This is a genomic window from Kluyvera sp. 1366, assembly GCF_054823405.1.
Genome location: NZ_JBTRDW010000006.1, coordinates 397,172 through 445,426, shown reverse-complemented (window position 1 = coordinate 445,426; position 48,255 = coordinate 397,172). Strand labels below are relative to the sequence as shown.

Annotated in this window: 38 protein-coding genes (1 of these 38 running past the window's edge); 24 read left to right on the top strand and 14 right to left on the bottom strand. The window is 53.1% G+C overall.

The genetic code is table 11. The features are described from left to right. Positions 1-17: 17 nt before the first annotated feature. The 3 genes from ltaE to ACVLVH_RS16255 all read right to left on the bottom strand — a co-directional run bounded on the left by ltaE (position 18) and on the right by ACVLVH_RS16255 (position 3,808). Positions 18-1,019 (bottom strand): low-specificity L-threonine aldolase, encoded by a 1,002-nt coding sequence (gene ltaE / locus ACVLVH_RS16265; protein ID WP_192413886.1) that lies wholly within the window; start codon positions 1,017-1,019, stop codon positions 18-20. 67 nt (positions 1,020-1,086) lie between these two features. Further along, positions 1,087-2,808: a ubiquinone-dependent pyruvate dehydrogenase gene (gene poxB, locus ACVLVH_RS16260; protein WP_498949737.1), complete on the bottom strand. Its 1,722-nt coding sequence runs from the start codon at positions 2,806-2,808 to the stop codon at positions 1,087-1,089. A 103-nt stretch (positions 2,809-2,911) separates the two neighbouring features. Beyond that, positions 2,912-3,808 carry a LysO family transporter gene (locus ACVLVH_RS16255; RefSeq protein ID WP_192413882.1) on the bottom strand — a complete coding sequence of 299 codons (897 nt, stop codon included), beginning with the start codon at positions 3,806-3,808 and terminating at the stop codon, positions 2,912-2,914. A 137-nt stretch (positions 3,809-3,945) separates the two neighbouring features. Here ACVLVH_RS16255 and ACVLVH_RS16250 point away from each other — a divergent pair, with 137 nt between their 5' ends. After that, positions 3,946-5,586 (top strand): ATP-dependent nuclease, encoded by a 1,641-nt coding sequence (locus ACVLVH_RS16250; protein WP_192413982.1) that lies wholly within the window; start codon positions 3,946-3,948, stop codon positions 5,584-5,586. Positions 5,587-5,678: 92 nt separating this feature from the next. Here ACVLVH_RS16250 and cspD read toward each other — a convergent pair whose 3' ends face one another. Continuing rightward, complete coding sequence (gene cspD / locus ACVLVH_RS16245) at positions 5,679-5,906, bottom strand: cold shock-like protein CspD (protein WP_007887624.1); 228 nt, start codon at positions 5,904-5,906, stop codon at positions 5,679-5,681. A gap of 323 nt (positions 5,907-6,229) precedes the next feature. Here cspD and clpS point away from each other — a divergent pair, with 323 nt between their 5' ends. Beyond that, positions 6,230-6,550 (top strand): ATP-dependent Clp protease adapter ClpS, encoded by a 321-nt coding sequence (gene clpS / locus ACVLVH_RS16240; protein WP_007887621.1) that lies wholly within the window; start codon positions 6,230-6,232, stop codon positions 6,548-6,550. 55 nt (positions 6,551-6,605) lie between these two features. After that, on the top strand, positions 6,606-8,885 hold the full coding sequence (gene clpA, locus ACVLVH_RS16235; protein ID WP_064740732.1) for an ATP-dependent Clp protease ATP-binding subunit ClpA: 2,280 nt from the start codon (positions 6,606-6,608) through the stop codon (positions 8,883-8,885). A 90-nt stretch (positions 8,886-8,975) separates the two neighbouring features. Here clpA and infA read toward each other — a convergent pair whose 3' ends face one another. The 5 genes from infA to trxB all read right to left on the bottom strand — a co-directional run bounded on the left by infA (position 8,976) and on the right by trxB (position 14,877). Then, the gene (infA, locus tag ACVLVH_RS16230; protein WP_002211347.1) at positions 8,976-9,194 is read right to left on the bottom strand and encodes a translation initiation factor IF-1; all 219 of its coding nucleotides are present in this window, start codon (positions 9,192-9,194) and stop codon (positions 8,976-8,978) included. A gap of 346 nt (positions 9,195-9,540) precedes the next feature. Then, positions 9,541-10,233, bottom strand: coding sequence for a leucyl/phenylalanyl-tRNA--protein transferase (aat, locus tag ACVLVH_RS16225; RefSeq protein WP_101760971.1), 693 nt, complete (start codon positions 10,231-10,233; stop codon positions 9,541-9,543). A 33-nt stretch (positions 10,234-10,266) separates the two neighbouring features. After that, positions 10,267-11,997: a heme ABC transporter ATP-binding protein/permease CydC gene (gene cydC, locus ACVLVH_RS16220; RefSeq protein WP_192413880.1), complete on the bottom strand. Its 1,731-nt coding sequence runs from the start codon at positions 11,995-11,997 to the stop codon at positions 10,267-10,269. Further along, positions 11,997-13,766, bottom strand: a complete 1,770-nt coding sequence (gene cydD, locus ACVLVH_RS16215; protein WP_498949733.1) for a heme ABC transporter permease/ATP-binding protein CydD — start codon at positions 13,764-13,766, stop codon at positions 11,997-11,999. Before cydD ends, cydC begins: the two co-directional genes overlap by 1 nt. Before the next feature lie 145 nt (positions 13,767-13,911). Next, a complete protein-coding gene (gene trxB / locus ACVLVH_RS16210; RefSeq protein ID WP_061717155.1) occupies positions 13,912-14,877 on the bottom strand; it encodes a thioredoxin-disulfide reductase in 966 nt (321 codons plus the stop codon). Positions 14,878-15,398: 521 nt separating this feature from the next. On the opposite strand from trxB, the gene lrp reads away from it, so the two are divergent. The 6 genes from lrp to ACVLVH_RS16180 all read left to right on the top strand — a co-directional run bounded on the left by lrp (position 15,399) and on the right by ACVLVH_RS16180 (position 24,414). Beyond that, positions 15,399-15,893, top strand: a complete 495-nt coding sequence (gene lrp / locus ACVLVH_RS16205; RefSeq protein WP_006118610.1) for a leucine-responsive transcriptional regulator Lrp — start codon at positions 15,399-15,401, stop codon at positions 15,891-15,893. A gap of 119 nt (positions 15,894-16,012) precedes the next feature. Then, complete coding sequence (locus ACVLVH_RS16200) at positions 16,013-19,417, top strand: DNA translocase FtsK 4TM domain-containing protein (protein WP_192413876.1); 3,405 nt, start codon at positions 16,013-16,015, stop codon at positions 19,415-19,417. A 175-nt stretch (positions 19,418-19,592) separates the two neighbouring features. After that, positions 19,593-20,204 carry an outer membrane lipoprotein periplasmic chaperone LolA gene (gene lolA, locus ACVLVH_RS16195; protein WP_008102417.1) on the top strand — a complete coding sequence of 204 codons (612 nt, stop codon included), beginning with the start codon at positions 19,593-19,595 and terminating at the stop codon, positions 20,202-20,204. A gap of 7 nt (positions 20,205-20,211) precedes the next feature. After that, complete coding sequence (locus tag ACVLVH_RS16190) at positions 20,212-21,558, top strand: replication-associated recombination protein A (RefSeq protein WP_192413874.1); 1,347 nt, start codon at positions 20,212-20,214, stop codon at positions 21,556-21,558. Positions 21,559-21,657: 99 nt separating this feature from the next. Then, positions 21,658-22,950, top strand: a complete 1,293-nt coding sequence (gene serS, locus ACVLVH_RS16185; protein ID WP_101760965.1) for a serine--tRNA ligase — start codon at positions 21,658-21,660, stop codon at positions 22,948-22,950. A gap of 312 nt (positions 22,951-23,262) precedes the next feature. Continuing rightward, positions 23,263-24,414 carry an MFS transporter gene (locus ACVLVH_RS16180; RefSeq protein WP_110865841.1) on the top strand — a complete coding sequence of 384 codons (1,152 nt, stop codon included), beginning with the start codon at positions 23,263-23,265 and terminating at the stop codon, positions 24,412-24,414. 55 nt (positions 24,415-24,469) lie between these two features. Here the strand turns inward: ACVLVH_RS16180 and pflA are convergent, their stop codons facing one another. The 4 genes from pflA to ycaO form a co-directional block, all read right to left on the bottom strand. After that, on the bottom strand, positions 24,470-25,210 hold the full coding sequence (gene pflA, locus ACVLVH_RS16175; protein ID WP_101760963.1) for a pyruvate formate lyase 1-activating protein: 741 nt from the start codon (positions 25,208-25,210) through the stop codon (positions 24,470-24,472). 164 nt (positions 25,211-25,374) lie between these two features. Continuing rightward, the gene (pflB, locus tag ACVLVH_RS16170) at positions 25,375-27,657 is read right to left on the bottom strand and encodes a formate C-acetyltransferase (protein WP_192413872.1); all 2,283 of its coding nucleotides are present in this window, start codon (positions 27,655-27,657) and stop codon (positions 25,375-25,377) included. A 69-nt stretch (positions 27,658-27,726) separates the two neighbouring features. Beyond that, complete coding sequence (focA, locus tag ACVLVH_RS16165) at positions 27,727-28,587, bottom strand: formate transporter FocA (RefSeq protein WP_498949727.1); 861 nt, start codon at positions 28,585-28,587, stop codon at positions 27,727-27,729. 356 nt (positions 28,588-28,943) lie between these two features. After that, positions 28,944-30,707 carry a 30S ribosomal protein S12 methylthiotransferase accessory factor YcaO gene (gene ycaO, locus ACVLVH_RS16160; RefSeq protein WP_192413868.1) on the bottom strand — a complete coding sequence of 588 codons (1,764 nt, stop codon included), beginning with the start codon at positions 30,705-30,707 and terminating at the stop codon, positions 28,944-28,946. 310 nt (positions 30,708-31,017) lie between these two features. Between ycaO and serC the strand changes: the two genes are divergently transcribed. From serC to ACVLVH_RS16100, 12 genes are all read left to right on the top strand, one after another. Further along, on the top strand, positions 31,018-32,103 hold the full coding sequence (gene serC, locus ACVLVH_RS16155; protein ID WP_192413866.1) for a 3-phosphoserine/phosphohydroxythreonine transaminase: 1,086 nt from the start codon (positions 31,018-31,020) through the stop codon (positions 32,101-32,103). 80 nt (positions 32,104-32,183) lie between these two features. Beyond that, complete coding sequence (gene aroA / locus ACVLVH_RS16150; RefSeq protein WP_192413864.1) at positions 32,184-33,470, top strand: 3-phosphoshikimate 1-carboxyvinyltransferase; 1,287 nt, start codon at positions 32,184-32,186, stop codon at positions 33,468-33,470. A gap of 198 nt (positions 33,471-33,668) precedes the next feature. Further along, positions 33,669-34,349 (top strand): (d)CMP kinase, encoded by a 681-nt coding sequence (gene cmk, locus ACVLVH_RS16145; protein WP_192234411.1) that lies wholly within the window; start codon positions 33,669-33,671, stop codon positions 34,347-34,349. A gap of 121 nt (positions 34,350-34,470) precedes the next feature. Continuing rightward, positions 34,471-36,147, top strand: a complete 1,677-nt coding sequence (gene rpsA / locus ACVLVH_RS16140) for a 30S ribosomal protein S1 (RefSeq protein ID WP_052025984.1) — start codon at positions 34,471-34,473, stop codon at positions 36,145-36,147. Between the two features lie 86 nt (positions 36,148-36,233). Continuing rightward, complete coding sequence (gene ihfB, locus ACVLVH_RS16135) at positions 36,234-36,518, top strand: integration host factor subunit beta (protein ID WP_003849360.1); 285 nt, start codon at positions 36,234-36,236, stop codon at positions 36,516-36,518. A 206-nt stretch (positions 36,519-36,724) separates the two neighbouring features. Then, positions 36,725-38,983 carry a DNA internalization-related competence protein ComEC/Rec2 gene (locus ACVLVH_RS16130; RefSeq protein WP_192413862.1) on the top strand — a complete coding sequence of 753 codons (2,259 nt, stop codon included), beginning with the start codon at positions 36,725-36,727 and terminating at the stop codon, positions 38,981-38,983. Positions 38,984-39,017: 34 nt separating this feature from the next. Next, the gene (msbA, locus tag ACVLVH_RS16125; protein ID WP_101760956.1) at positions 39,018-40,766 is read left to right on the top strand and encodes a lipid A ABC transporter ATP-binding protein/permease MsbA; all 1,749 of its coding nucleotides are present in this window, start codon (positions 39,018-39,020) and stop codon (positions 40,764-40,766) included. Beyond that, a complete protein-coding gene (gene lpxK / locus ACVLVH_RS16120) occupies positions 40,763-41,764 on the top strand; it encodes a tetraacyldisaccharide 4'-kinase (RefSeq protein WP_110865845.1) in 1,002 nt (333 codons plus the stop codon). The genes msbA and lpxK overlap by 4 nt, the downstream gene beginning before the upstream one ends. Positions 41,765-41,786: 22 nt before the next feature. After that, positions 41,787-43,004 (top strand): winged helix-turn-helix domain-containing protein, encoded by a 1,218-nt coding sequence (locus ACVLVH_RS16115; protein ID WP_192413860.1) that lies wholly within the window; start codon positions 41,787-41,789, stop codon positions 43,002-43,004. A 90-nt stretch (positions 43,005-43,094) separates the two neighbouring features. Then, positions 43,095-43,277: a Trm112 family protein gene (locus ACVLVH_RS16110; protein WP_007887424.1), complete on the top strand. Its 183-nt coding sequence runs from the start codon at positions 43,095-43,097 to the stop codon at positions 43,275-43,277. Continuing rightward, entirely contained in the window at positions 43,274-44,023 is a 750-nt protein-coding gene (kdsB, locus tag ACVLVH_RS16105; RefSeq protein ID WP_192413858.1) for a 3-deoxy-manno-octulosonate cytidylyltransferase, read from the top strand. The genes ACVLVH_RS16110 and kdsB overlap by 4 nt, the downstream gene beginning before the upstream one ends. Before the next feature lie 110 nt (positions 44,024-44,133). Further along, complete coding sequence (locus ACVLVH_RS16100; protein WP_101760952.1) at positions 44,134-45,027, top strand: YcbJ family phosphotransferase; 894 nt, start codon at positions 44,134-44,136, stop codon at positions 45,025-45,027. On the opposite strand, the gene elyC is transcribed toward ACVLVH_RS16100, so the two are convergent. Further along, on the bottom strand, positions 45,007-45,792 hold the full coding sequence (gene elyC / locus ACVLVH_RS16095) for an envelope biogenesis factor ElyC (protein ID WP_192413856.1): 786 nt from the start codon (positions 45,790-45,792) through the stop codon (positions 45,007-45,009). The two genes, ACVLVH_RS16100 and elyC, sit on opposite strands and share 21 nt — an antisense overlap. A 124-nt stretch (positions 45,793-45,916) precedes the next feature. On the opposite strand from elyC, the gene cmoM reads away from it, so the two are divergent. The 3 genes in view from cmoM to mukE are tightly spaced (each overlapping or abutting the next) and all read left to right on the top strand, a layout consistent with a single transcriptional unit that may run on beyond the window. Further along, positions 45,917-46,702 (top strand): tRNA uridine 5-oxyacetic acid(34) methyltransferase CmoM, encoded by a 786-nt coding sequence (cmoM, locus tag ACVLVH_RS16090; RefSeq protein ID WP_101760950.1) that lies wholly within the window; start codon positions 45,917-45,919, stop codon positions 46,700-46,702. After that, a complete protein-coding gene (mukF, locus tag ACVLVH_RS16085) occupies positions 46,699-48,021 on the top strand; it encodes a chromosome partition protein MukF (RefSeq protein WP_192413854.1) in 1,323 nt (440 codons plus the stop codon). The genes cmoM and mukF overlap by 4 nt, the downstream gene beginning before the upstream one ends. Next, a protein-coding gene (mukE, locus tag ACVLVH_RS16080; RefSeq protein WP_101760949.1) for a chromosome partition protein MukE crosses the window boundary here: on the top strand, positions 48,002-48,255 show its beginning. It continues 481 nt past the right edge of the window; the window shows 254 of its 735 coding nt (coding positions 1-254); its start codon is at positions 48,002-48,004; its stop codon lies beyond the right edge, outside the window. The genes mukF and mukE overlap by 20 nt, the downstream gene beginning before the upstream one ends.

Sequence of the window (48,255 nt, the reverse complement as noted above, 5' to 3'; positions counted from 1 at the left end):
AAATGGCGACCGTTTGTTTACTGCTGCAGGAATGCCTGCCAGTGCGCCACCAACCGTTGCAGATCCTGACGGCTGACATCCAGATGCGTGACAATACGCGTTACGGGCCCAACGCTGATTAGCACATCGCCCGACTGCATCCAGCTTTTCAGCGCGTCAACTTTCTCTGATGGCACCTTCACAAACAGCATGTTGGTGTGCTGATTGAGCACTTCAACACCGATGGCGCTGAGCTGCTCGCCTAACCATGCCGCATTATCATGATCCTCTTTGAGACGCGCGACATTGTGCTTCAACGCATACAGCCCCGCCGCGGCCAGAATGCCCGACTGGCGCATGCCGCCGCCGGTCATTTTGCGCCAGCGACGCGCTTGCTCAATGTAGGCTTCATCGCCACACAGCAGCGAACCAATCGGCGTGCCGAGGCCTTTTGACAGGCAGATGGTTAAGGTGTCGCAGTAACGCGCAATCGCTTCCAGCTCCACATTCTGTGCCACCACGGCGTTAAAAATACGTGCGCCATCAATGTGCAGCGCCAGCTTGTGCTCGCGGGTGAAGATCCACGCTTGCTCCAGATAGCTGAGCGGCAGCACTTTACCGTGATGGGTGTTTTCCAGGCTCAACAGACGGGTGCGGGCGAAGTGGAAATCGTCGGGTTTGATGGCGGCGGCCACTTCCGCCAGCGGCAGGGAACCATCTTCCGCATGCAGAATTGGCTGTGGCTGAATGCTGCCGAGCACCGCTGCGCCGCCGGCTTCATATTTGTAGTTGTGCGCCTGCTGACCGACGATATATTCATCGCCGCGCTGGCAGTGACACAGCAGCGCTACCAGATTAGCTTGCGTGCCGGTGGGGAAGAACAGGGCGGCGGCTTTGCCGCTCAAGCGTGCGGCTTCGACTTCCAGTGCGTGTACGGTGGGGTCATCGCGGTAGACATCATCGCCGGTTTCGGCTGCCATCATGGCATCGAGCATGGCAGCACTCGGGCGGGTTACGGTATCACTGCGTAGATCGATCACGTCGCTCTCCTGAAATAAAAAAGCGGGCGAAGCGCCCGCGTTATCATCATGTTTGGCCTGAATTGTTTTACCTTAGCCAGTTGGTTTTCGCCAGCTCCACGATCTCATCACCGCGTCCATTCAGAATGGCACGCATCATGTAGAGGCTGAAACCTTTGGCCTGCTCGGCTTTAATCTGCGGCGGCATCGACAACTCTTCTTTGGCGGTAAGCACGTCAAGCAACACCGGGCCATCGTGCGCAAAGGCTTCCTGCAGCGCGCCGTTAAGATCGGAGGCTTTCTCGACGCGAATGCCTTTGATGCCGCAGGCGGCGGCGATGGCGGCGAAATCCGGGTTTTCGAGGTCGGTGCCGTCGGTCAGATAGCCACCGGCTTTCATCTCCATCGCCACAAAGCCCAGCACGCTGTTATTGAAGATCACCAGTTTCACCGGCAGCTTGAGCTGCGCCACCGAAATGAAATCGCCCATCAACATGCTAAAACCGCCGTCGCCACACAGCGCCACCACCTGACGCTGCTTGTCCAGCGACTGCGCGCCCAACGCCTGCGGCATGGCGTTGGCCATCGAACCGTGATTGAACGAGCCGATCAAACGACGTTTGCCGTTCACCTTCAGATAGCGCGCTGCCCACACGGTTGGCGTGCCGACGTCGCAGGTAAAGATGGCGTCGTCATCGGCGTATTCGCTGATTTGCTGGGCCAGATATTGCGGGTGAATCGCCAGCTTATCGTTAGCGGTGGCCAGTTCGTCCAGCCCTTTGCGCGCATCGACATAATGCTCCAGCGCTTTGTCCAAATGCTGACGATCGGTTTTGCTGGTGAGCTGCGGCTGCAGCGCATGCAAGGTGGTTTTGATGTCACCCACCAGCGCCATATCCACATGGCTGTGTGAGCCAAGGCTGCCCGGATTGATGTCGATCTGAATGATTTTGGCATCGGCCGGATAGAAGGCGCGGTAGGGGAATTGCGTCCCCAGCAGCACTAAGGTATCGGCATTCATCATGGCGTGGAAACCAGAGGAGAAGCCAATCAATCCGGTCATGCCGACATCGTAAGGGTTATCATATTCGATGTGCTCTTTACCGCGCATCGCGTGCACAATCGGCGCTTTTAGCGTTTCTGCCAGCTTCACCACTTCGTCATGCGCGCCAGCGCAACCGCTGCCACACAGCAGGGTGATATTTTTCGCTGCATTCAACGTTTCAGCTAAGGCGGCCACTTCACGGGCGGTTGGCACCACGTGCGGCAACTGCGGCGGATACCATTCGCTGCGTGCGCTTTCCGGGGCCGGCTGCAATGCCACGTCGCCGGGGATCACAATCACTGATACGCCACGATTGAGAATCGCTTTACGCATCGCAATGCCCAGCACCTGCGGCAGCTGCTCCGGATTGGAAACCAGCTCGCAATAGTGGCTGCATTCGCGGAATAATTCTTGCGGGTGGGTTTCCTGAAAATAGCCGCTGCCAATTTCGCTGGAAGGAATGTGGGCGGCGATGGCCAAAACCGGAACGTGATTGCGGTGGCAATCAAACAAGCCGTTGATGAGATGCAGGTTGCCCGGTCCACAGGAACCGGCGCATACCGCCAATTCACCGCTGATTTGTGCTTCAGCGCCGGCCGCGAAGGCTGCCACTTCTTCATGGCGCGTCGGCATCCATTCGATGGTGCCCATGCGATTCAGGCTGTCGCTCAGCCCGTTGAGAGAGTCACCGGTGACGCCCCAAATGCGTTTCACGCCGGCGTTTTCCAAAGTTTTTGCCAGCATTGCCGCCACAGTTTGCTTCATCGTTATGCTCCTTTCTGGTGTTGAGCCATCCATGCCGATGGCGAAAACGTGTCAGTCAGAAAGCGTAGACGATGAAGCTGGCGTGCAGGCGTGAAAAAATGCGTTATGCCGAGAACAGGGCGATAAGGATTGGCGCCAGCAAACTCATAATAAAACCGTGCACAATCGCAGCGGGCACGATCTCCATGCCGCCGGTGCGTTGCAGGATTGGCAGCGTGAAATCCATCGAGGTTGCGCCGCTCAAGCCCAGCGTCATGCTGCGTTGACGGGTGATCAGCAGCGGGATCAGCATAATGGTGATCAGCTCACGCAGCAGGTCGTTGAAGAAGGCGGCGCTGCCTATCACCGGGCCGAACGATTCGCTCATCAGAATGCCGGAGAGCGAATACCAGCCGAAACCGCTGGCTAACGCCAGGCCGGTTTTGATCGGCAGATCCAGCAGCAGCGCGGCCATTACGCCGCCCACCAGCGCGCTGCACAGCGATACCAGCGCCACCAGCATGCCGCGCCGGTTGATGGTGATTTGACGTAGCGTCATGCCGCTGCTGCGCAGCTGAATACCGACCAGCAATAGCATCAGCATCAAGGCGTATTCACTGATGGTCGAGGCGTGACGCAGCGGCGCCCATTGACTCAAACCGAGCAGAAAGCCCGCCAGCACCGAACCGCACAGCTTGAGCGACTCCAGCGCCATGTGCAGACGCGACGGCAGCGCTTGTGGCTTGTGCTGATGACGCCACGGCCAGCGTCGCTCCAGCAGCCACAGCGCCAGCAGCGAGCAGGCAAGAATGCTCAGCATGCTCACCAGCGCGATGTGGAAAATGGCCAGCAAATTGCTGCTCAGGTTATCGAGAAATGCCAGGCTGGTGCCCATAAAGAACAGAATGATGTAGACCAGCGCGCTCAGCGTGCGGGCAACCGCCTGTAAAAGCGTGGTGTGGCGCAGCGGCAGCAGATAGCCGAAAATCAGCGGCAAAAGGATGATAATCAATACGTACATGTGAGGTTTCTATCCATGATTTGCGGGCTGCCACGCTAGCGAAAAACGGTTGAAGTGTAAACCTTTTCCCCTGGCGCTGACTTGACCAACGCAGCGTGGCGGACCATGCTCAGGCAAAGCAGCAGATGGAATGTATGATGATTCTGGAACATATCGATATTCACGGTTTTCGCGGTATTAATCGGCTGTCATTGCCGTTGACCAACACCAATGTGTTGATTGGGGAAAATGCCTGGGGTAAATCGAGCCTGCTCGATGCATTGACGCTGTTGCTGGCGCCCGCCGCCGAGCCTTATCAGTTTAGCGAACACGACTTTCACTTCCCGCCCGGCGACATTGATGCCCGCATGCGCCAGTTGCAGCTGGTATTTCGTTTTCGTGCCCAGAGCGATGATGAGAGTGCGTTGTTTCAGCCCTTCTGGCAGCACGATGAGCATGGCCGCTATATCCGTTTCAGCACGCGTGCTAAACGTCAGGATCAGGGTGTAAAAACCAGCTGGCGTTTCATCGATCAGCATAACGATGTGTTGCCAGCGGCAGGCACTGACGCAGCGTTGGCACATCTGCGCGCTTATTATCCGGTATTGCGTTTACGCGATGCGCGTTTTGGCCGTCGTAACCGCCATGCTGACAGCGATGCGGAGCGCCGCGAGACGACGCTGACTGCATTGGCGCAGGAAGTGGAAAAGCTGACGCGCGATTTGGTGGTGCGCCCGCAAACGCTGAGTGACGATCTGCTGCGTCAGGGATTGCATACTATGCAGCAGCTGCTGGAACACTATTTTCTGGTGCAGCAGTCAGGCAGCAGCGCGCCGCGCGTGGCACCGGAAGTTCGCGATGGCAGCGAAGGCTGGCGATCGCTGGATAAACTTAATCACCTGATTGCCGGCACCGAATCACGCAGTCGTCAGGTGATTCTGCTGCGCATGTTCTCGCTATTGATTCAGGCGCACGGCAACGAGCCGCTGCCGGCGGGTGCGCATCCGCTGCTGCTGGTGGAAGATCCGGAGACGCGGCTGCATCCCATTATGCTGTCGGTGGCGTGGAATTTACTGGAACTGATGCCGCTACAAAAAATCGCCACCACCAACTCGGGTGAACTGCTATCGCAGGTGCCACTGGAAAATATGTGTCGGCTGGTGCGTGAATCCACGCGGGTGGCGGCATGGCGCATTGGGCCTGAAGGTTTAAGTGCTGAAGAGAGTCGCCGTATCGGTTTCCACATCCGCGTGAATCGTCCGTCGGCGCTGTTTGCCCGCTGCTGGCTGCTGGTGGAAGGCGAGACCGAAGTGTGGATTATCAATGAACTGGCGCGGCAGCGTGGCTATCACTTCGCGGCGGAAGGGGTGAAAGTCATTGAGTTTGCGCAATCGGGTTTGAAACCGCTGCTGAAGTTCGCCCAACGCATGGGCATCGCCTGGCATGTGCTGACCGACGGCGACCAGGCGGGCAGCAAATATGCGGCGACTGCCCGCAGCCAGCTACCGTCGGCGTCACGGGAAAGCGATCATCTCACGCAGTTTCCGGCACCGGATATTGAACATTTTCTCTATAAGCAGGGTTTCAGCGATGTTTATTACCAGACGGCGCACCTGCCGTTAAACGCGCCGATGAACACGCGGCGTATTATTAGTAAAGCTATTCAGCACAGCTCGAAACCTGAGCTGGCGATTGCCGTCGCGATGGCTGCGGCTGAACGCGGGCCGCAGGCGATTCCGCCGTTGCTGGATCAGCTGTTTGCGCGCGTGATGTGGTTGGCTCGCGGCCGGGCGGATTGAGGAAAGGGTGAGATGCGCCAAATAAAAATGCCAGCGTCTGCGGCTGGCATTTTTTTTCGGGAGTGGTCAGAATACGTGAAACAGCATGCGCGTTAAGCGACCGCGGCTTGCGTGGCTTCACAGGGCACGATCAGGCTGGCATGATTGCCTTTTGGTCCTTCATGGACATCAAACTGAACCTGCTGGCCAGCTTTCAGCGTTCTGTATCCCTCCATCTGAATCGTGGAGTAGTGTGCGAAGATATCGTCGCCGCCGCTAATCGGACAGATAAACCCGAAGCCTTTGGCGTTATTGAACCATTTTACTGTACCCGTCTCCATGCTTTTACTTCCCTCGCAAGACATTTTGATAAGTAGGTGAGGTCATCGAAGCTGTGAGTCGAGTTTGTTTAAAACTCAATCAGCTTGTGTTAGTAGAATGTAGAGAAACGGACCTTACCGTCAAGCAAACGGCCCTGGCGGACGGGGATAAATTCATCAAAATTTGAGGCAGTTAACGCTATTGCAAATTTTGTGATACAGGTCGCGCATGTGCTTTTAGGGCCAGTTTTTATCAACTGAAAACCGGCTTGACAGGCATGTTAAACTTTAGGAATGGGCGCAGAGATGTGCACAACCGTAACGCAGAATTTCGACGGAACATTATGGCAAACACAAACGACTGGCTTAATTTTGAACATCTAGCCGAAGATAAAGTACGCGAAGGGTTAAAGCCGCCTTCAATGTATAAAGTCATTCTGAATAATGACGATTATACACCTATGGAATTTGTTATTGACGTTCTGCAAAAGTTCTTTTCTTATGATATTGAACGTGCAACGCAGCTGATGTTGAAAGTTCACTACCATGGAAAAGCAATCTGTGGTGTATTCACTGCAGAAGTGGCGGAGACCAAAGTAGCCCAGGTGAACAATTACGCACGAGATAATGAACATCCGTTGCTGTGTACGCTAGAAAAAGCCTGAAGCCATCTCCATATAGGAGATAGGTTGTCAGAGCGATAATTGGGGGAGGTGCCAAATGCTCAATCAAGAACTGGAACTCAGTTTAAATATGGCTTTCGCCAGAGCGCGCGAGCACCGTCATGAGTTTATGACCGTCGAGCATCTGTTGCTGGCATTGCTCAGTAACCCGTCGGCCAGAGAGGCACTGGAAGCCTGTTCGGTGGATATCGTGGCTCTGCGTCAGGAACTCGAAGCCTTCATCGAACAAACCACGCCGGTGCTGCCTGCCAGTGAAGAGGAGCGCGATACCCAACCTACGCTCAGCTTCCAGCGTGTGCTGCAGCGCGCGGTATTCCACGTCCAGTCCTCCGGTCGCAGCGAAGTCGCAGGCGCGAACGTGCTGGTCGCGATTTTCAGCGAGCAGGAGTCGCAAGCGGCTTATCTGCTGCGCAAACACGAAGTGAGCCGTCTCGATGTGGTGAACTTCATCTCCCATGGTACGCGTAAAGACGAACCCGGCCAGCCGCAGAACAATGCGGAGAATCCGGTTAACGAAGAGCAAGCAGGCGGGGAGGATCGTATGGAAAACTTCACCACCAATCTTAATCAGCTTGCTCGTGTCGGCGGAATCGATCCGCTGATCGGCCGCGATAAAGAGCTGGAACGTACTGTTCAGGTGTTATGCCGTCGTCGTAAGAATAACCCGCTGCTGGTGGGGGAATCGGGCGTGGGTAAAACCGCGATTGCCGAAGGGCTTGCCTGGCGCATTGTGCAGGGCGACGTACCGGAAGTGATGAAAGAGTGCACCATCTATTCACTCGACATCGGTTCGCTGCTGGCGGGTACCAAATACCGTGGTGATTTTGAAAAACGCTTCAAAGCGCTGCTGAAACAGCTGGAGCAGGACAGTAACAGCATCCTGTTTATTGATGAAATTCATACCATCATCGGTGCCGGTGCGGCATCGGGTGGCCAGGTTGATGCGGCGAACCTGATCAAACCGTTGCTCTCCAGCGGCAAAATTCGCGTGATGGGTTCAACGACCTATCAGGAATTCAGCAACATTTTTGAGAAAGATCGTGCGTTGGCGCGTCGTTTCCAGAAGATCGATATCACCGAGCCTTCTGTGGAAGAGACCGTGCAAATTCTTAACGGCTTGAAACCGAAGTACGAAGCGCACCATGACGTGCGTTATACCGCCAAAGCGGTGCGTGCGGCGGTGGAGCTGGCGGTGAAGTACATCAACGATCGTCATCTGCCGGATAAAGCGATTGACGTGATTGACGAAGCCGGTGCGCGTGCGCGTCTGGTGCCCGTCAGCAAGCGTAAGAAAACCGTTAACGTTTCGGATATTGAAACGGTGGTGGCACGTATTGCGCGTATTCCTGAGCAGAGCGTGTCACAAACCGATCGTGATACGCTGAAAAATCTCGGCGATCGCCTGAAAATGTTGGTGTTTGGTCAGGATAATGCGATTGAAGCACTGACTGAAGCGATCAAAATGAGCCGTGCAGGTTTGGGCCAGGATCGTAAACCGGTCGGTTCCTTCCTTTTTGCGGGCCCAACCGGTGTCGGTAAAACAGAGGTTACCGTCCAGCTGGCAAAAGCGCTGGGTATCGAGCTGCTGCGTTTTGATATGTCCGAGTATATGGAACGTCACACCGTCAGCCGTTTGATTGGTGCGCCTCCGGGCTACGTTGGCTTCGATCAGGGCGGTTTGCTGACTGATGCGGTGATTAAACATCCGCACGCTGTGGTGCTGCTGGATGAGATCGAGAAAGCGCACCCGGATGTCTTCAATCTGCTGCTGCAGGTGATGGACAACGGTATGCTGACCGATAACAACGGTCGTAAAGCAGATTTCCGCAATGTGGTGCTGGTGATGACCACCAACGCCGGTGTGCGTGAGACTGAACGTAAGTCGATTGGCCTGATTCATCAGGACAACAGTACTGACGCGATGGAAGAGATCAAAAAGATCTTCACCCCAGAGTTCCGTAACCGTCTCGATAACATTATCTGGTTCCGTCACCTGTCTCAGGAAGTGATTCATCAGGTAGTGGATAAGTTTATCGTCGAGTTGCAGGCTCAGCTGGATGCGAAGGGCGTATCGCTGGAAGTTAGCGATGATGCGCGCGATTGGCTGGCTGATAAAGGCTACGATAAAGCGATGGGTGCGCGTCCGATGGCACGTGCCGTACAGGAAAATCTGAAGAAACCGTTGGCGAATGAACTGCTGTTTGGTTCGCTGGTTGATGGTGGATCGGTATCAGTAGCGCTGGATAAAGATAAAAACCAGCTGACTTACCACTTCCTGAGTGCGGAAAAACGTAAAACCGAAGGTACTGTACACTAAGCGTTATGCAGATATGAAAAAGGCCGGATGCGAATCCGGCCTTTTTTTTGCGCTAAGTTTGTGTCATCAGCGCGAGATAGAAATATCTACTTAGCGACTACGGAAGACAATGCGGCCTTTGCTCAGGTCGTACGGGGTCAACTCGACAGTCACTTTGTCGCCCGTCAGGATGCGGATATAGTTTTTGCGCATTTTACCGGAGATATGAGCGGTAACCACGTGCCCGTTTTCAAGCTCTACGCGGAACATGGTGTTCGGTAACGTATCCAGTACGGTACCTTGCATTTCAATATTGTCTTCTTTGGCCATCGAATCCTCTGGGTGTACTACCAAACTGTTGAACCGGCAAGATAATGCCGAATTCCATGATTTATGTAAAGAACCGTTGATGATTTTGCCAACGCTTCGCCGTGCGTCGCGCCGTTGCGCGTGCAGTACGGATAAATTAGGGTGTTTTTTGACGTCTGCGGGGGATTAGCGGGCTAAGAATCTGTAGCAATCGGCATCAGTTGCACAATCAAAACAGCTTCGGGAAATGTGTGAGATTCCCAACCTGGCAATTCCGGCTCGCCACAGCGAAGCGCGGACGACATACCAAACTCGCTTATTGTATCACTTTTGTCGGGAATTGTGTGCAAAACATCGGTGACCGATGTCAAAAAAGGGTTTGTGTGTGCCAGCAACTCTCGGAAACCGGTTGCCACGCCAGCGTTTGCACGTACTGCAGATAATCAACGCGAGGAATTTCCACCGCACCGAGGGACGCGGTATGCGGATTCAGCACCTGACAATCAATCAGCCGGCCCTGATGCGCCAGAAAATGTTGTGCGAACACCCAGAGCGCGGTTTTCGAGGCATTTTCCTGACGGCTGAACATCGATTCACCGCAAAAAATTTGCCCCAGCGCCAGGCCATACATCCCGCCGACCAGTTGCTGCTCGCACCAGACTTCAATCGAATGTGCATGGCCCAGTTCGTACAACCGCAACCACGCACGTTTCACTTCGAAAGTGATCCATGTCCCTTCCTGACGGCCGCTGGCGCAGCCTTCCAGCACCTGCGGAAACGCATGATTCATGGTGACGCGATACGGTGAGCGCTTATGGAAGCGCGCCATACTGCGGCTGAGATGGAAAGATTCTGGCAGCATGACCGCGCGGGGATCCGGCGACCACCAGAGAATCGGATCGCCAGGAGAAAACCACGGAAAAATGCCTCGCTGATAAGCATTCATCAGGCGGGCAGGGGAGAGATCGCCGCCCATCGCCAATAATCCATTGGGCTCGCGCAGCGCCATTTCCGGTGGTGGGAAATTTAATGAATCTCGTGAAAGCTGTATCAGTCTCATTGCATCAATCACACTCAGGGCTGTTGGCTAAGACTATAGCGTAAAGCGCTGATGGAAACGCCAGTAGCGGCCTGCTTTTGAGATTAATTCGGCGTGCGAACCGGATTCGATAATTTGTCCCTGATCCATAACGCAAATGCGGTCCATGGCGTCTAAACCACTTAAGCGATGCGTCACCATAATCAGCGTCTTGCCGCGGGTGACGTGTTGCAATAACGCCAGAATTTGCTGCTCGGTGCTGGCATCCAAACCTTCGGTAGGTTCATCCAGCAGCCACAAATCGCCATCATGCAGAAGGGCACGCGCTATTGCCAGACGACGCAGTTCGCCGCCGGACAACGGTCGACCGCCGTCGCCCATCCACGCATTCAATCCTTCGCTGTGTTCGGCGAGATGGGCCAGACCCACCTTACTCAACGCGTCTTCCAGTTGCTCATCGCTGGCATCGGGTTTTGCCAGCAGGAGATTGTCGCGCAGCGTTTGGCTGAACAGATGCACGCGCTGTGTTACCACGCTAATGCGGCGACGCAATGAAGCTTCATCCCAGGTGGTGAGATCGCTATCGTTGAGGCTAATTGAACCTTGCTGCGCTTCCCAACCGCGGGTAATCAGCGCCAGCAGACTGGATTTGCCGCAGCCGGTTGGACCGAGCAGCGCCAAATGCTCACCTGCATTTAACGATAGGGAAAAATGCTGCAACACCGGTTCGGGGCGCTGCGGATAGCTGAAGCGGATGTTTTCCATTTTCAGGCTGATACCTGATGGGCTACTGATTTTTGCGCTGGGAAAACGGATCGCGGCGGGCTGTTCAATGATTTCCTGTACCCGCTTAGCGGCGCTGGTCACCTGCGACAGCGGCAGAAACGCTCCGGCAACCGGGGCCAGCGCTTCAAACGCCGCCAGTCCGCAGAACACAAACAGCGCGATCAATGCGCCCGGCGAACTGTTTCCACCCACGCCATTCGCGGAAATCCATAGCAACAGCGTAACCGTCGCGCCGCTGATGACCAGCAACAGACTTTGCGCCAGCGCCTGCAGGCAATGTTGTCTGCGTTGCGCCTGTTGCCACTTCTGTTCATCGCTATCAAGTTGGTCGCGCCACTGTTGTGCTGCACCATAAATTTTCAGCTCAGACAGGCCAGTAATCCAGTGCGTCAACTGCATGCGCCAGTTGGCCTGATGCTGGGCGATTTGGTGTCCGGCTGAGGTGCCAAGCCGCCAAAACAGCGGCGGCATGAGCAACAGCGTCAAAAGCATCATACCGCCGAGCAGCAAAGCTAACGGTACATCCAGCAGCGCCAAACCGCAGGTGACCACCACAATTACCACCGCTGCACCGATTAACGGCGAGATCACACGCAGGTAAAGATGATCGAGTGTATCCACGTCGCTGACAAAACGGTTGAGCAATTCGCCATGACGAAAACGAGCCAGCTGTTCCGGCGATAGGGCGATGACTTTGCTGAAGGTGAATACGCGCAAATGTTGCAGCACGCGGAAGGTGGCATCGTGGCTCACGAGGCGCTCAAAATAACGTGCAGCCGTGCGCGTGATCGCCGCGCCTCGCACGCCGGCAGCGGGCAACATATAGTTGAACGTATAAAGTCCCGCTACGCCCGCCAGCGAAGAGGCGGCAAGGAACCAGCCGGATAAAGTCAGCAATCCGATACTGGCAAGCAAAGTGATAATGGCGAGAATGATGCCAAGTCCCAAACGCCATGGATGACGGCTAAACAGACGCAGGAAAGGCAATAAATTATTCATTATGCGATCTCCTTCCGACGATGCTGCGCCATTTCACGCAAAGGTCCATCTTGTTCAATCAGCTGCTGCCAGGGACCTTGTTGCACCAGTTGCCCGGCCTGCATCACCCACACTTCATCCCAGCTAGCGAGCTCGTTGAGTTGATGCGTGATCATTAGCGTGGTTTGCTGGGTGGCCGCCTGCTGCAGTGCGCGGATAACATGTTGCTCACTTTGGCTATCCAGCCCAGAACCGGGCTCATCAAGCAATAGCAGTTGTGCCGGTTTAAGCAGCGCACGCGCCACGGCAATACGCTGCGCCTGACCGACGGAAAGCCCCACGCCGCCATCGCCTAAAAGAGTATCTAATCCGTTTGGCAGACGATCTAAAAACTCGTCAACGCCCGCGCGCTGCAGAACCGACATGAGCGTCGCGTCATTAATGGGGCTATTAAGCAGCAGGTTTTCGCGTAGCGTTTGCGCGGGTAAATGCGGATTTTGGCCAACCCAGGCAATATATTGTTGCCAGCTATCGCGGTTGATATCACGCAGCTCCTGCCCATTAACCTGCAGTGAACCTTGATAAGGCAGGAAACCCAGCAAGACGTTCATCAGCGCTGTTTTGCCTGCACCGCTTTGTCCTACCAGCGCTACACGTTTACCAGTATCGAGAGTGAAATTGAGCGATTGAGAGAGCGCTTCACCGCCAGCAGTCATGACCACCAAATTCTGAGCCTGAATATGCAGCGGTGTAGTGAGAGAAAGCTCGCGAGAAGCATGCTCTTCGTGTGGATCGGGACTTTCGCGTAGAAACTGGTCCAGCGCATCAGCTCCGCCAATCGCTTGCGCTTTGGCGTGATAAAAGGTGCCTAAGTCGCGCAACGGCTGGAAAAATTCAGGCGCCAGAATAAGTGCCAGGAAACCAGCAAACAGCGTTACGCCGGTGCTGTAATGACCAAAGTTCAGTTCGCCGAGATAAGAGAAACCGAAATAGACCGCGACGACAGCAATCGCCAGTGAGGCAAAAAATTCCAGCACGGCAGATGAGAGAAACGCCAGGCGTAATACTTCCATGGTACGTTGACGAAAATCGGTGGTGCTGGCGGCAATTACTTCTTGCTCTGCCGCGCCGCGATAGAACAGGCGCAGCGTTTCACGTCCACGCAGACGATCGTAAAAATCACCGCTTAGTCGGGCGAGAGCAACAAAGTTGCGGCGGTTGGCATCTGCAGCGCCCATGCCAACCATCGCCATGAACAGGGGAATCAGTGGCGCGGTGACCAGCAGAATCAATCCCGCCGCCCAGTTTATTGGAAAAATGGCGATCAATATGGCCAACGGAATAAAGAGTGCCAGCGACATCTGAGGCAGATAACGCGCGTAGTATTCCTGCATCTCTTCGATTTGTTCGAGTAGTAGCGTAGCCCAACTGCCTGCTGGCTTACCTTGAATCCAGGCGGGACCGAGCACATTGAGTCGATCCAGAACCTGCTGACGCAGCGCACGGCGAATGGCAACGCCGGCGCGATGTCCTGCCATTTCGCGGGCGTAATGCAATCCGGCGCGCAAAACAAAGCACAGCAGCAGCAACAGAAAATCGGTGAGCAGTGATGCGCGCGGTTGCTGTGCGACAAGCAGATTTTGCAGCAGCGAAGCCAGTAACCAGGCTTGGGCGATAATGACCAATGCGCCAGCAAAACCCAGCAGCGAAGCCGCACGTAAGTTGCGCGCACCGTGATGACGTTGCTGACGGAGCCAGCGGAGAAGTTCTTGTTGCCGTGATTTGTTCATGCGATGCCGTTTGGTAACTCAAAAGAGATGTAAATCCCGGATGAAAACCCAGCAATATCGGGCGCGTGAACTGTAGCACGCAGGTAACAAAAAAGGCGACCAAAACTGGCCGCCTTTTAGCGATTATGATCAGGTTATTAACAACTTACTTATCGTTTTTAACCAGTCCATCGAGGAAGCGTTCCGCATCCAACGCCGCCATACAGCCGGTACCGGCAGAGGTAATGGCCTGGCGATAAATATGATCCATCACATCGCCGGCAGCGAACACGCCTGGGATGCTGGTTTGCGTGGCGTTGCCGTGCAGACCAGACTGCACTTTGATGTAGCCATTTTCCAAATCCAGCTGACCATCAAAAATTGCGGTATTTGGACTGTGGCCGATGGCGACAAACAAACCAGCGACGTCCAGTGATTCAGCCGCTTCACCTTTGGTAGACAGCAGTTTCAAGCCCGTCACGCCCATTTGATCGCCAACCACTTCATCCAGCGTGCGGTCGGTGTGCAGCACGATGTTGCCATTGCGCACTTTTTCCATCAGACGGTCAATAAGGATTTTCTCAGCGCGGAAACTGTCGCGACGGTGAATCAGATGCACTTCTGCAGCAATGTTAGCCAGATAAAGCGCTTCTTCAACGGCAGTGTTACCGCCACCAATGACGGCAACTTTCTGATTGCGGTAGAAGAAGCCGTCGCAGGTCGCACAAGCAGAGACGCCTTTGCCTTTGAACGCTTCTTCTGATGGCAATCCGAGATAACGTGCCGATGCGCCAGTGGCGATGATCAACGCATCAGCAGTGTATTCACCGCTGTCGCCGACCAGACGGAACGGACGGTTCTGCAAATCGACGGTATGAATGTGGTCAAAAATGATCTCGGTGTTGAATTTCTCGGCATGCTCCTGCATGCGCTCCATCAACGCTGGACCGGTCAGATCGTTTGCATCGCCTGGCCAGTTCTCCACTTCGGTGGTGGTGGTGAGCTGACCTCCTTTCTCCAGTCCGGTAATTAACACCGGATTCAGGTTAGCGCGCGCTGCATATACTGCTGCAGTGTAACCGGCAGGGCCGGAGCCCAGAATGAGCAGCTTACTGTGTTTGGCCGTACTCATGCGTTCCTCAATTTTTTTCTGACGACATAGTTTTTGATTGTAGGGAAATTAACGCCGCAAAAAAAGGCTCCAGCAATTTTGTTAACAATCACTGCGAGCGGCGTAGACGATGAGTGCAAGTTTTGCACGCGCGTTGCGCCAAAAGGGGGCAATGCTCGGCAATTAGTGGTGCAGCAGCATAAAAATTCTCATTTAAAAACAGCAACCCAGAACTCTATCTGGCATCTTGTACTGAATTTGGATGTTTTACTTTGACAATCGCCTGCGCTTTTGCGAAAACATTGGGAGAAGCAGAGAATATTTAGCGATTCAAAACAGAATTTCATTTCTGTTTTTGTCTGTTTAGCCGAATAAACTCAGCCTGACATTGGTAGTGACGCATGATGTGGACAGACAACATGCGTCATACGGATGGACGCGTTACTGCACAGGCTTATGGTCTTCACTTCAGTAAGGCCCTGAACAATGAGCGTTTTCAGGGTGTGGCAGGTTAAGGGAAGGAATTAAGAGAGACAATAATAATGGTAGACAATAAGAAACGCCCCGGAAAAGATTTAGATCGTATCGACAGAAATATTCTGAATGAACTGCAGAAAGACGGTCGAATTTCTAATGTCGAGCTTTCCAAACGTGTTGGATTATCGCCAACTCCATGTCTTGAGCGCGTGCGCCGCCTCGAGCGTCAAGGCTTCATTCTGGGCTACACCGCGCAGCTCAACCCGCATTATCTGGATGCTTCACTGCTGGTTTTCGTTGAGATTACTCTGAATCGTGGTGCGCCAGATGTGTTTGAACAATTTAACGCCGCCGTGCAAAAACTTGAGGAAACTCAAGAATGTCACCTTGTTTCCGGTGATTTTGACTACCTGCTGAAAACCCGCGTACCGGATATGTCCGCTTATCGTAAACTACTGGGTGAGACCTTGCTGCGTCTGCCGGGCGTAAACGACACCCGTACTTACGTGGTGATGGAAGAGGTCAAACAGAGCAATCGTCTGGTGATCAAAACCCGGTAGTGCAGGGCAGGTGCAAAGCTTGCAGGATTTCGGTACACTCCTGTGAATTCATACAGGACCAACGTCGGGCATGCCCGACGTTGTTGCCTTCTTAATTTACAGGCACCTGGAGAGTTCTCTTGAGCCAGGAATATACAGAAGATAAAGATGTTTCGTTACAACCGCTGAGCAGTGGACGTCGTCTGCTGGAAGCGTTGCTCATTCTTGTGGCCTTGTTCGCCATCTATTTGATGGTGTCGCTGGTTAGTTTTAACCCGTCAGATCCAAGCTGGTCACAAACCGCATGGCACGAACCTATCCATAATCTGGGTGGTAGCGTCGGCGCATGGCTGGCCGATACGCTATTGTTCATCTTTGGCGTGATGGCCTACGCCATTCCTCCCGTCATTATTGGTCTGTGTTGGATCACCTTCCGCCAACGTGATCGTCAGGATTACATCGACTACTTTGCCGTTGGTTTACGCCTGATTGGCGTGCTGGCCTTGGTGGTAACGACCTGTGGTCTGGCGGCGCTCAACGTAGATGACATCTGGTATTTTGCTTCCGGCGGCGTAATCGGCAGCCTGGTCAGCAATGCGATGGCACCGTGGTTCAGTTCGGCTGGCGGCACCTTGACGCTGCTGTGCGTCTGGGCTGCCGGCATCACGCTTTATACCGGATGGTCATGGCTGACGATTGCCGAGAAGATCGGCGGCGTGGTGATGGGTGTTCTGACCTTTGCCAGCAATCGTTCACGACATGACGAACCCTGGCAGGAAGAAGAATACGACGACGAAGAGCTTGCTGATGAGGTGTCGCCTCCGATGCATGCTGCACACTCCGTTAATGACGACGATGATGTCTTGTTAGCTCAACCGCGCAAGGTGAGCGAACCGGTTGCTGCGGAGTTGAGCGACGATCCGCTGCTGGCGAAGGCGAGTGCGGCAACTGCCGCTGCAATTGCGGTTACTACGCAAGCTGCACAGCAAACTCCAGCTGCACAGCAAACTCCAGCTGCTATGCAGCCTGCTCCAGCCGCATCTGCTGAACCCGACGCAATGCCACGCGTTGCCGAAGCCACGGCTCAGTCGATTCCGGCTCCTCAGCCTGTTGCTGCAGCACAACAACCAATCGCGCAGCCTTCTGCTCCGCTCTATCGTTTCGAGATGCCAGGTGAAGCAGCACCTTCACCGTTTTCGCCGGCTGATGACGATGAGGGCCCGAGCATGGGCAACTGGCAGGATGCCGCTTCATCTTCTGCACCTTTAAACAGTCTCGCCGCCGCTTCACTTGCCGCTGGAGCAGTCAAAGCAGCGACATCACCTGCTGCTTATTCACCTGCCTTCGATATCGTACCTGAGCGTGATTACAACCCGCAGGTGAAGCAGGGCATTGGTCCAGAGTTGCCGCGTCCAAACAAAGTTAAGTTGCCAACACGACGTGAGTTAGCTTCGTACGGCATTAAGTTGCCCTCGCAGCGCATGGCGGAAGAACAGGCTAAAGATGCTGAGCAGCAACAGCCGGAAGTCACTGCGTCTTACAGCGTTCCTCCACAGGAAGAGGATGTTGAGCTGCAAGAGGCGCAGTTGCGTGAAGCCTTCGCGTCGCAGCAGCAGAATCGTTACGGTGAAAGCTGGCAGGAAGCGTCTGAGCCTGATGATGAGGATGCATTGCAGCAGGCTCAACTTGCACGTCAGTTCGCCGATCAGCAGCAGCAACGCTATACCGAACCTGAAGTGAAGGAAGCACCGGTATTTAATCTGGATACGTCGTCTGCTTTTGATTTTTCACCAATGAAAGATTTGGTCGACGATAGCCCGAGCGAGCCACTGTTCACTATTTCTGCATCGCCAGAGCCGGAAGAGCCCGCGCCGTGGCAACAACCTGCTGCGCCGGAGCCAGCGGCAATGCCGTCGTTGAGTGCTGAATCCAGCCCATGGTCGTCGCCGGAACAGGAAGCCTATTCTGCGCCACCTGCACCAGTGAAACCTGCTGCGCCGGTGCAGGACAGCTTGTTCCATCCGTTCCTGGTTCGCCATGAACAGCCGCTGGAAAAACCTTCTACGCCGCTGCCCACGCTGGATCTGCTCACGTCACCACCGGCAGAAGAAGAGCCGGTAGATATGTTTGCGCTGGAGCAAACCGCGCGGCTGGTTGAAGCACGCCTGGCTGATTATCGAGTGAAGGCGGAGGTTGTAGGTATTTCACCAGGTCCGGTCATTACCCGCTTCGAACTCGATTTAGCGCCAGGCGTCAAAGCTTCCCGTATTTCTAACTTGTCGCGTGACCTGGCGCGTTCTCTGTCTGCGGTTGCCGTGCGCGTGGTGGAAGTGATTCCAGGCAAGCCTTACGTCGGGCTTGAACTGCCAAATAAACATCGTCAAACCGTTTATCTGCGCGAAGTACTGGATTGCCCTAAATTTCGTGAAAACCCGTCACCGCTTGCAGTGGTGTTGGGTAAAGACATTGCTGGCCAGCCGGTGGTGGCTGATTTGGCGAAAATGCCGCACTTGCTGGTTGCCGGTACCACTGGTTCCGGTAAATCAGTGGGCGTTAACACCATGATCATCAGCATGCTGTATAAAGCCACGCCGGAAGAAGTGCGCTTTATCATGATCGACCCGAAAATGCTCGAGCTGTCAGTCTACGAAGGCATCCCTCACTTGCTGACCGAAGTGGTTACCGACATGAAAGATGCGGCCAATGCGCTGCGCTGGAGTGTTGGTGAAATGGAGCGTCGCTATAAATTGATGTCTGCGCTGGGCGTGCGTAATCTTGCCGGCTATAACGAGAAGATTGAGCAGGCTGCCGCGATGGGTCGACCGATTCCGGATCCGTTCTGGAAACCGGGCGATAGCATGGACACCACACCGCCGGTGCTGGAAAAACTGCCCTATATCGTGGTGCTGGTCGATGAATTTGCCGATCTGATGATGGCGGTCGGTAAGAAAGTCGAAGAGTTGATTGCTCGTCTGGCTCAGAAAGCGCGAGCGGCGGGTATTCACCTGGTGCTGGCGACACAGCGTCCGTCGGTTGATGTGATTACCGGTCTGATCAAAGCCAACATACCGACGCGTATCGCCTTCACCGTTTCCAGCAAGATCGACTCACGTACCATCCTCGATCAGGGCGGTGCAGAATCGCTGCTGGGGATGGGTGACATGCTGTACATGCCGCCAAACTCCTCAATGCCTGTACGTGTGCATGGTGCATTCGTGCGCGATCAGGAAGTGCATGCGGTGGTTCAGGACTGGAAAGCGCGCGGTCGCCCGCAATACATCGAAAGCATTACTGCTGGTGAAGAGAGCGATAGCGCAGCTAGCGGAATGATGGGCGATGAAGAGCTGGATCCGCTGTTTGATCAGGCGGTCTCTTTCGTAGTGGAAAAACGCCGAGCCTCCATTTCTGGAGTTCAGCGCCAGTTCCGTATCGGATATAACCGTGCCGCACGTATCATCGAGCAGATGGAAGCGCAGGGCATCGTTTCTGAACCGGGACATAACGGCAACCGCGAAGTGCTTTCGCCGCCGCCACACGAGATGTAATTTATCGCGTGCAGTTGTCTGCTTATGGGCCAGTTAACACTGGCCCATTGTTTATCTGTTGGTCGATCCCCATATCTTCGGGAGCTTTCGGCTTTTTCTCCTGTCGAAGAGATAGGATGGCAACTACGTTTAATGCTGTAAGTGTCGGGAAACAATGAATAAGGAATCGAATCAGATGAAATTACGCGTTATTGCCTGTGGCCTGTTGGCCAGTTTTGTTTCCGCATCAGTATTGGCGGATGCGTCCAGCGATCTGCAACAGCGTCTTAATAAAGTGAACAGCTTCCATGCCAGCTTCAGTCAGAAAGTGACCGATGGCAGCGGTGCCAACGTGCAGGATGGTGAAGGCGAGCTGTGGGTGAAGCGCCCAAGCTTGTTTAACTGGCACATGACCGCGCCGGATGAAAGCGTAATTATTTCTGATGGCAAAAATCTGTGGTTCTACAATCCCTTCGTTGAACAAGCCAGCGTTAGCCTGTTGCAAAATGCAGCCAGTAATACGCCGTTTATGCTGATTGCGCGTAATCAGCCAAGCGACTGGAAACAGTACAACATCAAGCAGCAGGGCGATAACTTTGAACTAACGCCAAAGAGCAGTGATGGCAACCTCAAGCAGTTCACCATCAATGTGACATCGTCTGGCACCATCAATAAGTTCAGCGCGATTGAGCAAGATGGTCAGCACAGCGATTATCAGCTGAAGAGCCAAAACAACGGCGCTATTAGCCCAGACAAATTCACCTTTACGCCGCCAAAAGGGGTAACGGTGGACGATCAACGTCAGTGAGGTCACGGTGAGTAACCTGTCTCTGGATTTCGCTCCATCGAATGAGTTTCAGCCGCTGGCCGCGCGTATGCGGCCGGCGACGCTGCAACACTACATTGGGCAACAGCATTTGCTGGCGCCCGGTAAACCGCTGCCGCGCGCCATTGAGGCCGGGCATCTGCATTCGATGATTTTGTGGGGACCGCCTGGGACAGGGAAAACGACATTAGCCGAGATTATCGCCCATTACGGTAAAGCTGATGTTGAGCGCATTTCTGCTGTCACTTCTGGCGTGAAAGAGATTCGTGAAGCGATCGAGCGTGCCCGACAAAATCGTCAGGTGGGTCGACGCACCATCCTGTTTGTCGACGAAGTCCATCGCTTTAACAAAAGTCAGCAGGATGCTTTCCTGCCGCATATTGAAGATGGCACCATTACGTTTATTGGTGCCACCACAGAAAATCCCTCGTTTGAACTTAACTCGGCGCTGCTATCGCGTGCCCGCGTATATTTACTCAAGTCTCTTACCACTGCTGATATTGAACAGGTTCTGCTGCAGGCGATGCAGGATGACGAACGCGGTTATGGCAAAAGCGATATTGTGCTGCCGGATAACACGCGCCGTATGATAGCGGAACTGGTTAACGGTGATGCGCGTCGGGCATTGAATACGCTGGAAATGATGGCGGATATGGCTGAAAGCAATGCCGAAGGCCAGCGTGAATTAACGCCACAATTACTCAACGAAGTTTCCGGTGAAAGGGCGGCGCGTTTTGATAATAAAGGCGATCGTTTCTACGATCTGATCTCCGCTCTACACAAGTCTGTTCGCGGTTCAGCACCTGATGCGGCACTTTACTGGTATGCAAGAATCATCACTGCAGGCGGCGATCCGCTGTATGTCGCACGCCGTTTGCTGGCTATCGCCTCGGAAGATGTGGGTAACGCCGATCCGCGCGGCATGCAGGTTGCGCTAGCGGCCTGGGATTGCTTTACGCGCGTCGGTCCAGCCGAAGGCGAAAGGGCGATTGCCCAGGCGATTGTCTACCTTGCCAGCGCACCCAAAAGTAATGCCGTTTACACCGCTTTCAAAGCCGCGATGCGCGATGCGCGCGAATTTCCTGACTACGATGTGCCGGAACATTTACGCAACGCCCCAACCAAATTGATGAAAGAGATGGGGCTGGGCAAAGAGTATCGTTATGCGCACGACGAGACTAACGCCTATGCCGCTGGCGAAGTCTATTTCCCGCCTGAAATGGCGCAGACGCGCTACTATCAACCGACTAATCGCGGGCTCGAAGGGAAAATTGGCGAAAAACTCGCCTGGCTGGCTGAGCAGGATCAAAAAAGCCCGATAAAACGCTACCGCTGATAAACACCTTACGGTAAGGTGAGCAAGGATTTCATTGCATTCCATAGGGATGCAAGTCCCGCCATTCGTTCAATCAACCTTTTATTACACAGGATTAGCATGCTCGATCCCAACCTGCTGCGTAACGAGCCAGACGCAGTCGCAGAAAAACTGGCACGCCGAGGATTTAAACTGGATGTGGAAACCTTACGTTCGCTTGAAGAGCGTCGTAAAGTCTTGCAGGTAGAAACTGAAAATCTGCAGGCTGAGCGTAATTCCCGATCCAAATCCATCGGTCAGGCCAAAGCACGTGGGGAAGACATCGAGCCGCTGCGTCAGGAAGTGAACGCGCTGGGCGAACGCCTGGATGCGGCTAAAGCAGAACTGGATGCCCTGCAGAACGAAATTCGTGACTTTGCCCTCGCATTGCCAAACCTCCCGGTTGACGAAGTCCCGTTGGGTAAAGATGACAGCGAGAATCAGGAAGTCAGCCGCTGGGGCCAGCCGCGCCAGTTCGATTTCCCGGTGAAAGATCATGTTGAGCTGGGTGAAGCCGCCAAAGGTCTGGACTTTGCCGCCGCGGTGAAATTGACGGGTTCACGTTTCATTGTGATGCAGGGCCAGATTGCGCGTCTGCACCGTGCGCTTAGCCAGTTTATGCTTGACCTGCACACGCAGCAGCACGGTTATCTTGAAACCTATGTTCCGTATCTGGTGAATCAGGAAACGTTGTATGGCACCGGACAGCTGCCGAAGTTTGGTGAAGATTTGTTCCATACCAAGCCGCTGGGCGAAGAAGCGGGTAGCAGCAACTATGCGCTGATCCCTACCGCTGAAGTGCCGCTGACCAATCTGGTGCGTGATGAGATCGTTGAAGAAGAATCTTTGCCGCTCAAACTTGCTGCGCACACGCCATGCTTCCGTTCTGAAGCCGGTTCGTACGGGCGCGATACGCGTGGTTTAATCCGTATGCACCAGTTCGATAAAGTGGAAATGGTGCAGATTGTGGCGCCTGAAACCTCCATGGATGCACTGGAAGAGTTGGTGGGCCATGCAGAGAAAGTGCTTCAGTTGCTCAATCTGCCATACCGTAAAGTGCTGCTTTGCACCGGCGATATGGGCTTTGGCTCTTCCAAGACTTACGACCTGGAAGTTTGGCTGCCAGCACAGGACACCTATCGTGAAATCTCTTCTTGCTCCAACATGGGTGATTTCCAGGCTCGTCGTATGCAGGCGCGCTGCCGTAGCAAAACCGACAAGAAACCGCGTTTGGTGCACACGCTGAACGGTTCTGGTCTGGCAGTGGGTCGTACTCTGGTGGCTGTGCTTGAAAACTATCAGCAAGCAGATGGCCGCATCGAAGTGCCAGAAGTACTACGTCCTTATATGGGCGGACTGGAATTCGTTGGCTAATCAACGCGCAATTATATAAACCCGGCAATGCCGGGTTTTTTGTTTCTTAAGCGGCAAAATAATTATTTTTTAGTCGGAATTAATAAGAAATAAACGTTATCGACAAGAAATGGCTATTAACCATTAAAAATCGTAAATTCAAATAGATAGATGCCGCACTTGTATCCCTCATCATGCTTCTAACCCTCTGAAGATAAAAAAAATAAATTGTTCCGCAGCAAATCGTGCGGCGACGAATTTTGCACATTGACTTTAAGATAGCGGATGGCAAACTGCGCGCAATTATCGTCATCTCTTTTGGTTTTATTCCCTATGTCAACCTGGTCGCGCCCCGTCGTTTTGCTGCTTTGCGGCTTAATGCTCATGACGGTGTCTATCGCTGTGCTTAATACGCTGGTACCGCTCTGGCTTACCCATGATCAATTGCCAACCTGGCAAGTGGGAATGGCTAGCTCATCGTATTACACCGGTAACTTGCTGGGCACCTTGCTCGCGGGCTGGTTGATTACTCGTTATGGTTTTAATCGCTGTTTTTACCTCGCCAGCGTGCTTTTTGCCGTAGCGACTATGGGCATGGTGATACTGGATGGTTTCTATAGCTGGACATTACTGCGCTTTACCGCAGGTGTCGGTTGTGCACTGATTTGGGTGGTGGTTGAGAGTGCCTTGTTATGCAGCGGTACCGTGCGTAATCGCGGTCAGTTGCTGGCGGCTTATATGATCATCTATTACCTCGGCACTGTTGCAGGCCAGTTGCTGGTGAGCCGCGTGTCAACCGAGCTGCTCCACGTGATTCCATGGGTGACTGCACTGATTATCTGTGCGGTATTGCCGGTAGTATTTGTGCATGTCAATTCCAGCGCTGCGACAGAAGAAGCTTCAACGGGGCGCCTTTGGGTTATGTTGCGTCGTCGTAGTTCTCGTCTTGGCATCAATGGCTGCATTATTTCCGGTATCGTTCTCGGCTCACTTTATGGCTTGATGCCATTGTATCTGTCACATCAGGGCATGAGTGATGCAAACGTCGGATACTGGATGGCGTTACTGGTCAGCTCCGGCATTGTCGGTCAGTGGCCGGTAGGACGTTTAGCCGATCGCTTTGGTCGCCTGATGGTGCTGCGTGTGCAAGTGTTTGTGGTTATCCTGGGTGCGATTGCTATGTTAGGTGATACTGCGATGGCGCCAGCGCTGTTTGTGCTTGGTCTTGCGGGTTTTACACTTTATCCGGTGGCGATGTCCTGGGCGTGCGAAACCGTCGCGCATCATGAGTTAGTGGCAATGAATCAGGCGTTACTGTTTAGCTATACCGTGGGCAGTTTGGTGGGGCCGGGAATGACGTCAATGCTGATGCAGAATTACTCTGACCGCCTGCTGTTTGTGATGATTGCTGCAGTTGCACTGGTTTATCTGGTGATGTTACTGCGCAAAGCCGATCATCAGGCTACTCCTGTCGCACATGCTTAACGCATTCCCATGAAATAGTAAAAAGGGGAGCCGGTGGTTCCCCTTTTGTTTGCGGTTAATACATCACTTCATGGCCGTAGCTGGCGAGGATATTCTTCACTCGCTCCATGGTTTCCTTGCTCGGCGGCTTAACACCATCCAGCTTGTACTCTTCGCCCATGGCGATCCATTTGTGTTTGCCTAACTCGTGGTAAGGCAGCAATTCGATCTTCTCTATGTTATCCATATCTTTGGTAAACTCACCCAAGCGATGAACGGAGTCATCATCATCGGAGTAGCCAGGCACCACTACAAAGCGGATCCAGGTGCGTTTGCCTCTCTTCTGCAGATAGCGCGCAAAGTCCAGCGTACGATGATTGGAAACGCCCACCAGAATCTGATGCACATCATCGTTAATCTGTTTTAAATCGAGCATTACCAAATCAGTGGCATCAAGCAATTCATCGATCACGGGATCGTAGCGACGAACAAAGCCGTTAGTGTCGAGACAGGTATGAATGCCTTCTGCCTGGCAAGCGCGGAACCAGTCACGCACGAACTCCGCTTGTAAGATCGCTTCGCCACCCGACGCCGTCACGCCACCGCCAGATGCATTCATGAAGTGACGATATGAGAGCGCATCCTTCATCAACTCTTCAACGGTAACTTCTTTACCGCCATGCGTGTCCCATGTATCGCGGTTATGGCAATACAAGCAGCGCATGAGGCAGCCCTGAAAAAAGGTAATGAAGCGGATGCCTGGGCCGTCAACGGTGCCGCAGGATTCAAAGGAGTGGATACGACCGATGGTTGACATTGCGATGAGTTCTCCAGGTGGGCCTGAATATCAGGCAGCACAATCTATGTTGTGCTCTAAAAGTGAAAGTCGATTTTGCCAGGTCGCCAGCACCAGCAAACTGGCAAAACGGACTTGTGGAGAAAAGGCTCCCGCAGGAGCCTTTCAATCTCAGTGAACTACGATTACAGCGACTGAGTGAACGTACGGGTAATTACATCTTTCTGCTGCTCTTTGGTGAGCGAGTTGAAGCGCACAGCATAACCGGATACGCGAATGGTCAGCTGCGGATACTTCTCAGGATGTTCCATCGCATCCAGCAACATCTCACGGTTCATCACGTTAACGTTCAGATGTTGACCGCCCTCAATATTGGCTTCATGGTGGAAATATCCATCCATCAGGCCAGCAAGATTGGTTTTACGCACGTTATCATCTTTACCCAGCGCATTTGGCACGATGGAGAAAGTATAAGAGATGCCGTCTTTCGCGTAAGCAAAGGGCAGTTTCGCGACGGAGGTCAGTGAAGCCACCGCACCTTTCTGATCACGGCCGTGCATTGGGTTAGCACCCGGACCGAATGGCGCACCCGCACGACGTCCGTCTGGCGTATTACCGGTTTTCTTACCGTAAACCACGTTAGAAGTGATGGTCAGCACTGACTGAGTTGGCACCGCGTTACGGTAGGTTTGCAGTTTCTGAATTTTCTTCATGAAACGTTCAACCAAATCGCACGCCATGTCATCAACGCGAGAGTCGTTATTACCAAATTGCGGATATTCGCCTTCAATTTCAAAGTCTACCGCTAAACCATCTTCATCACGGATGGTTTTCACTTTGGCGTATTTGATGGCAGAAAGTGAGTCAGCCGCAACAGACAGACCCGCGATACCACAGGCCATGGTGCGATAAACGTCACGATCGTGAAGCGCCATCAGTGAAGCTTCGTAGCTGTACTTATCGTGCATGTAGTGAATGATATTCAGGGAGGTGACGTACTGCTTAGCCAGCCAATCCATGAAGTGATCCAGGCGCTCCATCACGGTGTCGTAATCAAGAATCTCGTCAGTGATTGGTGCTTCTTTCGGACCCACCTGCATTTTCAGTTTTTCGTCAACGCCACCGTTGATTGCGTACAGCAGGGTTTTTGCCAGGTTGGCACGCGCACCGAAGAACTGCATCTGCTTACCGACAATCATTGGGCTAACGCAGCAGGCGATAGCATAGTCATCGTTGTCGAAGTCAGGACGCATCAGGTCATCATTCTCATACTGCAATGAGGATGTATCGATAGACACTTTTGCGGCGTATTTCTTAAAGTTAACCGGCAGTTTTTCTGACCACAGGATGGTCATATTTGGCTCCGGAGATGGCCCCATGGTGTAAAGCGTATTCAGGAAACGGAAGGTGCTTTTAGTCACCAGAGTACGGCCATCGACGCCCATACCCGCCAGTGATTCTGTTGCCCAGATTGGGTCACCAGAGAACAGCTCATCGTATTCAGGTGTACGCAGGAAGCGCACCATACGCAGTTTCATCACCAGATGGTCAATCAGTTCCTGTGCTTCTTCTTCAGTCAGTTTTCCGGCCTGAATATCGCGCTCGATATACACATCAAGGAAGGTGGATACGCGACCAAAGGACATTGCCGCACCGTTCTGAGATTTCACCGCCGCGAGATAGCCATAGTAAGTCCACTGAACGGCTTCTTGAGCATTGGTAGCGGGCAGCGAGATATCTGAACCATACTTCGCAGCCATCTCTTTGATCTGACCCAGTGCGCGGTGCTGTTCAGAGATCTCTTCACGCAGGCGAATGGTGGCTTCGAGGTCAACGCCATTCTCCATATCGCTCTGCAGAGAATTGAACTGCGCAACTTTGTCTTTCATCAGAAAATCGATGCCGTACAGCGCAACGCGGCGATAGTCACCGATGATACGACCGCGGCCATAGGCATCCGGTAAACCCGTCAACACGCCTGATTTACGGCAGCGCATGATGTCAGGGGTGTAAACATCGAACACGCCCTGGTTATGGGTTTTGCGGTAATCAGTGAAGACTTTTTTCAGCGCGGGATCAAGTTCGCGGCCATAAACCTTGCAAGAACCCTCAACCATTTTGATGCCGCCAAACGGGATGATGGCACGTTTCAAAGGTGCTTCAGTTTGCAGGCCAACGATTTTTTCCAGCGATTTGCTGATGTAGCCGGCATCATGAGAGGTGATGGTTGAAGCCAGATCGGTGTCAAAATCTACCGGCGCGTGGGTGCGGTTCTCGATTTTGATGCCTTCAAGTACACTGTCCCACAGCTTAGTTGTGGCCGGCGTCGCGCCAGCGAGGAAGGATTCGTCGCCTTCATACGGTGTGTAGTTTTTCTGGATAAAGTCACGGACGTTGACGCTGTTCTGCCATTCGCCGGCGCTAAATCCTTCCCAGGCTGACGCCATTTTTTCATTCAGTTCGGACATGATATACCTGCCTTATTTAGGGAGACTTTGACGTATGGCGCGCTGACTCAGCACGCCCGTACCAATTCATCAATGCACCGGCTCATCGCCACGCAGATAGATTACCCAGTAGGTCAAACCGACTAATAATCCGCCGCCAATAATGTTGCCGATGGTCACGGGAATCAGGTTGTTAACAATAAAGTCACTAACGCTTAGTGATGGGAACTGTGCTGCGCTTGCACCAGCCATTTGCCAGAATTCCGGGCTGGAAAAATCACGGATAACGATGGCCATCGGGATAAGGAACATGTTGGCAATACTATGTTCAAAACCGCAGGCAACAAACATCGCCACCGGTAGGATCATCGCAAACATTTTGTCCATCAGACTGCGGCCGGAATAACTCATCCACACCGCCAGGCAAACCATCAGGTTGGCGAGCGTGCCGAGACTCACTGCTTCAATAAAGGTGTGATGCATTTTATGGTCAGCGGTTTGCAGGACATTCAAACCCCAGGCACCATTCGCCACCATGTGTTCACCGGCTAACCAGATCAGAGCGACAAAGAACAGCGCACCAAACAGGTTACCGATATAGACCGTCAACCAGTGTCGACCGAGTTGCAGCCAGGTGAGACGGCCGCTGGCTTTTGCCACCACGATCAAAACAGTTGAGGTGAACAGGTCAGCACCGCACACCACGACTAACATTAAACCGAGCGAGAAACAGATACCGCCGATCAGTTTTGCTATGCCGTAGGGCATTGCTCCACTTCCGGTGGTCGCAGTGATATAGAAGACAAATGCGATTGAGATAAATACGCCAGCAGTGATGGCAAGGAAGAAGGTGGTTAAAGGACGTTTAGTAGCTTTATATATGCCGGCTTCTTCTGCAACTTTCGCCATTGCCGCCGGTAATAATGAATTAAAAGGGTTGTCAGCTTTCACACTAACGCTCTCCAAAAATTGCCTGTAAAGATATTAACAAAGGAGTATAGGTCAGAAATTGATGTGGATCATATTTGACCGGAAGGTCGCTGATAAGCGAAGCGTAAATGCGGCTGAGTGCTGCTTAACTTATTGAATTTATTGTAATAAATAATTTTTAATTTATGCAAAATAAGTTGAAGGTGGCTGCGGCAAGACTAGATTTTGTTAAATATCATTAACGATTAAAGCTGAATTGTTATTTAATAATGCACTTAAATCTCTTTGTATGATCAATATAAAAAAATGGCACTGATTTTTTTCAGTGCCATTGACCAATACCCTAATTTCAATAAATGGAAATTTAAGCGTTAAGACTATTTTTGTGACCAATAACGACGTTTAGCTGTCTGCAGCTTTTCATAGGCAGCGAGTAATGATTGATGCGCAGGGAAAGCTTTCAGATCCAGATCGACCGCTTGCAATCCATAGAAGGGCGCTTCGCCACTGATTGCCGCTGAAGCAGCCTCAACAGCAGCCTGGCCGTACATACGAATAAAGGCGCGATGATATTGTAGCGGATCGCGTTCCTCTTCCATTGCCAGCAGCAGCAAGGTTTGCAGACAGCGGTAGTAGTTTGCGCGCTCTTCACTAAAGATGGACTGATTAAACTCCATCGTCCATTCAGTCCAGATCAGAGCCTGATCCAGGTCGCCGCCGGCCAGCGCCAGCAGGGCTTTCAGCTCGCCAATACGTAGCGTGTACCAGCCATTATCTTTGCCTGATGCCAGACCCAGCAGCTCGCGCACGCGAGTAAAGTCATCATGACCTTCCTCATCCAGTTGCACAATCAGCTCGAGATAGGCTTCGGGTTCCCATTGGCTGTCTGGCAGCGCCAGCAGGGTTTTGCGCAGTGGTGCGCCCATGCTGTTATTTGCCAGCAGCAGATCTTCTGCTGGATAAATATCAGACATGCCCGGCACGATAATGCGGCAAGCGTAAACACTCAGATGTTCATAGTCAGCGATATAGACTTCTTTATCTTCCGCACGGAAGATCGCCATTAGCGTATCAAACTCTTCATGAGTGGTACCCGCAAAGCTCCAGTCGACGAAAGGATAATCGGCATCGTCTTTAAACATATCCCATGAAATCAGACCGCTTGAATCGATGAAATGCGTTTCCAGGTTAGCGTGTTCCGCTACCTCTTCATCATCGAACGTTGGCGGTGTGAACACGTCGAGATCTTTCAGACCACGGCCCTGCAGCAGTTCAGTAACGGTTCGCTCAAGTGCGACGCCAAAGTCCGGATGTGCGCCAAACGAAGCGAAGCAGGTACCATTTGCTGGATTGAACAGCACAACGCAGATAACCGGGTATTTGCCGCCGAGTGACGCATCGTATGAGAAGATTGGGAAACCTTCTGCTTCCAGACGTTCAATTGCTTCAATTACGCCAGGATAACGCTGCATCACTTCTGCTGGAATTTCTGGCAGGCTGATGGATTCGGCGATGATGCGATTCTTAATATGACGCTCAAACACTTCAGAAAGACCCTGTACACGCGCTTCGTTCGCGGTGTTACCGGCAGACATACCATTCGAAACATACAGATTACCGATGATGTTCATCGGGATATACACTGTTTGCTGGTCAGATTGACGGGTAAATGGCAGGCCACAAATTCCACGCTCGTCATTGCCGGATTGCAGATCAATCAGCTCAGAAGCACCCAGGCTCTCATCAGGATCATAGAACTTGCGCAGGCGCGCATCCAAAATGCCTTCTGGCAGGCTGTCGTCCTCGGTGAGCGGGAACCATTTTTCATTCGGATAGTGAACAAAATCGCCATTAGCGATGGATTCACCCAACCAGAAATCGGCGAAGAAATAGTTAGTAGAGAGGCGCTCAAAATATTCGCCCAGCGCTGAAGCCAGAGCGGCTTTTTTGCTAGCACCTTTGCCATTTGTAAAGCACAGCGGGCAGTCGCGATCGCGAATGTGTACTGACCAGACGTGTGGCACCGGATTCAGCCAGGAAGCTTCTTCAATGTTGAAACCAAGGTCTTGCAGTTTCTGCTGAAAGCGAGCAATGGAATCTTCCAGTGCGGCGTCTTTTCCGGGGATAAACGTTTGCGTCATGGTGGCGCTCTCTTAAGTCAATGGGGTGGGCGTAAAGCGCGCAATAATACGGGTTTTATGCGTGCTTCGCTATTCAGTCAGCCAAATTTATCTCAGACTGGTTAAGGTTGTTACGCCATTCCGCTTGCCGATTTTTCTTTCTGGAACAACCTCACAAAATTCCATGGCTTAATGCATTTATGACATAAGCTGCGGTGAAGCTGGCTCTGGAAATGTGATCGCTGCCGGATTAATGATTGCAGCCATCTGGAGGCAATGATAAAACCGGTTGGGTATTCATAACCGTTCGATATGACAGTGGTGAGGGGAAATGACTCAGGTTTATAATTTTAGCTCTGGCCCGGCTATGCTGCCGGTAGAAGTGCTCCGTCGCGCAGAACAAGAACTGACAAACTGGCACGGATTAGGCACCTCGGTGATGGAGATCAGTCACCGCAGTAAAGAGTTTATTGCTGTTGCAGAAGCGGCAGAACAAGATTTTCGCGATCTGCTGAAGATCCCAGCCAACTACAAAGTTTTATTCTGCCATGGCGGTGCGCGTGCGCAGTTCGCGGCCATTCCCGGCAACTTGCTGGGTGATGCAAAAAACGCGGATTATATTGACGGCGGTTACTGGGCTCACAGCGCAATTAAAGAAGCCGAGAAATTCTGCTCGCCAAATACCATTGATATTAAAACTACGCGTGATGGTAAGCGTGCTTTATTACCAATGCGTGAATGGCAGTTAAATGATGATGCGGCTTATGTCCATTTCTGCCCGAACGAAACGATTGATGGCATTGCTATCGATGAAGAGCCGGATTTTGGCGATAAAGTCGTAGTTGCCGATCTCTCTTCTACTATTCTGTCTCGTCCAATCGATGTAAGTCGCTATGGCGTGATCTACGCTGGCGCGCAAAAAAATATCGGCCCGGCGGGCTTAACCTTAGTGGTTGTGCGCGAAGATCTGCTAGGCAAAGCACAACGTTATGTGCCTTCTATCCTTGATTATAAGGTGCTGGCCGAAAACGAATCGATGTTTAACACTCCGCCGACTTTCGCATGGTATCTCTCTGGCCTGGTATTCAAATGGCTGAAAGAGAAGGGCGGCGTGGCCGAGATGGACAAGCTGAATCAGGCAAAAGCCGACTTACTTTACGGTGTGATTGATAACAGCGCATTTTATCGTAACGATGTCGCAAGCGAAAACCGTTCACGTATGAACGTGCCATTCCAGTTAGCCGATTCCTCATTGGACAAAGTGTTCCTGGAAGAGTCTCTCAAGGCTGGGCTGCACGCGTTGAAAGGTCATCGCGTGGTTGGCGGTATGCGTGCATCGATCTACAATGCGATGCCGCTGGAAGGGGTTAAAACGCTGACTGAGTTCATGGTCGACTTCGAACGTCGCCACGGCTAATTGCTTTTTCATGCCAGCTTGTCTGGTATCAGACCCCGTCACTCGATGGGGTCTCGTATTTTCTGGAGATTTGGTTTCACATGCAGGACTCCCTGACTCTACAACCGATTGCTCGCGTTGACGGCACGGTAAACTTACCGGGTTCAAAAAGCGTCTCGAACCGCGCACTCTTGCTGGCCGCGCTGGCAAAGGGCACCACCCGCCTGACTAACTTGCTTAATAGCGATGACGTTAAGCACATGCTGAATGCCCTCAAAGCGCTGGGTGTCAGCTATACGCTCTCAGACGATCGCACCGTATGCGAAGTAGTAGGTAACGCGGGCCCTTTACATGCTGAAAAACCGCTTGAGCTGTTTCTCGGTAACGCAGGTACAGCGATGCGACCTTTGGCTGCCGCGCTCTGTTTGGGCGAGCAGTCAATCGTTCTGACTGGCGAGCCACGCATGAAAGAGCGTCCGATTGGTCATCTGGTTGATGCACTGCGTCAGGGCGGAGCAAAGATTGACTATCTCGAACAGACCGATTACCCGCCAGTGCGTCTTAATGGTGGTTTTGTTGGTGGGGAAGTCAGCGTCGATGGCAGTGTATCCAGCCAGTTCCTCACGGCATTGCTAATGACCGCGCCACTGGCGCAGCAAGACACCATCATCACCATAAAAGGCGATCTGGTTTCTAAGCCTTACATTGATATCACCTTGCACCTGATGCGTTGCTTTGGTGTGGATGTTGATAATCAGGACTATCAGCGTTTTGTGGTTAAAGGGCAGCAACAGTACCAGTCTCCGGGCGATTATCTGGTGGAAGGTGATGCGTCTTCTGCATCATATTTCCTCGCTGCCGCTGCCATTAAAGGGGGTACCGTACGTGTAACCGGTATTGGCCGCAACAGCGTGCAGGGCGATATCCGTTTTGCTGATGTGCTGGAAAAGATGGGCGCAGTGATTGAGTGGGGAGATGACTATATCTCTTGCACACGCGGATCGCTGACGGCAATCGATATGGATATGAACCATATTCCCGATGCGGCAATGACAATTGCAACTACTGCACTCTTCGCTCAAGGCACCACGTTGATGCGCAACATCTATAACTGGCGCGTAAAAGAGACCGACCGCCTTGCTGCGATGGCGACTGAGTTACGCAAAGTGGGGGCGGAAGTAGAAGAAGGGCAAGACTTTATTCGTGTCACACCGCCGGCTCAGTTGCAACATGCGGACATCGGTACTTACAACGATCACCGTATGGCAATGTGCTTCGCACTGGTGGCTCTGTCCGATACGCCGGTAACCATCCTTGATCCAGGCTGCACTGCGAAAACCTTCCCGAGCTATTTCCAGCAGTTGGCGAAAATCAGTCATACTTCCTGATCGTTTAACCCGGTGCACTGCGCCGGGTTTCTTTGCTCTCTTCTGGCCTTATCAGGCGGAAATTGTTCTGAATCTGTCTATATTTCTAGCGCTGTCTACGCTAAAGGGTAACTAACCCGACGCAGGCAGCGTATAATGCCGCGCAATCCAGGCGGCCTGGAAGGGCTGACAATAAGCACGCAGCAACAGGAGAGAACAATGACGGCAATCGCCCCGGTTATTACCATCGATGGGCCAAGTGGCGCGGGTAAAGGGACTTTATGTAAAGCGATGGCGGAGTCGTTGCAGTGGCACTTACTGGATTCTGGCGCTATTTATCGCGTTTTAGCATTGGCCGCACTTCACCATCAGGTGGATATTGAGTCCGAGGAAGCATTAGTACCGATGGCTGCGCATCTTGATGTGCGTTTTCTATCGGTTGACGGTGAAATGCAGGTGGTTCTTGAAGGTGAAGATGTCACCGGTGAAATCCGCACGCAAGAAGTCAGCAACACCGCATCGCGCGTTGCCGCTTTCCCGCGGGTGCGTGAGGCATTACTTCGACGCCAACGTGCATTCCGCGAAGAGCCCGGTTTAATCGCTGATGGACGCGATATGGGAACCGTGGTTTTCCCTGATGCGCCAGTGAAAATATTCCTCGACGCCAGCTCGGAAGAGCGTGCGCATCGCCGTATGCTACAGTTGCAGGAGAAAGGCTTTAATGTTAACTTTGATCGCCTTTTATCCGAGATAAGGGAACGCGACGACCGCGATCGTAATCGTGCCATCGCCCCTTTAGTGCCTGCCACAGATGCTCTGGTACTGGATTCAACCAGTATGTCGATTGAGCAAGTGATTGAAAAGGCGCTTGATTATGCTAAGCGTAAGTTGGGCATTTAATCTTTCGGCAACCGAATTGCTGTAACCCTGTACCAAGGACCCGGTGCAGGGCATGTGAAACAACCCCATCCGACAATGAAGTCAGGTGGACGTTAAATTGAAGAATCCTAAGATTATCAATATGACTGAATCTTTTGCTCAACTCTTTGAAGAGTCCCTGAAAGAAATCGAAACCCGTCCGGGTTCCATCGTTCGTGGCGTTGTTGTCTCTATCGACAAAGACGTAGTTCTGGTTGATGCGGGTCTGAAATCTGAATCTGCAATTCCTGCAGAGCAGTTCAAGAACGCAGCCGGCGAACTGGAAATCCAGGTAGGCGACGAAGTTGACGTTGCGCTGGACGCAGTAGAAGACGGCTTCGGTGAAACCCTGCTGTCCCGTGAGAAAGCTAAACGTCACGAAGCTTGGATCACGCTGGAAAAAGCTTACGAAGACGCTGAAACTGTTACCGGTGTTATCAACGGCAAAGTTAAAGGTGGCTTCACAGTTGAGCTGAACGGTATTCGTGCGTTCCTGCCAGGTTCACTGGTAGACGTCCGTCCGGTTCGCGATACTCTGCACCTGGAAGGCAAAGAGCTTGAATTCAAAGTAATCAAGCTTGATCAGAAACGTAACAACGTCGTGGTTTCACGCCGTGCAGTTATCGAATCTGAGAACAGCGCTGAGCGCGATCAGCTGCTGGAAAACCTGCAGGAAGGCATGGAAGTTAAAGGTATCGTTAAGAACCTCACTGACTACGGTGCATTCGTGGATCTGGGCGGCGTTGATGGCCTGCTGCACATTACCGATATGGCTTGGAAACGCGTTAAGCATCCGAGCGAAATCGTCAACGTGGGCGACGAAATCACTGTTAAAGTGCTGAAGTTCGACCGCGAGCGTACCCGTGTATCTCTGGGCCTGAAACAGCTGGGCGAAGATCCTTGGGTTGCTATCGCTAAGCGCTATCCAGAAGGCACCCGCCTGACTGGTCGTGTAACTAACCTGACTGATTACGGCTGCTTCGTAGAAATCGAAGAAGGCGTTGAAGGTCTGGTACACGTTTCAGAAATGGACTGGACCAACAAAAACATCCATCCGTCTAAAGTTGTAAACGTAGGCGATGTGGTTGAAGTAATGGTTCTGGACATCGATGAAGAGCGTCGTCGTATCTCCCTGGGTCTGAAGCAGTGCAAATCTAACCCATGGCAGCTGTTCGCTGAGACCCACAACAAAGGCGATCGCGTTGAAGGTAAAATCAAGTCAATCACTGACTTCGGTATCTTCATCGGCCTGGACGGTGGCATCGACGGTCTGGTTCACCTGTCTGACATCTCCTGGAACGCGACTGGCGAAGAAGCCGTTCGTGAGTACAAAAAAGGCGACGAAATCGCTGCCGTTGTACTGCAGGTTGATGCAGAGCGCGAGCGCATCTCTCTGGGCGTGAAGCAGTTGGCTGAAGATCCATTCAACAACTACATCACCCTGAACAAGAAAGGCGCTATCGTGACTGGTAAAGTCACTGCAGTTGACGCGAAAGGTGCTACAGTAGAATTAGCTGACGGCGTAGAGGGTTACCTGCGCGCTTCTGAAGCTTCTCTGGACCGCATCGAAGACGCAACTCTGGTTCTGAGTGTTGGCGACGACGTTGAAGCTAAATTCACCGGTGTTGACCGTAAGAACCGCGTAGTGAGCCTGTCTGTTCGTGCTAAAGACCAGGCTGATGAGAAAGAAGCTATCAACACTGTTAACACCAAACAGGATGAAGGCAGCAACTTCTCTAGCGCGATGGCTGAAGCGTTCAAAGCGGCTAAAGGCGAGTAATCGACCTAAGGCACCGGACGATGAAAATCGTCCGGTTTCGGTAAAAGCTGTCATACCTTTCCAAATAAGGATTAACCGGAGGTTACATGACCAAGTCAGAACTAATTGAAAGACTTGCTGGCCAGCATACTCATATTCCGGCGAAAGTCGTTGAGGATGCGGTCAAAGAGATGCTTGAGCACATGGCCACTACGTTGGCCCAGGGCGAGCGCATTGAAATCCGGGGATTCGGCAGCTTTTCTTTGCATTACCGTGCACCGCGTACGGGTCGTAACCCGAAAACGGGCGACAAAGTGGATCTGGAAGGTAAATACGTTCCCCACTTTAAGCCGGGCAAAGAATTGCGTGACCGTGCGAACATCTACGGCTAAGCCGTTACCGAACGATAAAAACGACACTCTAGGGTGTCGTTTTTTTTTGCTTAGAGTATGCGGAATTGAGACCTGCTTTCCAAAATGAAGTCTCATCAATGTAATCTCTGCAAAAGTCTCGGAATCCATCGCGACACACTCTCTTTTCAATGAAGTAAATCCCTGCTTTTCTCGGCACACTCTTCCGCCAATGAGGGAGAGTAATAATGCATATGAACTGGATTGTTCTGGCCAGATTGATGATTGCCTCGGCATTGCCGTTGGGCATATTGCCGCACATACCCGCTGCCAACGGAATAGTCATCATGGTTGTATTCGCTGTGGCGCTTGGGTTGATGCCAATCACGTTGCTACGGCTTGCAGGAATTGCTCTCTTAATGGTGGCCTGGACATTGACGGAAGCCCGCCAGATGGTCAATGCCATTGGGGATCTGACTGCCGCCTCAATTGAAGCCACTGTACGTGTGACTGAAGTTCGTGAACATAAGCAGCAATTAACCGTGCAAATCTTACGTGTCGGTCAGCGTTATCAGTTTCCACCTCTCTTTGTCACGCTCAATAATGCTTCGATGGAGCAACCGTACTGTGCCGGTCAGCGCTGGCAGATGAAACTGCGACTGCGTGCCGTCCACGGCAGATTAAATGAAGGCGAGTTCGATCTGCAGCGCTTTGCCTTGTCTAATCACACGCCGCTGCAAGGGCGCATCATCAGTCAGCAGGTGGAATCGCTAACTTGCAACTGGCGGACGCGTTTAATTAATCATCATCTACCCGCATTCGATACGCTCAAACAACCGGCAATTATGCAGGCTTTAGCGTTTGGTATACGTACCAACATGACTGATGAGCAGCGACAGTTGCTGCGGGAAACAGGTACTGCCCACTTGATGGCAATCTCGGGAATGCATATTGCATTAGCTGCCAGCGTTGGATGGCTGTTAGCACGTGCTATCCAGGTAATTTTGCCGGGTCATTTGATTGGTCATTTATTTCCGCTGCTGGTTAGTGTTATGACCGCAGCGACTTACACGTGGGTTTCTGGCAGTCATGCACCGGCCCAGCGCGCGATGATCGCGCTCATACTTTGGATAGGGATGCGCAGCGCCGGTTGGCAGCTCAGTGGCTGGCAAGTTTGGACGTTATGTATCGGCGTTTTGCTGGTACTGGATCCATTAACTGTGCTGTCAGAAAGCTTTTGGTTGTCGGCACTGGCGGTCGCGATGCTGATTGCCTGGTATCAATGGTTTCCATTACCACATCGCTTTCGCGCAAAGCGTCGATGGCTGTTATTGCAATTGCTACATCTGCAGTTAGGAATGATGATCCTCATGGCTCCACTACAAATCTTCCTGTTTCAGGGAATAAGCCTGAGTGCGTTATTAGCAAATCTGATCGCGGTGCCGGTTGTGTCTTTTGTCACGGTGCCACTGATATTGCTGGCAATGCTATTGCCAGTGCCGCTGATTTCAACGGGATTATGGTCTCTGGCGGATCTTTCCATAAGCCAGGTCATGCTCCTGCTGCAGTGGTTACCCGCTGGCTGGTGGGCATGGAGCGATACGTTACCTACTATCGTGCTGCTGTGGGTAGGGTTAGTTCTCTGGCGCAGCAAGCTGATTTATCGCAGTGTGATGCCGTGTTTTAGCCTGATACTCGCAATCATCCTCTGGCGCAGCGCTGCACAGCGTGATGACTGGCAAATCGACATGATTGATGTGGGGCATGGCCTGGCGATTGCCATTACACAGGGCAATGAAGTGGTGTTATATGACGTTGGACCAGGTTGGAAACAGGATGATGCCGGTTCGCGCGTCATTCTGCCATGGTTGCAGTATCACGGCAGAAGCCTCCATTCTTTGATATTAAGCCACAAGCATCTTGATCACCGTGGTGGGCTACACTCATTGCTCAAAGTTAATCCAGCGGTAGCAATTCGTAGTGCCCTGGCGGAAGACGGACACCTGCCATGCTTCCGTGGCCAGCGGTGGCAGTGGGGCAAATTGCAATTTACCGCTTTGTGGCCGCCGGAGAATCAGACCCAGGGACAAAATAACGATTCCTGTGTGGTGCGAGTCGATGACGGGCTCTTCAGCGTGTTACTCACCGGGGATATTGAGTTAGAAGCCGAGAGAAAAATTGTCGCGCTGGAAAAAGAGGCTCTGAACGCGACAATTTTGCAGGTTCCGCACCATGGTAGTCGGACTTCATCAGGCGCATTACTGTTACGTAATGTTGCTGGGAAAGCAGCAATTGCTTCGGTGGCGCGGTATAACGCCTGGCGTATGCCTGCGCCAGCCGTGGTGCAACGCTATCGTCAGCAAGGCTATATGTGGTACGACACGGCACAATCGGGTCAGATTCATGTGGGTATCAGACAAGGTCAATGGCAAATTAAGGGCTTAAGAGAGCAAATAATGCCTCGATGGTACCATCAGTGGTTTGGCGTCAAACGCGATTCCAGGTAGAATGAGCGGCTATTTCAAACAGCGTGAATAAATAATGCATCAAGATAAAGATCTCTCAACGTGGCAGACATTCCGTCGACTCTGGCCGATGATTGCGCCCCACAAGGCTGGCCTGTATGTGTCAGCGGTGGCGCTGATACTCAATGCGGCAGGCGATACCCTGATGCTCTCTCTGTTGAAACCTTTACTGGATGATGGCTTCGGTAAAGCAGACAGATCCGTAATGCTGTGGATGCCGCTAGTGGTAATTGGCCTGATGCTGGTACGTGGCGTGACCAGTTATATCTCCAGTTACTGCATCTCATGGGTGTCCGGCAACGTGGTCATGAATATGCGTCGCCGCCTGTTCGGCCATATGATGGGCATGCCGGTAACCTTCTTTGATCAGCAATCAACGGGGACGCTGCTGTCACGCATCACCTACGATTCTGAACAGGTGGCCTCTTCCTCTTCCAGTGCACTGGTTACGGTGGTGCGTGAAGGGGCCTCAATCATTGGCCTGTTCATCATGATGTTCTATTACAGCTGGCAGCTGTCTTTGATTCTCATTGTGCTGGCACCGATCGTCTCCTTTGCTATTCGTACTGTTTCCAAACGTTTCCGCAGCATCAGTAAGAACATGCAGAACACCATGGGACAGGTCACCACCAGCGCCGAACAGATGCTAAAAGGGCATAAAGAAGTGCTGATCTTTGGTGGCCAGGAAGTGGAAGCCAAGCGTTTTTCTCAGGTCAGTAACAGGATGCGCCAACAAGGCATGAAACTGGTGTCAGCATCTTCAATCTCTGATCCGGTAATCCAGTTGATTGCCTCGCTGGCACTGGCATTTGTACTTTATGCCGCCAGTTTCCCAAGCGTGATGGAAACGCTGACAGCCGGTACCATCACCGTGGTCTTCTCATCAATGATCGCCCTGATGCGTCCGCTCAAGTCACTGACCAACGTGAATGCACAGTTCCAGCGCGGTATGGCGGCTTGTCAGACGCTGTTCTCGATTCTTGACAGTGAGCAGGAAGTGGATAACGGCAAGCGTGAAATGGATCGTGCTAAGGGTGATGTGGAATTCCGCAACGTGACCTTTACCTATCCAGGCCGTGAAATTCCTGCGCTGCGTGATATCAACCTGTCGCTGCCTGCCGGTAAAACCGTTGCACTGGTCGGCCGTTCTGGCTCTGGTAAATCCACTATGGCCAGCTTGCTGACGCGCTTCTACGACATTGATAGCGGTGAAATTCTGCTGGATGGCCACGATCTGCGCGAATACACCCTGCGTTCACTGCGTAATCAAGTGGCATTGGTTTCCCAGAACGTTCATCTCTTCAACGACACCGTCGCCAACAACATTTCTTATGCCCGTAATGGTCAATACACGCGCGAGCAAATCGAGCAGGCTGCGACCATGGCGCATGCAATGGACTTCATCCAGAAGATGGATAATGGCCTTGATACCGTTATTGGTGAGAATGGCGTGCTGCTTTCCGGTGGTCAGCGTCAGCGTATTGCGATTGCGCGTGCGTTACTGCGCGACTGCCCGATTTTGATTCTCGATGAAGCCACATCAGCGCTCGATACCGAATCTGAGCGGGCGATTCAGGCCGCACTTGATGAGCTGCAGAAAAATCGCACCTCACTGGTGATTGCGCACCGTCTGTCGACCATTGAGAAAGCCGATGAGATCGTCGTAGTTGAAGATGGTCGCATTGTCGAACGCGGTACTCACAGCGTGCTGCTTGAACAGAAGGGCGCCTATGCGCAGCTTCACAAACTGCAGTTCGGTCAATGATTGAACGCATCTGGAGCGGGCGTTCGCCGTTATGGCTGCTGCTATGGCCGCTGAGTCTGCTTTATGGGGCGATCACCCTATTGATTCGCCTCAGCTTCCAGCGCGGTTGGCGAAAAAGTTGGCGCGCGCCTTGCCCTGTGATTGTGGTGGGGAACCTCACCGCAGGTGGGAATGGTAAAACGCCTGTAGTGATTTGGTTGGTGCAGGCGCTGCAACAACGTGGAGTACGTGCTGGCGTGGTGTCGCGGGGTTACGGCGGAAAAGCTGAACGTTATCCGCTGCTGGTTACCGCTGAAACGCCCACGGCGCAGGCCGGCGATGAACCTGTGCTGATCGCTCAACGCACGCAAGTGCCGGTCGCCGTTGCGCCACGGCGGCGTCTGGCGGTAGAAGGCTTGCTCGCTGCGCACGATCTGGATGTGATTATCACCGATGATGGCCTGCAGCATTACGCGCTGCAGCGCGATCGCGAAATCGTGGTGGTGGATGGGATGCGTCGTTTTGGCAATGGCTGGTGGTTACCGGCTGGGCCGATGCGTGAACGCGCCTCACGACTTAGCACCGTAGATGCGGTGATTGTTAACGGCGGCGATGCGCAGGCGGGCGAAATTGCGATGTCATTGCAGCCCGGTCTGGCGGTCAACCTGATCAACGGTGCAAGCGTGGCGTTAGCGCAATTACCGGAAATTGTCGCGATGGCCGGCATTGGTCATCCGCCGCGCTTCTTCAACACACTTAAGCAGCAAGGCATCAAGCCAGTGGCTGAAATTGCCTTCGCCGATCACCATGCTTACAGCGAAGACGAATTGCGGCGTCTGACTCAGGCAGATCAGTGCTTGCTGATGACGGAAAAAGATGCGGTAAAATGCCGTAGTTTTGCTCGCCCAAACTGGTGGTATTTGCCGGTTGATGCGCATCTGCAAGGCGCGGCGGTGACAACCTTGTTAGACGATATCACCCATCTCTGCACTACCGCGCGAGACGCCCGTTCGCGCTAACCACCAAAGAGGGAATGGAGTTATGAACCTCGTCGCTTCCCTCTCGTTGCAAACTGCTCGTCATCTGCATCTGGCTGCTCAGGGACTGTTACGTCCTTTAGGCCGACGTGCGCGCTTTGCTGATATACACGCGACTGTGCGTCAGATGTCTTTGCTGCAAATTGATACCATCAATGTGGTGGCACGCAGTCCTTATCTGGTGCTGTTTAGCCGCCTTGGCGCGTATCAGACCAACTGGCTGGAAGAGGCGCTGGCCTCGGGCGCATTATTTGAATATTGGGCTCATGAAGCCTGTTTTATTCCTTTCGAAGATTACCCGTTGCTGCGCCACCGCATGCTGGAACCGCAGCGACTGGGCTGGAAGTACAACCAACGATGGGTTGAGGAACATCAACAGGAAATCACTGACCTACTGCAACACATCTCCGTCAACGGCCCAGTGCGAGCAGCCGATTTCAGTAATGATAAACAGACCAAACCGGGCTGGTGGGCGTGGAAGCCGCATAAGCGTCATCTGGAGAATTTGTTCAGTGCGGGTCAGTTGATGGTGGTGGAGCGGCGCAACTTCCAGCGGGTTTACGATCTGCACAGCCGCGTGATGCCGGACTGGATTGATGAACAGCATGCGTTAAGTGAAGACGAAGCGGTGATACTGATGCTGAGTCACAGCGCGCGCAGTCTCGGCATTTTCCGTGGCAGTTGGTTAGCCGATTATTACCGGCTCAAACGCGCACCGCTCAAGTCATGGCTTGCGGATGCGGCTGCACGCGGAGAAATTGTGCGTGTTGAGGTCGAGCAACTGGACGAAATGTGGTTACACCACGCATTATTGCCGCTGCTGGAAAAGCCACTCTCTGCCACACATACCGCGCTGTTGTCACCCTTTGATCCAGTGGTTTGGGATCGTCGTCGCGCGCTGGAGCTGTTTAATTTTGATTACCGCATTGAGTGCTATACGCCTGCGGAAAAGCGCAAATATGGTTATTTTGTCCTGCCGGTCCTGCATCGCGGATTATTGAAAGCGCGCATTGATGCCAAAATGGAGCGTCAGGCGCAGCAATTAGTGGTTCGTGCATTCTGGCTGGAAGAGGGCACACGCATCAGTAACGCTTTCCTTAATGACGTCCAAAAAGCCATTAATCGCTTCGCCGCGTGGCAAGGCGCCAACCAAGTGATTATCGAAAATGCGCCGGCAGAACTGCTGGCTGCCTGGTCAACTCGCTGGTCGATTGGTGAATAAAGCTGCCATTTGTCCGGCTTGAGTGCATCATTCACGCGCACGCTATTATGCTATGCTACCCGTCTGAATCGGTCCTGAATGGAGAAGATTATGGATCACCGTTTACTCGAAATCGTTGCTTGCCCGGTATGCAACGGAAAACTCTATTTCAACAAAGAGCAGCAAGAGCTGATCTGTAAACCGGATGGCCTGGCTTACCCGGTACGTGACGGTATTCCAGTGCTGCTGGAAGTGGAAGCGCGTACGCTGTCTGTTGAAGAGATTCATCCATGAGTTTTGTTGCCATTATTCCTGCGCGTTACGCTTCAACGCGTCTGCCCGGCAAACCGCTGGTGGATATTCAGGGTAAACCGATGGTGCTGCACGTTATGGAACGCGCCCGTGAATCGGGTGCCGATCGCGTGATTGTCGCCACCGATCATCCGGATGTGGCAGCGGCGGTAACGGCGGCCGGCGGCGAAGTGTGCATGACGCGGGTCGATCATCAGTCCGGCACTGAGCGTTTGGCCGAAGTGATCGAAAAGTATCAGTTTGCCGACGACACGATCATCGTTAACGTGCAGGGCGACGAGCCGATGATCCCGGCGGAGATTGTACGTCAGGTAGCAGGTAATCTGGCGCAATCTGAAGCCGGGATGGCAACGCTGGCGGTGCCGATCACCGATGCAGAAGAAGCCTTTAACCCGAACGCGGTGAAAGTGGTGATGGACGCCAAAGGTTATGCGCTCTACTTCTCACGCGCCACCATTCCCTGGGATCGCGAGCGTTATGCGCGTTCGCGCGAGCAGATTGGCGACACGCTGCTCCGCCACATTGGCATCTACGCCTATCGCGCCGGTTTCATCCGTCGCTACATCGCGTGGGAACCTTGCCCGCTGGAGCTCATTGAGTTGCTCGAACAGCTGCGCGTGCTGTGGTACGGTGAAAAGATTCACGTCGCGGTGGCAAAAACTATCCCAAGTGTTGGGGTGGATACGCCGGAAGACCTTGAGCGGGTTCGTCTCGCTATGCAGGGTTAATCTCCGACCGGCCAGCGGCTCTCGCTGGCCTGAAAGTTTGATCTGGCGCTAAGCTTTGCGCCGCCATCACCTCCAGCATATTCCAGCCCTTTGACGTCGGAGGATATTGCATGGAACAGCTCCGTTCAGAACTCGCGTTGGTGCTTGGTGAAAGCATCAGTCGTCTCGAAACCATTAGCGAGCAGGCGCACACGCGGCTGTATGCGCTTTACGATAACGCCGGTAAACCGATGCCGCTGGTGGCAAAGTATTTTCGTCATCAGGGACGCGCTGCGCTGGAAGCTAAAAAACTGACCATGCTCGGCCATGATGGCTTGATCGCCGTGCCTGCCGTGTTTGGTCTGGTGCTTAGCCAGCAAAAGCCGGTACATGAAATGTTGCTGATGGCACGCTTTAACGGTGTTTCTGCGGAAGCTCCGGCCCGCAGCGCAGCACGCTGGGAACAGCTGTGCGAACAGATCGTCGAAGGCGTGCTGGCGTGGCATCGTATCGACAGCCATGGCTTAGTCGGCAGCGTGGACAGCGTGCAGGAAAATAACTGGCCCGCATGGTATCGCCAGCGAGTGGATGTGTTGTGGTCAACGCTGGGTTATTTGTCACCGCCGTTTTTTACACTGGAAGATCGTCAGATTCTGTTTCGCAGCCGTCAGCTATTACCGCGTCTGTTCAACGGATTTGACGATCCCTGCGTATTGATGCACGGCAACCTGCGCTTAGCCAGTATGTTAAAAGATGCGCACAGCGATCAGCTTATTGCCATGATGCAGCCAGGCAACATTCTCTGGGCACCGCGCGAATACGATCTGATGCGCCTGGCGGATAGCGGCGCAGAAGCGTCACTGCTGCAGCACTATCTGCAGCGGGCGCCCGTGGCGGAAGGTTTTCTCTGGCGGCGCTGGTTGTATCAGCTGTGGGATTGCGTCGACACGTTGGTCAGCAGCGGACAGTTTGACCGTCCGCGCTTCGATCACGCCCGCGCGCAATTACTCCCCTGGCTGGGTTGAGGTGAGATAGTCACCGCGCAGCTTCTGCCAGGTTTGTCCCAGCGTTTCATAGATCGCACGCTCACTGTGTGCTAGCCACAGCGGTGACGGAATAACGCGTTCCCACCAGTTTAGCGGCGAGGTCACCGCCAACTGATTTGCCGGTGCGGCCAGCGGATTCATGCCGGCACTTTGAAAGAAATGCATGGCACGCGGCAGATGGTTGGCGGAAGTCACCAGTAAGAACGGGTGTTCACCAATCGTCTGTTTCACCGCGCGAGCTTCGCCAATCGTATCTCTTGGTTGATCCAACTGAATAATCGCTGCTGATGGCACGCCCAGACTTTCCGCCACTTCGGCCGCCACGCTGGCGCTGCTGCGTGGGTTTTCGCCGGCTGCTGCGCCCGTAAAGATCATTTTGGCCTGCGGATAGCGCCGCCACTGACGCACGCCTTCGGCCACGCGCGGCAGACTGTTATTAATCAAGTTGGAACTCGGTGCCCAATTCGGATTGAAGGTATAGCCGCCGCCGAGCACCACGATATAATCGACCGGCTCGTTACCGTTCCAGGTGGGATAATGATTTTCCAGCGGTGACAGCAGGCGATCGGCAACCGGCTGCAGGCTCAAAATCAGTAGCAGCAGCCAGCTGCAAGAGATGAGGATTTTGCCGCTTTTTTGCCAGCGGCTGAACCAGAGCAGCAAAAGTCCTGCCGCCATCAGTAATAACAGCAGCGGCAAGGGAAGCAACATCCCGCCAATGACTTTTTTAAATGCGAAAAACATCGAATATGGCCTCTTTTGTCCAAAAAAACAGCTGCCAGACGGTTACTGCGGCATGAAAGGTTCATTCTTGTTGAGCCTGTGACAAAATAGCACAAGTTGAATGCAGCAAAGCGGAGCCATCATCATGCAGGATCGTAACTTTGACGATCTGGCGGACAAATTCTCACAGAACATTTATGGCACGCGCAAAGGGCAAGTGCGCCAGGCGATTGTCTGGGACGAACTGGAAGCTCTGTTACCGACATTGCCTGCCGGATCCTTGAAGGTGCTGGATGCCGGCGGCGGCGTGGGACAAGTCTCAAGCGGGCTGGCGGCGCGCGGTCATCAGGTTGTGCTGTGCGATCTCTCTGCTGAGATGCTGAAGCTGGCGGAAGCCCATGCGCTTGCCGCGGGTGTGAGCCACAACATGCAATTCAAACAAATTAGCGCCCAGCAGGTGGGCGAACATTTGGATACGCAGGTTGATCTGGTATTGTTTCACGCGGTGTTGGAATGGGTCGCGCATCCGGAAGAGGTGCTGCAAGCGTTGTGGCACACGCTCAAGCCCGGCGGCGTGCTGTCGTTGATGTTTTACAACGCGCACGGCTTAACCTTCCGCACCCTGACGCTTGGCAACTTCGGCTATATGCGCGCCAATATGAGCAAACGTAAAAAGCGCACGCTGTCGCCCGATTTCCCGCGCGATCCGGATGATGTGACGCGTTGGCTGACAAACTGCGGATTTGAAATTGAACGGCGTGCGGGCATTCGCGTCTTCTGTGATTACATGAAGCCGCAACCCGGCGCAGGGAAGAGCGTTGAGGAAATCATTGAGATGGAACGGCGTTTCTGTCGCCAGGAGCCCTTTTTAAGCTTAGGGCGCTATATCCACGTGACCGCGCGCAAACCCAGCCAGAAGGATCAATTATGAGCGAATTTTCCCAGACGGTCCCCGAATTGGTGGCATGGGCGCGCAAGAACGATTTTTCGCTTGCGCTGCCGGTAGAACGTCTGGCCTTTTTGCTGGCCATCGCCACCTTAAACGGTGAGCGCATGGACGGTGAGATGAGTGAAGGCGAGCTGATTGACGCGTTTCGTCACGTTAGCAAAGCATTCGAACAAACCCACGAAACTGTGCATGTCCGTGCCAATAACGCCATCAATGACATGGTGCGTCAGCGCTTGCTGAACCGCTTTACCAGCGAGCTGACGGAAGGGCACGCCATCTATCGCCTGACGCCACTCGCCATCGGCATTACCGACTATTACATCCGCCAGCGCGAGTTCTCCACGCTGCGCCTGTCGATGCAGCTGTCGATTGTGGCGCAGGAGTTGAAACGCGCCGCGGATGCCGCCGAAGAGGACGGTGATGAATTCCACTGGCATCGTAACGTGTTTGCGCCGCTGAAATATTCGGTGGCGGAAATCTTCGATAGCATCGACATGACGCAGCGTCTGATGGATGAGCAGCAGCAAGCGGTGAAAACCGATATTGCCGATCTGCTTAACAAAGACTGGCGCGCGGCGATCTCCAGCTGTGAAATGTTGCTGTCGGAAACGTCCGGTACGCTGCGTGAACTGCAGGATACGCTGGAGGCGGCCGGCGATAAGCTGCAGGCCAACCTGCTGCGCATCCAGGATGCGACGCTGAGCAGCCCGGATCTGGGCTTTGTCGATAAGCTGGTGTTTGACCTACAAAACAAGCTCGATCGCATCATCAGCTGGGGCCAGCAGGCTATCGATCTGTGGATCGGCTACGACCGCCATGTACACAAGTTTATTCGTACCGCCATCGACATGGATAAGAACCGCGTGTTTGCTCAGCGTTTACGCCTGTCGGTGCAAAACTATTTCGATCAGCCGTGGGCGCTGACCTACGCCAATGCCGATCGTCTCTACGATATGCGCGATGAAGAGATGACGCTGCGTAATGACGAGGTGATGGGCGAGCTGCCGCCGGAAATGGAATACGAAGAGTTTAATGAGATTCGCGAGCAGCTGGCCGCGATGATCGAAGAGGCGCTGCAGATTTATAAGCAGGAGCAGAAGCCGCTCCATCTGGCCACGGTGATGCGCGACTATCTGTCGCAGTATCCGCGCGCGCGCCACTTTGATCTGGCGCGTATCGTCATCGATCAAGCGGTGCGACTCGGCGTGGCCGAAGCTGATTTAGCCGGTCTGCCTGCGCAATGGCAGGCCATTAATGATTACGGAGCCAAGGTGCAGGCACATGTCATCGACAAATATTGAACAAGTGATGCCAGTCAAACTGGCATTGGCTCTGGCAAACCCGATTTTCCCGGCGCTCGATAGCCAGTTACGCGCGGGTCGCCACATTGGCATTGAAGAGCTGGATAATCACGCCTTCCTGATGGATTACCAGGAATATCTCGAAGAGTTTTACGCGCGCTACAACGTTGAGCTGATCCGCGCGCCGGAAGGCTTCTTCTATCTGCGTCCGCGTTCAACCACTTTGATTCCACG

Excerpts from the sequence above, each read along its gene's own strand:
- clpS (WP_007887621.1), top strand. The coding sequence starts at position 6,230 with ATGGCAAACACAAACGACTGGCTTAATTTTGAACATCTAGCCGAAGAT.
- cydC (WP_192413880.1), bottom strand. The coding sequence starts at position 11,997 with ATGAATAATTTATTGCCTTTCCTGCGTCTGTTTAGCCGTCATCCATGG.
- ACVLVH_RS16110 (WP_007887424.1), top strand. The coding sequence starts at position 43,095 with ATGGATCACCGTTTACTCGAAATCGTTGCTTGCCCGGTATGCAACGGA.
- kdsB (WP_192413858.1), top strand. The coding sequence starts at position 43,274 with ATGAGTTTTGTTGCCATTATTCCTGCGCGTTACGCTTCAACGCGTCTG.
- cmoM (WP_101760950.1), top strand. The coding sequence starts at position 45,917 with ATGCAGGATCGTAACTTTGACGATCTGGCGGACAAATTCTCACAGAAC.
- rpsA (WP_052025984.1), top strand. The coding sequence starts at position 34,471 with ATGACTGAATCTTTTGCTCAACTCTTTGAAGAGTCCCTGAAAGAAATC.
- mukF (WP_192413854.1), top strand. The coding sequence starts at position 46,699 with ATGAGCGAATTTTCCCAGACGGTCCCCGAATTGGTGGCATGGGCGCGC.
- ACVLVH_RS16180 (WP_110865841.1), top strand. The coding sequence starts at position 23,263 with ATGTCAACCTGGTCGCGCCCCGTCGTTTTGCTGCTTTGCGGCTTAATG.
- ihfB (WP_003849360.1), top strand. The coding sequence starts at position 36,234 with ATGACCAAGTCAGAACTAATTGAAAGACTTGCTGGCCAGCATACTCAT.
- lolA (WP_008102417.1), top strand. The coding sequence starts at position 19,593 with ATGAAATTACGCGTTATTGCCTGTGGCCTGTTGGCCAGTTTTGTTTCC.
- infA (WP_002211347.1), bottom strand. The coding sequence starts at position 9,194 with ATGGCCAAAGAAGACAATATTGAAATGCAAGGTACCGTACTGGATACG.
- ACVLVH_RS16255 (WP_192413882.1), bottom strand. The coding sequence starts at position 3,808 with ATGTACGTATTGATTATCATCCTTTTGCCGCTGATTTTCGGCTATCTG.
- ACVLVH_RS16115 (WP_192413860.1), top strand. The coding sequence starts at position 41,787 with ATGAACCTCGTCGCTTCCCTCTCGTTGCAAACTGCTCGTCATCTGCAT.
- ACVLVH_RS16130 (WP_192413862.1), top strand. The coding sequence starts at position 36,725 with ATGCATATGAACTGGATTGTTCTGGCCAGATTGATGATTGCCTCGGCA.
- ACVLVH_RS16250 (WP_192413982.1), top strand. The coding sequence starts at position 3,946 with ATGATTCTGGAACATATCGATATTCACGGTTTTCGCGGTATTAATCGG.
- cydD (WP_498949733.1), bottom strand. The coding sequence starts at position 13,766 with ATGAACAAATCACGGCAACAAGAACTTCTCCGCTGGCTCCGTCAGCAA.
- ACVLVH_RS16100 (WP_101760952.1), top strand. The coding sequence starts at position 44,134 with ATGGAACAGCTCCGTTCAGAACTCGCGTTGGTGCTTGGTGAAAGCATC.
- poxB (WP_498949737.1), bottom strand. The coding sequence starts at position 2,808 with ATGAAGCAAACTGTGGCGGCAATGCTGGCAAAAACTTTGGAAAACGCC.
- serS (WP_101760965.1), top strand. The coding sequence starts at position 21,658 with ATGCTCGATCCCAACCTGCTGCGTAACGAGCCAGACGCAGTCGCAGAA.
- trxB (WP_061717155.1), bottom strand. The coding sequence starts at position 14,877 with ATGAGTACGGCCAAACACAGTAAGCTGCTCATTCTGGGCTCCGGCCCT.
- serC (WP_192413866.1), top strand. The coding sequence starts at position 31,018 with ATGACTCAGGTTTATAATTTTAGCTCTGGCCCGGCTATGCTGCCGGTA.
- msbA (WP_101760956.1), top strand. The coding sequence starts at position 39,018 with ATGCATCAAGATAAAGATCTCTCAACGTGGCAGACATTCCGTCGACTC.
- pflA (WP_101760963.1), bottom strand. The coding sequence starts at position 25,210 with ATGTCAACCATCGGTCGTATCCACTCCTTTGAATCCTGCGGCACCGTT.
- ycaO (WP_192413868.1), bottom strand. The coding sequence starts at position 30,707 with ATGACGCAAACGTTTATCCCCGGAAAAGACGCCGCACTGGAAGATTCC.
- lrp (WP_006118610.1), top strand. The coding sequence starts at position 15,399 with ATGGTAGACAATAAGAAACGCCCCGGAAAAGATTTAGATCGTATCGAC.
- aat (WP_101760971.1), bottom strand. The coding sequence starts at position 10,233 with ATGAGACTGATACAGCTTTCACGAGATTCATTAAATTTCCCACCACCG.
- cmk (WP_192234411.1), top strand. The coding sequence starts at position 33,669 with ATGACGGCAATCGCCCCGGTTATTACCATCGATGGGCCAAGTGGCGCG.
- pflB (WP_192413872.1), bottom strand. The coding sequence starts at position 27,657 with ATGTCCGAACTGAATGAAAAAATGGCGTCAGCCTGGGAAGGATTTAGC.
- cspD (WP_007887624.1), bottom strand. The coding sequence starts at position 5,906 with ATGGAGACGGGTACAGTAAAATGGTTCAATAACGCCAAAGGCTTCGGG.
- clpA (WP_064740732.1), top strand. The coding sequence starts at position 6,606 with ATGCTCAATCAAGAACTGGAACTCAGTTTAAATATGGCTTTCGCCAGA.
- aroA (WP_192413864.1), top strand. The coding sequence starts at position 32,184 with ATGCAGGACTCCCTGACTCTACAACCGATTGCTCGCGTTGACGGCACG.
- elyC (WP_192413856.1), bottom strand. The coding sequence starts at position 45,792 with ATGTTTTTCGCATTTAAAAAAGTCATTGGCGGGATGTTGCTTCCCTTG.
- lpxK (WP_110865845.1), top strand. The coding sequence starts at position 40,763 with ATGATTGAACGCATCTGGAGCGGGCGTTCGCCGTTATGGCTGCTGCTA.